Below are 57,671 nucleotides of genomic sequence, written 5' to 3'. Positions count from 1 at the left end.
GCCAGAGAAATATTTGATTACGTTTTATTTGATACACCACCATTATTAGCTGTGGCAGACCCGCAAATTCTCGCTAATCAGTGTGATGGATCGATTTTGGTTGTCTATAGTGAAAGGACTGAAATCGATCAAGCGAAAAAAGCGAAAGAATTGCTCGGAAATGCACAAAGCAAGCTTTTAGGTGTGGTGTTAAACCATAAAGAAGTGCAGAAAAACGATTATTACTATTATTATGGTTCAAAATAACAAATTTCAACAAAACACCAATCATTACCAATGTTTTCCACAAGACTATTATTAAAAAGGTTCTAATAATATAACAATTATTTGGAAAGAGCGTGGGGCCATGATTGATTTACATTGTCATATTTTGCCCGGTGTAGACGACGGAGCAAAGAGTGTCGAAGATAGCATTACTATGGCAAAGTATGCGGCAAAAGAAGGGATTCATACAATCATTGCCACCCCTCATTTAAATAGTCAATATGATAATCGCAAACGTTTGATTATTGAAAAAGTGAAAGAGTTAAACAAGGTCTTAAAAGACGAAAATATAAAGGTAAAAATTCTTGCAGGGCAAGAACCAAGGATCTACGGCGAATTAATAGATGACTTTGAAAAAAATGAAATTCAGACATTAAATGATAGTCAATATGTATTCATTGAATTTCCATCAAGCCATGTACCAAGATATACAGAAAAGCTTCTATTTGATTTACAAATGAAAGGACTTACACCGATCATTGTCCACCCTGAGAGAAACTCTGTACTAATAGAAAGACCCGAGGTTCTTTATAAGTTAGTTGAAAAGGGTGCATTAACACAGGTAACGGCTTCAAGCGTTTGCGGGTATTTTGGTAAAAACATCAAAAAATTTTCCATGCAATTAATAGAATCAAATTTAACTCACTTCATTGCATCAGATGCTCATAATATTGTAAACCGTTCTTTCAAAATGGAAGAAGCCTTTCATTTCATAGATTCTGAGTTTGGAACGGACTATGTTTATCTCTTTAAAGAAAATGCAGAACTTTTAATTGATGGGAAAAATATTATAAAGGAAATTCCGATTCAAATAAAAAAGAAAAAGAAATTTCTGTTATTTTAACCGACTATACCGATAGAATTTAAAGGCAATTTGTTTAACAATCTCGTTAATTGTATATTCGCTGAAGCTTAGACGTTTTCGCTACTCGCATTCATCCCGGTTGCCTCCATCCATTTGCATAGTTTGGACTTTTTTGTAAATTATATAAGTATTATTTAAATTGAAAAAAAGTATCCGAGGGATGGATTAGAGTGAGGCAGATGAGTAGTAAGGAGTATCAAAATTTCAGAGATGCCGTCTACAATACTCTTGTGAAGTATATTGATATGGAAGATGGATTCATAGTGAAATTAATGACAATTAGAGGCGAACTTATTAAAAGAGACCTTACAAAGAGGCAAGTTAATATTATAAATTTTATAACTGCTCTATCTCATGGATTATCGAAAGAATCAGCGGTAGTGCCAAATATGCAAGATTTTGAATTATGTGGTGTTGGTAAGACTAGAATTCGAAATGAGTTAGGAAAACTTGTAGATTTAAATGTCATTGATTGGGATGAAGGAAATAATTTATTTTCTTTGAAAGACCCTGCAAAATGGAATGCTCCCTATCATAGAGGATTTTCAGAGATGAGGTCCGGAGAATTGTTTATGTTAAATCTGAGACACAAGGGGTTAAATTCCGAAGAGATCGAAAGAGAAATCGGTAAAGCAATAAATAAATAATTTTTTATAAATGAGGTTACTATTTTGGTTACCTATTATAGTAACTTCGTGCTGTATTTGTTAATAAATGATAAAAATGTGTGTTTGTAAGTTCGATTTGTGCGAACGATTTATTAGACGCATGCTGACGTATTAAGCATATAACTTTGTCAGATTTCACCACCTAACTGGCGAGGTCTCTCTGTCCGTTATCCATGGAGGCACTCGATCATGCTATAGGAGGGTAATCCCTCCTAAGACGCATGTCGTCAAAGGGATGATGTGAGGAAGGGCTAGATGCCAAATTAAAAAACAATAGATATCTAATGAAAGAATAAGTGTGAAAGCACTCGCAATTCCATTAGATATTTATTTTTTGCTCATTATTACTTTAGTAGACTAACAAAATAGAGAAATAAAAGGGGGAAGTAACCATTGTCCTATCGACAGAGATTGACCACACTGGCATTATTGGATTCGGTGATCGTTTTAACAGCAATCTACATAAGCTATTTTACACTGGTCCCAGAAATACCGATCTTTAAACTGAAAATGTTGCCGATTACTTCGATTACTTTGTTATGCTGCCATCATATATTTGCTTCTATTTATAAGCTGTACAATAAGGCCTGGCAATATGCGAGTGTAGGGGAACTGATTGCAATTGTTAAAGCGGTAAGTTTCACAGTCGCGGTAACAGCAATCATGCAAGAACTTGTTTTTCATAATATCTATGTCAGAGCCTTAATGATTGCATGGATGCTTCATGTTCTTTTAATAGGCGGATCAAGGTTTTCGTGGAGAATGTTTCGTGATAACTACATTAGTAATCAACAGAGCGTAAAAAGAACCTTGATTATTGGTGCCGGTTCAGCCGGAACAATGGTAGCACGACAATTGCTGCATAACAATGAGAGTGATTTGAAGCCTGTAGCGTTTATTGATGATAATCCAGTTAAATATAAATTGGATATACTCGGAATACCAGTTGTGGGTAATTCAAAATGCATTGCGGAAGCGGTCGAAAAATACCAAATTGATAATATCGTCATTGCCATCCCTTCTTTAAAACAAAAAGAGTTAACACGTATTTTTGATGAGTGTGCAAAAACAAAAGCGAAAACGCAAATTATTCCGAAACTAGAAGATTTAATGACAGGGAAGATTTCTGTTAATCAATTTCGTGAAGTTCAGGTTGAGGACCTATTAGGAAGAGAACCGGTAGAGTTGGATATTGAGAGTATTTCGGAATATGTGTCAGGAAAAACAGTTTTAGTTACCGGCGCTGGCGGTTCAATCGGATCGGAAATCTGCCGGCAGATATGTAAGTTTTCCCCTAGTAAAATTGTATTGGTGGGACATGGTGAGAATAGTATCTATCAAATAGATATGGAGCTTCGAAATAAGTACCAAAATGAAATTGAGATTATTCCTGTGATTGGAGATATTCAAGATCGAACGAGAATATTTGAAATAATGGAAGATCATAAGCCATTCGTTGTTTACCATGCAGCGGCACATAAGCATGTTCCCTTAATGGAATACAATCCAAGAGAAGCAGTGAAAAATAATATTTTTGGTACGAAAAACGTAGCTGAAGCAGCCGAAACTTTCGGTGTAAAGAACTTTGTCATGATATCCTCAGATAAAGCAGTGAATCCCCCAAATGTTATGGGAGCGACTAAGCGCTTTGCTGAAATGATTATTCAAAGTCTAGCCCAAAATAGTAATACAAATTTCGTCGCAGTTCGGTTTGGAAATGTGCTTGGCAGCCGTGGTAGTGTTATTCCGTTATTTAAAAAACAAATTCAAGCTGGGGGACCAGTTACCGTTACTGATCCTGAAATGACACGTTACTTTATGACCATTCCAGAAGCTTCGAGACTTGTTATTCAAGCGGGATCTTTAGCAAGAGGCGGAGAGGTTTTTGTGCTTGATATGGGGGAGCCAGTTAAGATTGTTGATTTAGCTAAAAACTTAATTAAACTTTCTGGTTATCAAGAAGAAGAAATCGGGATCCATTTTACTGGACTTCGTCCAGGAGAGAAGATGTACGAAGAGCTTCTTAATGCAAATGAAGTGCATCCTGAAAGTATTTTTCCAAAAATTCAAATTGGGAAAGCTAATGTAATGAACTCCGAAGTACTTAGTCAAATAATCAATCAACTTTTGAATATGAGTGAAACGGAAATGCATGATATGTTAATTGCTGTTGCAAATAACAGGTTTGATTCAACTTCTATTTTATCTGTAGCAAACTAAATATCTATTAGGGTATTCAAAAGAATTATCAGCTTTATGTCTATGAAAAATAACGCGAAATTGAATTAAATTCAAAGGGTTGTCCCTTTTGTATTTGAGGATAAGAAGTACAATGTTGCGGGGAAAGTTTGATTAGTTAGGACTACAATTGAGTTTACTTTGCAAGAACTTTTATTAAAAGAAGAGATTATTAATTTTATGGGTCAAATATTAGAGGACCAAATGGTTTAATACTAAAATTACCTTTTCTAACTGAGGTGAATTCGAAGGTGTTTTACAAAACGTATATTAAAAGAATAATTGATATTACTATTGCTTTTTTAGGATTAGTTATGCTTTCACCAGTTTTTATAATTTTAATCATTTTCATTAAGCTTGAATCGAAAGGCCCGATACTTTTTAAACAACGGAGGATAGGAAAAAATAAATCGGAGTTTCTTATTCTTAAATTTAGAACAATGAAAATTGAAACACCAAAGGATACACCAACACATCTCTTAAAAAATCCCGAAAGCTATATTACAAGAGTTGGGAAGTTCCTTCGTAAAACAAGTCTTGATGAACTCCCGCAAATAATAAACATCCTTAAAGGGGAAATGAGTATTATTGGTCCGAGGCCAGCACTTTGGAATCAGTATGATTTAATTGATGAACGAGATAAGTATGAGGCTAATAGTATCTTACCAGGGCTCACTGGATGGGCACAGATAAACGGGAGAGATGAACTACCAATAGATATTAAGGCTAGTCTAGATGGAGTATACGTTCGGAAAGTTGGATTTTTAATGGATATTAAGTGCTTTTTAGGAACTATTATCAGTGTTTTGAGAAGTGAAGGTGTAGTCGAAGGTGCGACAGGAGTCCTGGAAAATGAAATTCAGGATTCGGATCAAAATGAAACTAAAAATGGAATAAACGTGAGGTAAAAAAATGCTTTTAGTAACTGGAATTACAGGTCACTCGGGGAATCACTTCCTACAAGAGCTAATAAATCATAATTATGATAAACCCATTCGTTGTATTGTGAGGAAAAACTCTGTTACTACCTTTCTAGATAAAAGTGGTTTAAAACTAGAGAAAGTTGTTGGAGATTTAGATGATCCTATTTTTATGGACAATTGCATGAAGGGAATAGAAACTGTACTTCATATTGCTGGTATTCAAAAAACTCTCTCTGTAATTAAATCTGCATTGAAGGAAAGTGTAAAACGGGTTATTGTTGTTCACACAACTGGAATCTTTTCAAATTTTAAGTCAGCTTCTCAGGATTACAAGAACATAGAGTTAGAAATGAAGGAAATGATAAAGGACCACAAAATCAATATCACTATTCTCAGACCCACCATGATTTATGGAAGTATGAAAGACCTAAACATGAGTAAATTTATAAAGATGGTGGATAAATTTAGAGTGTTTCCTGTAATAAACAAAGGAAATGGATTAATTCAACCTGTCAATGCAAGTGACCTAGGTAAGGCATATTATCAGTTGCTAACAATAAAAGGAACCAAGAGTGAATATATTTTATCTGGAGAGAAACCGATCCCAATGCTTGAGGCGTTTAAGCTGATAAGTCAGAACCTAGGAAAGAAAACATTCTTTGTGAGTTTCCCTTTAGAAATTGGGGTTTTAATGGCTAGAGCCTTAAAGCTCTGTACATTAGGGAAAGTTGATTATATAGAAAAGGTTCAAAGAATGGGTGAGGATAGAAGTTTTCCACATGAAGAAGCTAAAGGAGAATTTGGATTTAATCCAATTCCTTTTAGTCAGGGGATAAAAATTGAAATTGCTGAGTATAAAAGCAAAAAATTAAATAGGAGTAAAGGAATATGAAAAAGGTACTTGTTACAGGTGGTTCAGGTTTCATCGGTAGTACAATCGTCGATAAGATATACAAAGATTATGAGGTTGTAGTTTTAGATAATTTCTCTACTCAAATTCATGGAGAAAATTATGAAGAATCTTATTTGTATAAAAGTATAAAAAATAAATGTAAGGTAATTAAAGGAGATGTCCGTAGTTTTAAAGATGTAACTTTATCTTTAGAGGGTGTTGATTATATCATACATCTTGCAGCAGAAACTGGTACTGGTCAATCAATGTACGAAATAAATAAATATACTGATGTTAACATTATGGGAACATCTAATCTATTGGAGTCTATCCTTAAAAATAATTTCCCTGTTAAAAAAATAATCCTTTCTTCGTCACGCTCTGTATATGGGGAGGGAATGTACTATTGCAAAGAACATGGTATTGTTGTTCCTAATTCAAGGAATGTAAGTGATATGAAGAATGGTGACTTCGAGGTTAAATGTCCAGTGTGTGGTGATGAAGTTGAGCTTCGTCATACAACCGAGGAGTGTTCGTTAACCCCAATTTCTTACTATGCATATACAAAATTGGCCCAAGAAAAAATGCTTGAGGTGATGTGCCCTACACTTAACATACCATTTACAATCTTCAGATATCAAAATGTGTATGGAGCGGGTCAGTCACTGAATAATCCATATACGGGAATTCTATCAATATTTTCAAAGCTTTTATTACAGAACCAGGACATCAATATATTTGAGGATGGCGAAGAAAGTAGAGATTTTGTTCATGTGACTGATGTTGCAGATATTACATGTAACGCTATTAATAATGAAACTACTAATAATCAGTACATCAATGTTGGTACCGGTGAGAGTATTTCTGTAATGCAAGTAGCGGATACTTTAAAAAGATTATATTTATCTGAGTCAAATATTATGATTTCTGGGGATTTTAGAAAAGGTGATATTAGACATAATATTGCAGATATAAAAAGAGGAAAAGAATTGTGTAACTATTCCCCTGTCTATTCCTTTGAAAAGGGCATGAGAGAGTTTACATCTTGGGTTTTGAAACAAAATGATGAAAATACTTTGGAGATGAAAAATGATAAGTATAAGTATTCATTAGACGAAATGAAAGCAACTGGTATGTTGATTCAAGGAGAAAATTAAGGTGGATAAAGGTAATGGGAAATAAAAAAGTACTTTATATTGGTACACCCTTCTTTAATTATCATAAGCAAATAATCGCAGAGTTTGAGGAACAGGGGTTTTTAGTAGACTTTTATAATGACAGGCCTAGTGAAAATTCTTTCCTAAAGGGAATGTTAAAGATTAGAAGGAGTATGATGAATTCCCTGGTAATTAAGTATTTTGAAAAGATTATGTCAGAAACAGAAGAAATAGACTATGATTTGGTTTTTATAGTGAATTGCAAAGTTTTCACTCCTGATATGATTAAGAAATTAAGAAATCGCCAGAAATCTGCTAAGTTTGTCTTGTATATGTGGGATTCGTTTACGCTATATCCTAACAGCGAGGAGTTAATTCCAATTTTTGACCGGGTTTATTCGTTTGATACTGATGATTGTGAAAAAATTGATTCTTTGACCTTCCTTCCGTTATTTTATGGAAAGACTTATGAGTACCTGGGACAAGGAAATGATTGTGAAAGGGAATTCGATATTGTCAGTGTATGTACTGCGCATCCGAATAGGTATAAGACTATTCAGGCGTTGTTTCCTTTACTTGAATCAAAAGGGGTACGCATCTTTTCTTATATGTTTTTAAATAGATTACAATACTTATATAATAAAGCTCGTGTACCGGAATTTAAAAATGCAAAGGGCGGAGAATTTAAATTTTTTCCTTTATCGGACAAAGAGCATCTATCTGTTTTAAAGAAATCAAAAACTGTATTTGATATTCCTCATGACAAACAAAGTGGTTTAACAATGAGAACAATTGAGACTCTTGGAGCAAAAAGAAAGCTGATAACAACAAATATGAATATCAAAAAGTATGACTTCTATAATGAGAATAATATTTTTGTATTGGAAAAGCATAATTTGGCGGATATTGAAGAGTTTTTATTAAAAGGGTACGAGCCAATCAAAGACGAAATCTATAAAAAATACAGCTTACAGAGCTGGATAAGTACAATAGTAAACCAAGAAGAAAATAAGTATATAAAAATTTAAGAATCAAAATTTATTTACAGAAGAAGCTGCATTGAAATGATTATGAATTTTAATTTTTAGAGGGATAACAAAATGATATCTGTAGTAATTCCTATGTATAATAGTAAAGATACAATTATAAAAGCATTAGATTCAATAAAGAATCAAACTGCCTTTGGTTTAATAAAAGAAATAATAGTCGTAAACGATGGATCAACGGACCATTCTTTAGAGGTCGTAAAAAATTATTCAAAAGTCAATGGATTTATGCCAGTAAAAATTATTGATAAAAAAAATGGCGGCGTATCAGCTGCAAGGAATGCTGGGATTAGAATTGCTAAAGGTGAATATATAAGTCTACTAGATTCCGATGATGAATGGTTACCTAAAAAAATTGAAATTCAAATGAAAATAATGAATTCAAATAAGGAAATAGACTTTTTGGGATGTACTAGGAACAATGAGACTATTAAAATTTTGTTTAAAAAAATAGATAGTTTATATAAAGCATCCTTATGGGATTTGCTCATAACAATGTTCCCTCAAACATCCACTGCCATGTTTAAAAGAAAGATAGTAGATGAGGTTGGATATTATGACGAAGATCAAAAATATGCTGAAGATGGTAACTATTGGTTAAGGATTTGTTCTAAATATAATTTTTATATAATTTCTGAATCATTAGTTATTACCGGGAGTGGAAAACCATCATTTGGTTATAGTGGCCTCTCAGCTAACTTAAAAGGAATGCATAAAGGTAATTTAAAAAATCTAAATGAATTAAAAAATTTAAATCACCTCAGTCATTTTAGTTATAACCTTTTAAAATTTTATTATTGGATAAAATATATTCGAAGAATTTTGATTGTAAAAATGAGGTAAATTATATGAAGTTAGTAAAAGTATTTTGGGGGTTAAGAAGTTTAATATATAAGCTAACATTTAAAAAATTTGGGAATCTATCCTATATAGGCACCCCATTAATTTTGGATGGTGTTTCTAGAGTTGAAATTGGGGATAGGGTTAGAATTTACCCTGGGATAAGGTTAGAAACTATAGGGGTAGATAGTAAAATTATTATTGAAGATAATAATTCGATAGGACAAAATTTTCATATTACCTCCAAAGGTATTCTTGTTATAAAAAAAAATACTACTATTTCTGGAAATGTATTTGTAACAAATATTGATCATGACTACCAAGAAGTAGGTAAACATATATTGGATCAAAAATATATAGTAAAAGAAACTATAATCGGAGAAAACTGTTTCATTGGTTATGGAGCAGCAATACAAGCGGGAACTAAACTGGGGAAACATTGTGTAGTTGGGACAAACTCTGTTGTAAGAGGGGAATTTCCGGATTATTGTGTTATAGTAGGAGCGCCGGCGAAAATAATTAAAAGATACAATCATCATACTGGAGTATGGGAGAGGTTATGAAAAAAATCTTAATTTACATCGATAGTATGGCACCAGCAGGTGGAATAGAGCGAGTAATTTCTAATCTATCAAATAAGTGGATTGAGAAATATATTGTTGTTTTAGTGGTAAAAGATTCTGGAAGAGTATTTTACGACCTAAATAATAGCATAAGAATAAATCCTTTAAATTTACATTTTAAATTAAATATGAATAGTAGGATTTCAAGAGCTTTTAGTTATTTAAAAAGCATTTTTTTTTCACAAGTAAAATTAAGAAAAATTATTAAATATGAAAATCCAGATTATATTTACACTTCTAATCCACTTAATTCTTTTGAAATATTTCTCTTGGGAAGAAGATTTCAGGAAAAGTTGATAGTAAGTGAACATGGTTCAAAGTATGCATACAATAAAGTTTATAATTTTATAAAAAAATTAATTTATCCAAAAGTTTATAAATTGTCTATCCCTACAAAATTGGATACACAATTATATATTCAAGATGGTTATCCTGCTATATATATTCCACATTTGTCCACATTTGAAGCGAGGAGACCCAATCAATTAAATAGTAAAATTGTTTTAAATATCGGGCGATTAACCAGCGATAAACAGCAAATGAAATTATTGGAAATATGGTTTAAATTAAAGCAGAAAAATAAAATTGGATCTTGGAAGCTTTGGATAGTAGGAAGTGGCGAGGAAAAAGTAAACCTTGAGAAATTTATTATGGAAAACGGTCTTGTGGATTGTGTAGAAATACTATCTCCTGTAAAAAATGTAGAAGAAATATTTAAGCAAGCCTCTATGTTTGCATTTACATCAAGATTTGAGGGATTTGGAATGGTTCTTCTGGAAGCAATGTCTTTTGGGATTCCGTGCATTTCATTTGATTGCCCTAGTGGACCTAGGGATATCATAAATAACGGTGTAAATGGAGCCCTAATACCTCACAATGATGTACATTCTTATGAAAAAGAGCTTTCTATTCTTATAAATAATAATAAAAACTATTTAGATATACTAGGGAAAAATGCATTTAATACAGCTTTAAATTGGGATAATCAAAAGATATTAGAAAAATGGGATCAATTATTTGAAGGAGAAATAATATGAAAGTAATTGCATTTTACTTACCACAATTTCATAGCATTCCAGAAAATGATGCTTGGTGGGGCGAGGGATTTACTGAATGGGTGAATGTAAAAAAGGCCAAACCTCTATTTGATGGTCATGATCAGCCAAGAATACCTCTTAATAAAAACTATTATAATTTACGAAATGAAGATGTGATGAAATGGCAAGTTTCATTGGCAAAGAAGTACGGAGTTTATGGCTTTTGTTTTTATCACTATTGGTTCGATGGTAAATTATTGTTAGAGAAGCCAGTCGAACAATTCCGTGATAATCCAGAACTTAATCACCCTTATTGTATTTGTTGGGCAAATGAAAACTGGACAAATGCTTGGGTTGCTGATAAAGATGTGAAAACTTTAATGGCTCAAAGATATGGTGGTAAACCTGAGTGGAAAGAACATTTTAATTACTTACTACCATATTTCCTTGATGATAATTATATCAAAGATGATGGCAAACCACTTTTTGTGATTTATCGGCCTGAATTAATAGATTGTTTAAATGATATGCTAGATTATTGGCAGGAGTTAGCTATCAAAAGTGGATTAAATGGTATCGATTTTGCCTATCAACAGCTGCCCTTTTACCTCAAGGAAGATAAAGATGATAGCAGATTTAAATATAATATTGAATATCAACCTGGATATGCTTTGCATGATATGAAGGTTAGCTCTTATGACAAGACAGGTCTAACAATGTATAAGCTTCGTACCTCAGTACGGAACACTCTTAGTATTTTAGATAAAAAATTTAACTTCAATTTAACTGAAAGAGTAGTTGGTAATAAATTACGTTTTACAGATTACGATGAAGCCTGGAAAGCAATTTTACACAGAGGTCCGACAAATGAAAAATCATTACCTGGTGCTTTTGTGGACTGGGATAACACCCCTAGAAGAAAAGAGAGAGGGATGGTTTACACCGGTGCTTCTCCCGACAAATTCCAAAAATACCTAACAATGCAAATTAAAAATGCAAGAGATATATATAAGAAAGACAAGCTATTTTTATTTGCTTGGAATGAATGGGCTGAAGGTGGATATATGGAACCGGATGAAAAGTACGGATATGGGTATTTAGAAGCTTTATATAAGGCGCTTATCGAAAACAATGAACTAGAGTAGACTTAGTTCTCGAAAGTGTAAACAAAAGTTTTTCTAAGGAAAAGGTAGAAAAAGTATATTTATTTATATGGATTTTGATAGAGACAGAACAAAATTATTTACTTATGAATAATATTTTGCTTTCCTTTTACAAGAAAAAAAGGAGAATTTTAATGTCAAATTTTAATCATGATAACAAGTTAACGGCATTATTTGTGTTTCATAATTCCGACTTCTACAGTGGAGCTACTCGCTCTTTAATAGATATTCTTGACTCTTATATAAAGAACAATTCGATAAACATTGTTGCGTTATTTCCTAGACAAGGAACAGCGGTAGAGTATTTAACCAAGCAAGGTATTCCGATAATATTTAGTTATTATACGGAATTAGTTGCGCCTATTAATCAAAGTTGGATAAGGAAATTTATTGCATTTCCTATTAGATTGGCACGTTTGTTATCTTCAATTTTCCATATTTATAATTTAAAGGAAACATTAGCTCAATACAAGATAGGCCTAGTATACACAAACACAAGTGTTATCTTTGCTGGGGGATTAATTAGCAAGTTCTTTAAAATCCCACACATTTGGCATTTTCGCGAATTTAGGAGAGAGGATCAACAAATAGATTTCTTTTTTGGAAGAAGGTATTTCTTTAAGTTTGCAAATAAATATGCTAACAAAATAGTAGTTATATCAAAAAGTATGTATCAAAAACATGAAGAAAATATTAATCCAGACAAATTAAGAATTATTTATAATGATATATCACCGAATTTTATTAATCCAAAGCCCCAATTTAATCTAAACAAACGAAATTTACAATTACTGATTACCGGAACTTTGAGTGAAGGTAAAGGTCAATTGGAGGCGTTAAAAGCTGTAAAGATTTTAATAGAAAGAGGTTACGAATTAATACTGAATATTGCAGGTAGTACAAATTGTAAATATTTCGATGTTTTATCTGAATATGTAAATACAAATAAATTACAAAAACATGTTGTTTTTCATGGGCTTGTAAAAGATATGAACGCGCTTAGAAAAGATATGGACATTGGTATTGTTGCTTCAAGGAGTGAGGCATTTGGGCGTGTAACTATTGAAGGTATGCTAAGTTGCATGGTAATGATTGGCCGTAACAGTGCAGGCACAAGTGAATTGATAAAAGATATGGAAACAGGTTTACTATATAGGCCTGACGATTTACACGATTTAGTGGATAAAATAGAATATCTTCATAATAATAGATCTGAAATAGAGCGCATTGGAAAAAGAAGTTTTAAGTACGCAGTTGATAAGTTTACTATAGGGAATTGTAGTAAAGAAATATTAGACCTTTTAAATGAGAATTTATAAAACAAGGAGAATTGTAATTTAAAGATTTAAAAGTGGAAAGAGTGAAGGTGTTCTCTCCCCAACCCAGATAAATAGTAAGCTTTTAAACGAACAGGGTTTATAATATGCAAATTGTGCATCTTTGGATACAAAAAGGAGAGATTGTTTTGCAATATTATATTGTTATATTTTGTATATTAATTGCCTGGTTAGCTAAATTAAAGGAGAAAAACATATACAATCCTCTTACTGGTTTCTTTTTATTTTGGTCTATTATTATCGGATTAGCTTCATTATGCCTATTTGATTTATATGAAACGAGTCAGCATACCTATATTGTTATATCTGTGGGATTGTTTAGCTACTTAATTGGTTACTTAATGATTAAAACAGTTTTTTTTCCTATTAAAAAAATTACTATTAATTCTTATAATACTTTAGAAAAATATAGATTGCGATATAACTTTTTGTATATTGTATATTTTATAACCTTAATATACATGCTTTATCGATCTTTTGACGTATTATTATTGCTTTTAAAGGGCAATTCCTTAAGTAACCTAAGAGGTTCATTTGGCACGACGGTTCTAGGATCATCATGGGAAATTATGTATGAAAATTATGTTAACGAACCATTGCTGTTAATAATGATACCATTGGGAATTATTGACTTTTTCGTTGGAAGAAAAGATAAGAGGTTATTATATTTATCAATTTTATTAGCGACCCTTTCATCGGTAACAAGTGGTGGTAGATTTATATTTTATTATATCTTTGTACATTTTATATTCGCATCACTTATATTCAAAAAGCGTACTAAGATTAGCAAGAAAATTAAACGGACAATTTTTATCACAATAATCGTTGGTATCTCTGCTATTTATGTTGTTACAGTTATGAGAGGAGCGTCTGCCTCTATTACTAAACAAATTTATATTTATTTATCTGGATGTATACCCCATTTGGATTATAGGCTTAAGTTAATAGATGCAAGTCAAGTTTATACAAATGGTTGGACTTTTATGAGTGGTTATTTAAAACCCTTTTTTCAATTAATAAAAAACATTGGATTATTGGATTATCCAAAAGGATATGCAGATTCATTGGTTTTATCTAACGTGGATAACTTCGTTAATATAGGGAAGGGAACTATCTACAATGCGTTTGTAACCCCATTCTTTTATTTTTATTTAGACGGTGGTTTGATTGGGGTTGCTATTTGCTCTTTAATATATGGTGGTATTTGTGCTTATTCATATTGCCTTGTGAAATATAGACCAAATTTAAAAAACATTTCCATTTATTTGATTTTAATTCAGGGTATATTCACAACAATGGTGCGATGGCAATTTACTAATTCTGCGTTTGCTCTTTCATTTATCTTTTTATTATTTGCTTTTAAAAGGCAAAAATATAAAAAAAATTAATAAAGATTTTATCAGGATAAATTCGTGTTAAACTTACACAGTTTGGGATTGGAATAGCCCGATTTATTGCAGGATTTTTAAAAATTCTTAGCAGTATTATAAAGTTTAGTAAATTACGCTAATTTGAAAAATTGTTATTTGCACGGATTTCCTAATAATTAGTGTATAATAATAAATCCTTTTCAGCTTAAGTGTACAACAAGGAGAAAGAATCTTAGTGGAGAAGAATACTTTTGATAATTATAAAAAAAGGCAAAAGTCATTAGCACTAAACGCTTTTTATAATTTTCTCTATATTGGGCTAAATTTGCTTTTTCCATTGATAACTGCGCCTTATGTATCACGAATACTTGGTGCTTCAAATTTGGGAAAGGTAAATCTGGCTACAACAGTTGTTAATTGGTTTGTTTTATTCGCTGCATTCGGAACGACAACCTATGGAGTTCGAGAGGTAGCAAAAACTCGAGATAATAAAGAAAGACTTAGTAAAGTATTTTCGGAACTTGTAATTATCAATGGTACCCTTTCTTTAGTTGCTACTGCAATTTATTTTAGTACTATATTTAATGTTACGACCTTTATTCCTGAGCTATCATTATATCTTATTATGTCCTTAAGTATAATATTAAATTTGTTTGACATTGATTGGTTTTATCAAGGAATTGAAGAATATAGATATATTACAATTAGAAGTTTAATTTTCAAATCCATATCGTTAATTTGTATATTTATTTTTGTAAAGCATACTGAGAATTACGTTATATATGGATTAATTAGTGTAATGGCTACAAGCTTAAGTGGAATCCTAAATTATATTTATAGCAGGAAGATAGTAAAATTTACTTTTAAGGGTATCAATCCATTTAGTCATTTTAAGGGACTGAGCATTTTCTTTTTCTACACTTTTATTGTCAATATTTATACAAATTTAGATCAAGTACTCCTAGGTTTATTTATTAATACTAAAGCCGTTGCATATATGAATAGGAGTAAAATACTTTTAAGTATGGGTATTGCTATATCAACAGCGATATCTAATGTGACCTTACCAAGGGCTTCTTATTATCAACAAAATGATGAAAAGAAATTCAAAGAACTTTTAACAGAAGTACCGAACTTTATTTTATTTATTACTATACCTATTACTGTATCCTTTATTTGTTTAGCAACCAACATAATGTATATTTTAGGTGGTTCAGATTTTCTTAAAGCTGGACCTTTGTTACAGTTAATGGCAATAACAGTAATATGCTCCCCTCTATCTGGGTATCTTCAAAATCAAGTGATTGTAGCAGTCGGAAAAGAAAAAATTGGGTTATATATAGCACTTGTTTCTAGCATTATAAGTTTGTTTTTGAACATAGTATTAATTCCTACTATAGGGATTATAGGCTCTGGAATTGTCCAAGTCATTGCTGAAATTAGTGCGGTTGGTATTAGGCTATATATAGTGAAATATAAATTAAAATATAAAGAGGTAAAATTTATAAGTAAATCTTCTGTTACTTACCTAATTGCAGCGCTAATTATGGGAGGAATGATAGTCTTAATAAGAACTGCTATTAACAATTTGTTTCTTTCATTTGCTGTTGGGGTAATAGTAGGTTGTATTGTTTATATAGCTATCCTACTGATTGCAAGAGAGAAAGTAATAGTATTACTATATCAGAAAATCAGAACTCGCTTTATTGGATAGACCGAATTTTCAATCTCAATAGGTGAAAGTTTTAGGTATTTGTTTTGTAAGAATATAAAAAGCAATGATTCTTTTTATTTGAATTAAATAGTTAAATCGTGGAAAATCAATCTTTTTATAATGAATTTTAGGATATATTTTTATTATAAATTCCCTACTGATTATTGGAAATATTTTAAAACTAAGGAGATATGTAAAGTGAAGGGCATAATATTAGCAGGTGGAAGTGGAACCAGACTTTATCCATTAACAATGGTTACAAGTAAACAGTTACTACCTATTTTTGATAAACCAATGATCTATTATCCACTCTCAACACTAATGCTCGCAGGTATTCGTGATATATTAATCATTTCAACTTCAGAAGATACTCCACGCTTTGAAGCACTTTTAGGTGACGGGACTCAGTTCGGCTTAAATCTTCAATATAAAGTACAGCCAAGCCCTGATGGTTTAGCCCAGGCTTTTTTAATTGGGGAAGAGTTTATTGGACACGATTCAGTTGCTATGATTTTAGGGGACAACATTTATTATGGTAGTGGCATGAGAAAGTTACTTCAACGTGCTGCTAAAAAGGAATCCGGTGCAACAGTATTTGGATACCATGTTCAAGATCCTGAACGTTTTGGTGTCGTAGAGTTTAATGAGAATGGGAAAGTTTTAAGTGTGGAAGAAAAACCAAAGGAACCAAAATCAAATTATGCCATTACTGGTTTGTATTTTTATGACAATCGGATTATCGAAATTGCGAAAAATGTCAAACCGTCTGCTCGTGGCGAGTTAGAAATAACCTCGGTAAATGAAGCATATTTACAAATGGGAGAACTCGAAGTTGAACTTCTTGGACGTGGATTTACATGGCTTGATACTGGAACTCATCAAAGTTTAGTACAAGCAACTAATTTTGTAAAAACAATAGAGGAGCACCAAGGTATAAAAATTGCTGCACTTGAGGAAATTGCATATATAAATGGATGGATTGGAATTGAAAAGCTCCTTGATTCAGGAGAAAAGTTCTCTAAAACAGGTTATGGGCAATATTTATTGAAAGTAGCAAATGGTGCGATTAAGTATTAATTTTGGGGTGACTGAAATGGAAGTTATTGAAACTACTTTACCTGGGGTAAAAATTATTGAACCAAAAATATTTGGTGATCATCGTGGTTGGTTTACGGAGACGTACAATAAATCAATATTTAAGGATGTTGGAATAGATATTGATTTTGTTCAAGATAATCAATCATTTTCTGCAAATAAAGGTACTTTAAGGGGATTACATTACCAGTTGAATCCAAAAGCTCAAACGAAATTGGTCCGTTGCACCAAAGGGATTATATTTGATGTAGCAGTAGATATTCGAAAAGGCAGCCCAACCTTTGGGAAATGGTTTGGGATAGAGCTAAGTGCAGAAAACAAAAAACAGTTATTAATTCCAAAAGGGTTTGCCCATGGATTCATGACATTAACGGATGATATTGAAGTTCAATATAAAGTGGATGAGCTTTATGCTCCAGAATGTGATCGCAGTATTATTTGGAATGATCGTTCTATAGGAATCGAGTGGCCAATCGAAATAACACCGGTATTATCAGTAAAAGATGAAAAAGCCCCCCTTTTGTGTGAGGCTGATAATAATTTTACCTATGGAGAGTAATAGATGAAAATACTAGTTACAGGTTATACTGGTCAGCTTGGTTATGATGTGGTTAAAGAAGGAATAAAACGTGGTTATGAAATGCTGGGTATTGGATCAAAAGATTTAAATATTACTAATGAATTTGCTGTTTATCAATATGTAAAGGATGCAAATCCTGATGCCATTATTCATTGTGGTGCTTATACAGCAGTAGATAAAGCTGAAGATGATCAGGAAAACTGCTGGGATGTAAATGTAAATGGAACAAGGTATTTGGCAAACGCAGCAAAAGAAATAAGTGCTAAGTTCATTTTTATTAGCACCGATTATGTGTTTGATGGAAAGGGCGAAGCCCCATTTGTCGAAATAGATAGCCCCAATCCAGAGGGATATTATGGGAAAACGAAATATGAAGCGGAAAAAGTAGTGCAATCTTTATTATCAAATTGGTTTATTGTAAGAATATCCTGGGTTTTTGGTATAAATGGGCATAATTTTGTTAAAACAATGCTTCGTTTATCAGAAACCCGTAATGAGTTAAATGTTGTGGGTGATCAAGTTGGTTCTCCAACAAATACCTTTGATTTAGCTCGGTTGCTAATTGATATGATCTTAACAAATAAATATGGTATTTATCATGCTACAAATGAAGGGTTTTGCAGTTGGGCAGAGTTTGCTAAGGAAATTTTTCTTCTGGCTGAAAAAAAGGTACAAGTGAATTGCATTACGACAGAGGAATATCCTACAAGAGCGGTTCGTCCGAAAAATTCCCGTTTGTCAAAACAAAAATTAACCGATAGCGGATTCGTACCATTATCGCATTGGAAGGACTCATTAAAACGATACGTAGATCAATTACTAATTGAGGTGAAATAATGGAACGGAAAAAAATTCTTGTAACAGGTGGAGCAGGATTTATTGGCGGAAACTTTGTTCAATATATGGTGAACAAATATCCGCAATATGATATTTATAACCTTGATTTATTAACCTATGCTGGAGACTTAACCAAACACCGTGATTTTGAAAATAAAGAAAATTACTTTTTTGTAAAGGCAGATATTGCAGACCGAGAGACTATTTTGCCGCTGTTTGAAAACCAAAAGTTTGATTATGCTGTTCACTTTGCAGCTGAGAGTCACGTAGATCGTTCTATTACAGACCCAGAAGTTTTTGTTCGTACCAATGTAATAGGTACTCAAGTATTACTAGATGCTGCTAAACAAATTGGGGTAACAAAATTTATTCATGTTTCCACAGATGAAGTATATGGTGAACTTGATTTTGATCCGACTACATTCTTTACGGAAGAAACTCCATTACAGCCAAATAGCCCATATAGTGCAAGTAAAGCATCATCTGACTTATTGGTAAGAGCTTATCATGAAACATTTGGACTTCCAGTTAACATTACTCGTTGTTCCAATAACTATGGACCGTTTCATTTTCCAGAGAAGTTGATTCCATTAACTATCTCTCGTGTTTTAAATGATGAAAAGGTACCAGTGTATGGTGATGGTAAAAATATCCGTGATTGGTTGCATGTACTTGATCATTGTGCAGCTATTGACCTAGTTTTACATGAGGGTATTAATGGTGAAGTTTATAATGTTGGCGGCCATAATGAGCGGTCAAATTTAGAAGTTGTGAAAACAATCATTAGTACTTTAGGTAAATCAGAAGGCTTAATTGAATTTGTAACTGACAGACTTGGACATGATAAACGCTATGCGATTGATCCAACAAAATTAGAGCAGTTAGGTTGGAGGCCAACCTTTACTTTTGAAACTGGAATTGCACAAACCATTAAATGGTACTTGGATAACAAGTGGTGGTGGAAAGAAATTATTAGTGGGGAATATCAGAATTACATTAAGAAGCAGTATTCATTAAGGTAATTAATATTTAATTAAATTATACCGTACCCTTTACAAAGGATACGGTACAATTTAATTTTGATTCCTTTTTCAATACTATTTGAAGAAAAAGCAAAAACTTTACGATAATCATTTTCTATATAAATCATCGTAAAAGATAAATTCAGTGGAGATGTATTGAAAATGAAAATTACAATAGCAGGAACAGGGTATGTGGGATTATCAAATGCAATTCTTTTAGCCCAAAACAATGAAGTAATAGCACTTGACATTATTCAAGATAAAGTAGATATGATTAATAATAAAAGATCACCTATTCTTGATAGTCAGATTGAAGAGTTTTTAGCAACAAAAGAACTAAATTTGATTGCCACAACCGATAATTATATGGCATTTAAAAATGCAGAATATGTTATCATTTCAACACCAACAAACTATGACCCAGAAAAAAACTATTTTAATACGAGAACGGTAGAAGCTGTTATTGCCAATGTACTATCAATTAATCCAGAAGCCATTATGGTGATTAAGTCAACAGTTCCTGTAGGTTATACGGAGAAAGTAAAAGAGAAGTTTGAAACCGAAAATATTATTTTTTCACCAGAGTTTTTAAGAGAAGGAAAAGCACTTTATGATAACTTGTATCCTTCAAGAATTGTTGTTGGAGAACAATCAGATAGAGCTAGGGTATATGCTGATTTACTAGTGGAAGGAGCTTTAAAGGAGGATATTCCTGTCCTGTTTACAAATTCAACAGAAGCGGAGGCAATTAAACTTTTTGCTAATACCTACTTAGCAATGAGAGTTGCATTTTTCAATGAACTGGATTCATATGCAGAATTAAGAGGATTAGATTCGAAGCAAATTATCGATGGGGTAGGGCTCGACCCCCGAATTGGGAATCGTTATAATAATCCTTCCTTTGGTTATGGTGGCTACTGCCTTCCTAAAGATACGAAGCAGTTATTAGCCAATTACGCAGATGTTCCTAATAATATTATGACAGCTATTGTGGATGCCAATCGAACGAGAAAAGATCATATTGCCGAAATGATTATAAAAAGACATCCTCAAATTGTAGGTATCTATAGACTCACCATGAAAATGGATTCAGATAACTTTAGACAGTCAGCTATACAAGGTGTCATGAAGCGCATTAAAGCAAAAGGAATTGAGGTCGTGGTATACGAGCCGGCTCTCCATGAAGAGAAATTCTATAATTCTAGAGTTGTAAATAATTTTGAAGAATTTAAAATTATTAGCGATGTCATCGTGGCAAATAGATTATCAGACGATTTAATGGAAGTTAGAGATAAGGTGTATACAAGGGATTTGTTCAGTAGAGATTAGTTAAATGCAATCTTGAAATATATTCTTGTAAAATTATAATGTTTAAAAAACAATGTTTTTCATAAAATTTTGATTAGAGGTTCCTGTTTCAAGATACTGCCTTTTTTCTCATACCAATAGCGTAAAGTCACTTTTTTCTTGAAAATCTACGCTTTCTGTAAATAAGTTCCTCATTCTCCATTACTGTTATGGATAATTTATTGTATTACTCCTCGTATAATTTCGAGAAAGGAAAAGGCCGTGTCTCCTATTAGTGTAACTGTCCTAAAGCTATACTAATAGGGGCCGTGTCTTAAATAGCACCTATGTTTTTATATCTGATTACAAAATTTTTAAACTACCCAAGTTGGTTTGATTTAGGGACGCAAGGATATACTGCAATTTGGGTATTTAACGGATAAACAATTATAAAGGTCTGGATTTGGAATATTGAATAGGCGTTAATTTAAATAAAGGATTTTTCATAGAGGATTTTAAGGCAGAGTAGTTTGTAAAATAATGCCGGTTTTATTATTTATATTGATGCTAAATTATTTTAACCTTTGCTTTTTAACCACTGTTTTTCATATATAAAGATTGTTTGGATAAAAAGAGAGAAATTATTTTTAGTAAAATAACCCATCAAGAGTTGGAATCCACATTTATTAAAATCATTTGATATTTTACTAGGGTGAGTAGATTTACAGTGATAATTAGAATTACAATTTTTATTACTTGTTTAAAAATTGAAATAGGGATCTTTTTGAAGAACAAAAGCAGGAATTGATTTAGCACTTGGTGAAGAAAATGGGTAAAATTGCATGTTGATAATCCTATGTTTCAATTTCATGGCCCAGAAGCGGAACACTGAGAAGAAATCAATAAAACTTTAAGGTGCAAAATATAATATTGATTTGGAGGCCGATTATGAAACCCAAAAAATTTAATTCTAATAAGAAGCTGAATGATGATGAACGAAGGTACTTCTTATCTGGACTATTTTTTTGGATTCTATCTTTCTTAACTACAATTAAATTTGAAAAGGCTAATACATCGATTTCCCTTTCAAATAATCGAGAAGGAATAAATAAACAGTTAGCTAATAAGACGACACATTATTTAACAATGGATGATTTTGTAACAGGTGCAGCCCCCATCTTTTGGGATAATGTACTACAAGCGATTTTGGAAAAAGTTGCGAATGAAAAGGTAGCTTATACAATTATGTTAAAACCACAAACTTATAAATTTCAAAACACTATCAATATTACGAACTGTTATGGAATACGGTTTGTCGGAAGCAACCCATTAAATACAATTTTCCGTTTTGTTAATAATGCTGTGGATAAACCGTTTATTCTATTGGATAATATGTCAAGTGGTACTGTGTTTGAAAATATACATTTTTATGATGATACAAACCATACCTCAAAAGGCGTAAAACTAACATTTTCAACCGCATTTCCAGGAGTTAATTATCCGAATGCATACAATAATTTTAAATATTGTATCTTTAATAAATTTAAAACTGCGGTTAATTTTACATCAGGTCAACCTTTAGTAGGAGCAACACATGCCTGTTTAGATAGTACTAATTTTGAACATTGTAAATTTTGGAATAATAAGTTAACCTTTTTAAATCAAAATAAACAAGCAGTTAATATTAATTTGTTAGCTTCTGATGTAGAGAACACGGATATTGGGGAACAATATACCCTGATTCGAGATGAAGCAGGTTCACATTTTAATATTTTTGGTGGTAGTTGGATTGGGCAAGGAAAGGTTATTGATTTTTACAGAAATAAAAAAGGAACAAATTTGTTTAATTCTTGTCGTTATTCGTTTAGTAAGACTAGGTTTGAGTTAAGAAGTAATCATATTGGAACGCTAGTAGAATGCTTGGTTGATAGAAAAACCAGTTATTCTGTAAATTTTGCTGCAAAGGTGGATTTTGTTGACTGTATTTTTTATAAACAAGCTTCATCTATTACTTTAAATAAAACAATGCGAATTGCCTTTAGTATCAATAATTGTGATGTGTACACTGGAGATATTACGGTATACGATTACCCAACGGCTGGTCTTGAAGGAGAAGCTAGATTTGGTTCTTCTACCATGATAAATATTCAAAACAGCAAAGGTTTCCTTTTTTTGGAATCTCAGACATCTCCTTTTGGAAAGTGGAGTAAAAGAAATAGTTCTATTACCAAAATAGAAAATAATTCTGGGAATGACACCAATGTACTAAATACGGTTGATTCAGACGGATTCTATTCTTTAAATAGTTCCATGTTCAAATATAATCACATGGGCTTTGGCCTAAACATGGTATCAGCCGGAAAAATTATCTTCAATGATAATGCAACATTGGGAGGTACTACATTAATAAATGTAAAATTCAAACTTCCATACAATGCTAGACCGATAAAAGCCTTTTGTTATAAACACCCAATTCGATTAGCAGAAAACTTTGTTTTTCAAGTGTATATTGTAAAAGACAAAAGTTATTGGACCAATCCTAGTAGTTTTAATGTTTCAACCGATGGAATTTTAGTAGCAACAATGGATACAACAGGAAAAGCAGGTTATTTTGAAAGTGTGGTACAAATTACTACTAACGACATGGGAGATTATTTAAAAGTCGGTGAAACTCAAAATGCGACTTGGACATGGCAAGAAGGGCGTATTTATTTTGCAACATCAGGATATACACATAACTTCGCAGGATTTCTGGGAATGGAATATATTTGATTTGTAATTTATGAGAAAACAGTGCTCCTTTTTAGAGGATTAATTGTACGCTGGGGCTTGGAGGGAATTAAATACCGAAATAATAGCCTTTTCAGTAAAATCACTCCAACCGAACAAAGAGATTCATCTGTAGCCATTGTGAAATTGGAATACTGGCGATATTTCTTTTTGCCACAATTACTGCCTATGTTATTTTTGGAAGTTTATCAGGAGTCATAGATGAGGGATGTCGTTACTTGGAGATAGATTTTGGGATCCTACAGCCCCTATATTTCTCTTTTAGGCTATCGTCTTATGAAGAGGCGGTATCGACCAATTAAATCATATTTGTTTGAACAAAATATGCTAAAAAAAACCATGGGGACGGTTCTAACATGGGTCATTCGGAAGTTTTGCTCAAGTAGAGGAGAACTAAATATAATTAGAAGTTTAATAAACAGAGGGAATCATAACTTTGAAATACATCGCAAAATTCTTGAATGCCCTAGCAAGAAGGAAGTCGAAAAGTTTTTTATGCTATAAATGTTATTGATATATTATATAGTCCATAAATTGACGGTATTAGGTGTCCGTAGTTTGACGGAATTACTGTCCAACCGTATTTTTGAAAAAAGGGAGAATCAAGATAATTCTCCCTCAATAACCCGTTTAACCATGTGATCATCTATTATTCGAAATCCGTTCTGTGACCCATAAAGCAAACAATGAGTACATAACTTATTTATAAGCCTTGCGGCTTTCCTATCGGTTATAGATTGCCCAGCATTTTCAGTGTAGAGTTTGGTTAAACACCGCCATTAATTCACGCAGCTCCTTAATGGCTAAATCTATACTCGTCTGCTCATCTTCATGGAAATTCGACCCTAATAAATCCTCCTGATGAAGATGCGAATTCCTTGCAAAACTGTGATAACCTTCGGGAACTTTAAATACTTCAACCGTTATTGTGAGTCCTTTGTGTTCAGTTATTTGAACAATCTCAAGTGTCTCAACAATTTCTTTTGATTTTGTTTTCATCGGATACACCTTTTCTATTTTAATATTTAACTTATAGCGGCAGCGTGGCTAATTGCCAGATTAGTAATAATAGGTCTTTTTAAAGAAAATTCAAGATGACTCTTAAAAATTCCTCTGTTAATCGAGATTGTCCACATTTTCTTAACATTTAGAGGATCGCATCTTTCGACCGTTTTCTTACAGGATTGATCTGAAAAATCCCGCTGCAAATAGCTTTTGGCAAAATTTAATCAAACGTTTGATCAATAAGACTTTTTGTCAAATGAGAGGAAAAATTGTAAGAATGAAAATTTTTTGTTGGTTTTGATAGATTAATAGAAGAACAAGGACGATGTAATCGACAAAAAATGTTCTTGCTCATACGTAAAAATTCGTTTCTCCCAAGGGCTCAGGCTGTTTTTAATCAATCGTTTTATTAAAAGGGAATAGTGGAGTTTATGGTCGAAAAAGAAGGTCAGTGCTCTTATCCACTTAGATAAAGACACTGACCTTTGACTTTATCGCTGTTCTATTTTATTTCGGGATTTCCGTTTTTTCTGCTTTGGTTTCTGCTTCGGTTCGATCACAAAGGATATGGGGTGTGTCCCTGCCTCGATGGTAAGATGTTTCAATTGCTCTGCCGTCTGCAGCTTGGTATTAAAGGCAGAGAGTCTGCAAGGAAACATAATGGCATTCCCATTTCGAAACTCAACAAGTGTATTCCCATTTATGCTGCTTGTTCTGGCAATGTGAGCGGGGTTGAACCAGATGGCTTCTTCATGATGGGCAGATTTGGTTGGGAACACACAAATTTTTAAAATAGGATTGATCATGACCGGACACATTTGCGCCACACCTGTGATCCATTTAGCGGTTGCCATGGCACCTTTTAAGTCAAAGCCGATATTTTTAATCGTGTCCTCTAATATTTCTAATGGTGCTTTGTCCACAATAAAGGTTCTGTCTATTTCATTCACCTTCGTACATAACTTGGCGGTTCGATCGTAAAAGCCTATCATATACCTCATATGCTGATTGATAATATAACTTTTTTCTATGAACAACTGATTCATCTCCTAGCGAACTATTTCATTTGAATTATTTTTGAAAAAGGATATACTATCAATTAGTTAGTAATCCTAACTGCTGACCAAGAGCTGTCTTCCCAGGACAACCAATGCTCTTGGTTATTTTATTTTTTCTATCACACCTTCCTCACCACCTCATCATTTTGAACAACAGGGGAATTTTAATCGTGATGATTTAATACCCATTTTCTCTATCGGCCATTTCTCCGAGTTTATGAAACAATTCAGAGGGTCTTACATTCAGGTTTTTCGCAAGAGTAACAGTCCGTTCATAATTTGGTTTTGTTTTATCTAGTTCAAGGTTACTCAAATATTTACGACTGAATTTGCAATTATGAGCAAGCTCCTCTTGTGCAAGCATACTAGCCTTTCTCAATCTAAATAGTAACTCTCCGAAGGTAATGGTCTTATTGGGTTCCATAGTTTTTCCCCTTTTTAAAACCATTACATAATTAGATTGGAAATCACTCCACGTACTGAGGGTTACAGATTTTTGTATAGATAAAAATTGTTTCCTTAGGGAAAATTAAGTGTTGGCAATTAACCATTATCTTCCTGGATTTCACTCACTTAGTTAGTGTAAACTTATGAAAATTTAGAAAAAAACCATGAAAAGAGATAGAAAAGGGATTCCTTTGATAGAATTGTAAATTTTGTCCATTAATCGACAATTTACTTGAAGAGGGGACAGGGCTCCTCGATAATTGTCGATTTTTGCCATACTAGCAGGAGGAAAAAAATATCTCAGCTTTTGCTTATAAGGGCAAATAGTTATTAATCCATTTGATCCATTTCCGTAAACAACTCAAAATAAAAGAGGTCATCCAATTTTTTATCCAAGATTCCATAGAAGTAGGCGATGGGTTTTTGGATTTTTTTGTTGGATTTAAGCTTGCTGATCAGCTGCTTAAAGGATGCGATGGCTGTGGTCAGGACTTGTTCTTTTTTATTCTCAAAATTATTACGCCATGCTGCAATTTCGGCCATTCTCCAAAATTCTTCAATCGTCTTTGCTTCACTATAAAAATATTTCACTAACTGCACAAAAGGCTGTGGAACCCGATCATTTGTAAATGTGTGATCTAATTCTAACGGTTCTTCTTTACGTATATTTATTTCTTTTTTATTAGTTTTATAAAGATTAATAGTTTTATTAGGGCGGTTCAATTCTTCCTGTTTAGGTGGTTCATTCTTAGGAACACGATTAAATATGTATAGGTTGCTGGACTGTGAGCCGTTTTTTCTTTCGGTTTCATAAACAGTAATGATCCCAAAATCAATCGCTTTTTGGATCATTCGTTTAAACGTGGAGCGGGAAATGCCATGGTCTTGATATTCCTCGTGAATCGCTTTTAAGATTGTTCCAATTTTGGCATTGCAGACTCCAGGGATTTTTGCAGAAAAACTGACCAATCGCTTTAACCCGACTAGTTCCCCTTTTGTAAATTCATGTTTGTAATCTAGCAGCCACATTTCCATATGACGATTAAATTCTGTAAGACTTTCAAATTGGGAATAATCCCCAAAACGTTCAATTTGGCCTGATTTTAAATTCATTTAATTGCACCTCCCTTTCACTTTCTATATAGAGAGGGGGGAAGGTAAAGGGCATGGTGTGTGGTTGGTATCTATGACAGGTTTGTGTCTGTCGGTATATTTTAGGTATTCGTTAATGGAAGGGGATAAATTTGCTCGCAATTTGCCCCAGTTTTACCTTTGACTTTGCAAACAAAGGAAGAAAAATGATGAAATTTGTAGTTTTAAAGATATATAATAGGAGTGTGGGAATTATTTGGAAATGATGGAGTGGTGTTCATGAGTGGAAGGAGATCAAAAAAGCAACAAAAGCAGCTAGAAGAGGGGTTATATGGATTATTTCTTTTAATAGCTGCAACATCATATATTTATACTAGGAGTCTTATGCAGACAGCTATTTATGTAGGACTGGCAATGTTTTTAGTAACATCCGTGTTCATTTATCAAAACAAAAAGCGTAAGAAGAGATTGAGAGAATCTGGTATTGATGAGATTGATGCAATGGAAGGTATTCAATTTGAGTATTACTTGAAGGAGTTATATCTCTCAAAAGGATATACAGCAGAGGTAACAAATGCTAGTGGAGATTATGGCGGCGATTTGCTGCTTTCTAAGGATGGTAAAAAGTTTATTGTTCAAGCAAAACGTCACTCGAAGAATGTTGGCATAAAAGCTGTCCAAGAAGTGATTGGCGCAAAAGCTTATTATTCAGGAGACGAAGCATGGGTCGTGTCCAACAGCTATTTTACAAAGGCAGCTAGAGAACTTGCTAATAAAAGTAAGGTTACGTTAATAGATCGTGATCAGTTAATCGATTTAATATTACGAATGAATCCTGCTATCAAAAATCAAATTTTACTAGAAAAGTCGATAAATAATTCTGGGAGTCCAGTATTAAAATGCAACAGATGTGGCAGCCCAATGATGTTAAGAACCGGTAAAAGGGGCCATTTTTATGGATGTAGTAACTATCCAAAATGCCGTTATACGGAAAATGCTATGTGATTTATTACTGGAAAGCCATGGGGAGTTTTCAGTTCATGAGTAAATTTCCGAAAGTATTGTTTAAGGGAACGCTACAGGGACGGTTTAAGGTACAGAGAGGAATGTTATTTTCAGAAGTAAGCAGTTGCACGGACTGTCAGGATAAGTAAAAGTATAAGCGGGACCAAAGATAGGTATCAAAATAAGGATCTTGGGATTAGAGTTCTCCAGGTTCGTAAATTTGGATAAGGTAAAATGGAACATGTAATTCAAACATAAAAGGGGAGCTCCAAAGTCACTTTTGTGGCTCCTTTTTGGTAAGACCCTGGGATTGGTAATATAGTCTAAGTGTGTCTATAAAACTGTATTTTAAGATCTTGCAAATAGTTAAGTCAATATTTTTATCCAGCCGAAAAAAGCAAGCCATAAGAAAATACTAAAAGCAGTTCCCCAAAATAAACCAGTAAAAAAGTTTCCTTCATTCTCCATGAAAATCTACTCCTAATTCAGATGTAAATTACCAATTCTTTTTTTAATAATGTTCGATTTAATATATTTTTGTGAATGTTTTTAAAGAAAATAGGTAAATAAAATTGAATATCAACATGCCTGAATTAAGTTAGTAACCAATAGATACGAGAGGAATATTTTATAATTAAATGAATGCAGGACCCGGGAACTATATTTCTTATTAAAATAACAAATAAATGATAGAAAGAAAGGAGAATGCTGTCGGAGGGGAAAAAATGTTTTCGACATGAGGTTGTTATGGTTTTACCTTTGACAAATTGGTGAATAACTCATTGGAATTTTCCCGTAATATCAGGGATGAGTTGAATAATGCCAGTTCTTCGACAGTTTATTTCAACAATTTGATGAAAAATCCTTTTGTTTAAAGGGCGTTAGCAAATTTAATCAAGCGTTTGATTAAAATCGAAATGTAGGCATTCTTGTCCGAAAATTATTTTTCAATTATAAACCCTATGCCTCTTGTATAGTGTAAAATTATTTTATGAATTATAAATTTTTAGAAATACATAGTATTTGATTGGAGGCATTATGCGAAAAAAAGGCATTTGGAAGGTCATTGGTTTTAGCTTTTTAGGAATTGTCATTGTTATCGCGGCAGCTATTGGAATTGAAGCCTATCAGCTTCAGCCAAAGAATCACTTTAAGAATATTCCTGTTATTGCAACGGGGACGACAGGAACTTCTGGGACGCATAACACTACAGGGAAGACAAAGCAGACGAGCAATGCAAATTCTTCTGGATTTAATATTTTATTGATGGGATCAGACGAGCGGCCAGGTGAAACGATTGGACATTCCGACACAATGGTGCTGATGCATGTTGATTTGAGCAACAATCAAGTAGACGCAGTGAGTATTCCGCGTGACACACGTGTTCATTTAAATGGTTATGGCTATACAAAATTAACAAGTGTCCAATACATTCTGCAAGCAACCAAAGGCCCTAAGCAAGGGATTGAAGAGTCCGTAAAAGCGATTAGTGAATTCACCGGAGTGCCGATCAATTATTATGTTGAGACCAATTTTGAGGGACTCAAATCGATGGTTGATACAATGGGTGGTATCGAAATTTACGTACCTACAAATGAGAAGATTAACAATCAAATGCTAAATGCAGGCACCCACTTCTTGGATGGAAATATGGTTTTAGGCCTTGCTCGTGAGCGCCATTCCCTTGCGAATGGGGATTATGGACGGCAGGAGCTGCAATTGCAGGCTTTAAAAGGAATTGCAAAGCAAGCAATGAAGCCCGAAAACATGACAAAATTGCCGTCACTTGTCAACTCCCTTTCAAAATATATGATTGGCACCAATATGTCGACACAGGATATGTTAAGCCTAGGTCTTGCGATGAAAAATATCGATCCAAACAAACAATTACATTACCATCAGCTCTATGGAAAAGGTAAAAGTATGTACGATGATATCCTGAAGGCATACAACGACCAAATTGTAATTGATCCGAAAGAAATGAAAAATATCATAGCTAAATATTTTCAGAGCTAGGGTTAGTTTGTCACTAATTTAATGGATAAAGAACGCAGGTTACTAACGGTTAAACTATCAATTATAGAGGAAATAGAAAAGTCATTTGAGATATTTTCAAATGACTTTTCTTATGCTGCTTTATCATGGCCAAAATGGTATGACGACGAAACAAAAAAAACCATAGGGACAGTTCTTGTGGCATTTACAGGTCTTTTGCTAGATCCAATATAGTAACGTAAGAACTGTCCCTCCTGGAACCGTCTTACTGAACTAGAAGAAAAATCAGTATTTTATTTTACAATACTGATTTTTTATCGAATTCCATAAACCAATTTTTGGCCTTTGGTTTATTTAAAATGTAGTAGATTGCAAAAGCACCTAGAGAATCAATGATGACATCATATAATCTTCCGTCTCTTTCAAAAAAGAGCTGTAGGATCTCTGTAGTGAGAGCAAATAAAATCGATGCTGCTAGGGAACATTTATGGTTTCTGATCCAATTAAAAATTAGAAAATCAAAAATGGCAAATCCAGTGAAATGTCCTAATTTTATGATAATAAAGTATTGGTGTATCTCAGTTATATCACTGAGGTTAAAGAATGAGAGGAAGTTGGGAGTAGGATTCCAGGTGAAACCAATCGATTTTAGGCTTAACAAAGCCCCTAAATTGTCTGTCCATATTTGTATTCCTAAATAGATGCTCCATATGATAATAAGAAGTTTTTTATGTTTCAAGATATTTTTAATATAATGGTTGACTACTTGGGGAAGCATATTGGTACCAACTTTCAATTTTTATTCCGAAATTATATACCCATGTAAGGTATTTTTCAAATTAAAATCACATTAATAGAGACGGTTCTTGTAGATTTACAGGTCTTTTGCGAGATCCATTACAGGAACCGTAATGGCCGTCTCCTAGTTGAGGGGAAAAACCACTATACTTAGAGAGTTTGTTCAGCTATCAGGCTCTCGTAACGCCAGACAGCGATCCAAGGGAACGGTTCTGGTGGCTAACATAAGCCATGAGAACCGTCTCTGTGGTGTTGAGATAGTTCTTTTTAATTAATAAAATTACTTATTACAACAATAATTATGTTTCTAAAGTCGCGAATTGTTTGATAATTACTATTGATAGATTATTGGCTATATGGTAGAATTTAGGAAATAAGTATAGGGAGTGATATTTTATGAAATCATACTTCCAAAGACTTTACAAAATAGTAGTTTCTATCTTTCATTATTTTTTTCCAGAGGATATTACTAAGCCAAAGAGAACAGCTTTAGAACTTCTAATAAGTGCTTCCATTTGTGATACTATGGATTTTGTTGTAAAACAATCAAATATCTATAATAGTAGTTGTAAGGAAATAACTGAACAGCCTGTTATCCAGAAGAAGGAACAGATACTTCCCAATGCTCCAATAATACCAGACATAAAAAAGCAGTTTCGAATTTGGTCAGCAAATATGAGAGAATATGACTCTATTAGGAACCGTTTATTAGATTCAGTATGATATAAGTCCAGTGCTTTCGCTAATCACTTATATAGATTGTTCTTTATAAATCTCAATCGCTTCTAATTCGCCTTTTGTTTCCAGTTCCTCAGGATCCATATGTCTTATGATTGTATAGGCTTCATCCTGTGATTCTGCCTCAACTTCTATGTAATAATCCCGGTAAACTGTAACAGCTGAATTGCATTTCATCTTCAAAGAAACCACCTCATCATATTTTTAGTTGAACAAGATGTTATGTAGGTGATTTCTCATAAACTCTTTATGTAATTAGTGGCATCCCACAAAAATAAAGAAGCATTTGCAATTCAGCAAACGCTTCATGAGGAAAAAAGTTTTGGTTGTACTGATAAGGTATGTCCCAAAACAAAAAGTGACTGGGACAAGTGCCAAATTCACGTTACGAAATCTGCGTTAGGCATCGATTTTTTAAAAAGATAGCTTCAGCATTAACCTAAGCAAATCGTAAAAAGGTGACTAAGTTTTAAATTAGTCACCTTTTTCTTTTTCAATTCGTTTTATGATTCCGTTTAAATCCCTATAAATCCGCTTTCCAGTAAACCGAAGGACTTTCCATCCATTCTTTTTAAGTAGGTATTTTTACGCCTGTCGTGGGATTTCTGCTCCGGGGTAGAGTGGGTAATCTGCTCCGTCGCATTCAATGGCTATGTGATGTGCCGGAAGAGCTATATCAATGCTATATTTTCTGCAGGGAACCTGTGTCCTTATGTATTCACCTCTTGCCTTTAATGCATCGTATAGCCGAAACTCAATTGATGACTCGCATTTGTTCCTTTCCGGATCGGCAACGAATGCTTCTTTTGGCTTTTTCCTATGAAGCAGGTGTAGAATGATGGCCAGGATGAAAGGGTCGAAAAATACAAAGTATTCAATTACCAACGCCATTAGGGAGTTAACTCACATTCGTTTAGAGCAGCGGTTAATTTGGAATTATAGCTTTCCAGTTCATTCTGAAGCTTTGCTATATATTCTGTTAACGCCATTCTAACGATTATTGGATAGTATCGATTATTGAGCTCGTATATGGATTCTTCAATATCCATCTTTTTAACAGCAATGATTTTATTTAATTCATTTAATCTAGGATTCATTTTTATCCCCCTACATGTCAAAGAAATCATCATAATTTACGCGGCTATCAAGTTTTTTAAGGAAGTTAATGATTTTCCTCGCTGTACCCATCGTTGGTTGATGCTCATCACTGGAACATAACCGGCTAATTGTAGCCCTGCTCACTCCTGAATTCTCCAATTCCTTCTGACTAATCCCGTGCTGATCAATATAACGACCCAACCTCGATCTGTCCTTACCAATCCCAAACCACTTCATGTTCTTTGCACTCTCCCAAACTATCTTTTAATAGCTACAGGATGGACAACTTTTTCATAGTTTATTCAAAAGTTTCATCTCTGAAATTTTTTTACATAGATGATGCAACATGGACAAAAAAGTGCCACTATACTATGTATTACAAACGTGACGCCCGCCCAACTTTCAACCTGAAAAGGTGTTACCAATGAAATAGAAGGATGCTGATTCTATGGAAGATGGGAAAAACTCATTCAGATTTTGAAAGAATTTTTTGTTGGTTTTGATAGATTGGTAGGAGAATCAACACGAAGTATTCGACAAAAAATTTTCTAGGAAATAAGAAAAAGTTCGTTTTTCCCAAGGGATTTGGCAGTTTTTAATCAATCGTTTGATTAAAAGGGGATGATGGAGTTTTTGGTCGAAAACACACAACCATACAGTTGCTTACATTTGACGAGAAACCGCAAATTTACATATACTTGTCAGATAATTGCAGGGTTATTATATAGGAGGTAGAACATGGATTACATTTCACCGAAAGAAGCGGTGTTAAAGGTGATAAGGTGGCCTAAAGAATCAATAGCGGCGGGTCGTCGTCATACCGTTGGGCTTAAATCTGACGGAAAGGTGACGGCTGTGGGTGATCATAAATATGGACAATGTGATGTAAGTGGCTGGCGCGGCATCCAACTGCCCGGCAATTAGTTCTTAAAAACAACACAAGCCGGAGAATCACTGAACGAGTTAAAAAGCTTTGTTTTAGAAATAAGGATATGCCATTAAAGGGCGAGTTTAGCATAATAGAAAATGGAAAGATTAAGTCGATGTAAGTCTTCACAAATGGGTGTAAAATATTTAGTGTTGTAGAGATTGAGAACCAGTGGAGGATTTATGAAGAAAAAAAGAAAATGGAAAATGATTGGTTATAGTTTTTTAGGACTCATCATTATTGCTGTTGCAGCTGTGGGATTTGAATACAATCAGCTTCAGCCGCAGAATCACTTTAAAACTATTCCCGTAGTGAACTCGGGAGCGATAGGAAAGACAAAACAGCAAAGCAATCCGAAAGATCCTAATTTTAATATTTTGATCATGGGTTCGGACGAGAGACCAGGTCAAACCGTTGGGCATTCCGACACCATGCTACTTGCGCATGTGGATTTAGGAAAAAATCAAATCAATGCGATCAGCATTCCGCGTGATTCTCGTGTTCATTTAGACGGCTATGGTTACACAAAACTTACCAGTGTCCAATATATTTTGCAGTCCACCAAAGGCTCTAAGCAAGGGATTGAAGGAGCGGTCAAGGCGATTAGTGATTTTACCGGTGTGCCGATTAACTATTATGTGGAAACCAATTTTGAGGGACTGCAATCGATGATTGATACAATGGGCGGGATCCAAATGAATGTACCGACCAATGTAAAGATAGGATCTCAGGTGATCTCGGCCGGTTCTCATTTCTTGGACGGTCAAACGGTATTATCTCTTGCCCGTGAACGTCATTCTCTGGCCAATGGAGATTACGGACGGCAGCAACTTCAATTGGAAGCGTTAAAAGGAATTGCCAAAGAAGCTTTAAAGCCAGCTCAAATTACTAAGCTGCCATCACTTGTCAATTCCGTTTCCCAATATATGATTGGCACCAATATGTCGACATCCGATATGGTCAGTCTTGGTCTTGCGATGAAAGACTTTAATCCAAGCAATCAACTACACTACCAACAACTTAGTGGGGTTGGCAGGAGTATGTACGATGATATTTTAAAGGCAAATAATGATCAGATCGTGATTGATCAACAGAAAATGAAAAGTATTATCGCGAAGTATTTTCAGAGTTAAGTAATGTATTTAGGACGTAGAACATGGTGTTTTTTTACGCTATGTTTTACGTCTTTTTTTTAATCCAGTAATGATGAAAGTCAAGAATTTACCGAGGATACCAAGGGGTTAAGCATTTCTTACGGGTGTTTTTCAATTCCCATTTTATTCAATAAATAGATTTATCTACTATCTTTTAGTTCAAATAAAATATATTAGTTAATATTATGATATGGTAATATTTACTCATATAAGGGTATTAATGGTTTTTATAATAATCTACTAATTTTTTTTCAATTTTAATATTTAGGAAAGGGTGGACGTAAGTAATTTTAGTAAAAATCGTATAGTTAATAAAAAAATATTGGAGATATAATATGAGGAGAAAATTAAAAGTTATTAGTTTAGTACTATTAAGCAGCATTTTGTTTAATATATTGCCTTTAGGATGGATGCAGAACTTTTTTCCTATACAACAAGCAAAAGCAGATACTAACCTTACTAGAGAGGATTTTAAAAAGTTTGAAGGTTCCATTTCAGCTGGTGGGAACTACGATGGCAGTCAAACAGTTATGTTACAAAATGATGGAACAGTTACTTGTGTTGGTTATAACAATGATGGAGAATGCAATGTAGATAATTGGAGAAACATTGTTGCAGTTTCAACAAGTTTTACTCATACAGTAGGTTTAAAAAGTGATGGCACTGTCGTAGCTGTGGGTGACAATGGTGCTGGACAACTTAATGTAAGTGATTGGAAAGATATCGTTGCAGTTTCTGCTGGAGCTGCGTTTACAGTTGGTTTAAAAAAGGATGGAACGGTGGTAGCAACCGGTAATAATTACTATGGACAAATAAATGTAAGTGACTGGAAGGATATAACTTCAATCTCAGCAGGTTTCTATCAAACCGTGGGCTTAAAAAAAGATGGAACGGTGGTAGCGACTGGAAATAGTGGACATGGGGAAAATAATGTAAGTGGCTGGCAGGATATAGTAGCCATCTCAGCAGGTTATTTGGAAACAGTAGGACTAAAGAGTGATGGAACTGTTGTGGCGGTAGGAAACAATGATAGTGGCCAATTGAATGTAGGTGATTGGAATAATATCGTTTCAGTGTCCGCGGGTTACTATGAAACTGTCGGCTTAAAAAGCGATGGAACCGTAGTCGCTATTGGAAGTAATCAATATGGACAGACAAATGTAAGTGATTGGAATGACATTGTTGCAGTCGCAGCTGGACGTGATCAGACCATTGGTTTAAAAAGTGATGGTACATATGTTGCAGTGGGGTACAATCTGCGTGGTCAAACGAACGTAAGTAGTTGGGATAATTATAATGCTGTATCTTCTGGCACCGATCAAGTAGCAGGGCTTAGAAGTGATGGAACAGTAAAAGTGGTAGGCGCAAATGGGGAAATAAATGTTAGTGATTGGAATGATATTAATAAAATTGTAACAGGTAATTCTGAAACCTTTGGAATAAAAAAGGATGGAACGGTAGTAGTTGTAGGAAATAATTATTACGGAGAAACAAATGTGAGTTCGTGGAGCAATATTATTTCTATTGCTTCCAATTGGTCTCATACAGTTGGTCTTAGAAGCGATGGGACTGTAGTTGGAGCTGGCTACAACCAATATGGGCAATTAAATGTATACAATTGGAGTGATATTGTTGCCATTGCAACTGGTAATAGTCATACAGTTGGGTTAAAACGGGATGGAACAGTAGTAGCTGTAGGAACTAATTATAACGGAGAAGCAAATGTAAGTTCATGGAAGGATATCGTTGCCATTGCAGCAGGAAATTCTTTTACACTGGGACTAAAAAAAGATGGAACTGTTGTTTCTACAGGTGTGGAAGGTAATGGAAGTACTAAAATCAGTGATTGGAAGGATATTGTCCAAATATCCGCAGGTAATTATAATGCATCAGGGCTTAAAAAAGACGGTACAGTTGTAGCTCTTGGCTATGGATTTAAAGAACCTGATGTTAGCAGTTGGAAGAATATAACATCTATCTCTAGTGGTCCAATAAGTGTAATCGGTAAAAAGAGTGATGGAACCTTCTTTGATTCTTCTCACATGTTCTATTCAACTAAACCACAATTAAGCGTCAATAAAAATATTGTTAAACCTGGTGAAGATTTAGAGGTTTTATTATCTAAAAATAAAACGAACAAATTTTATCAAGTGAATAATTTAGGTATTTCTCTAAATGGTGGAATTACAGCAACTGGTGAAATGGACCCTGTAAATGATATGGATTACGAATATACCTATAAAGTTCAACCTACTGAAAGTGGTTCAGTAGATATATCTTTTCCAGGAATAACTGATCAATTTGGGAATAACTTGCAGGAAAGTGATTTCTTTAGAGTGATTCCACTGCAATCTATTAAATCCTCTAAGACTACTACTAGTTCAGGTGACAGAGTGACGTTAACAGCTACCTTTTATAAAAGTGTAAATCCTGGATTTAAAATCGCTTTAGATGGAGCAGTTGATTTATCTCCAACGACCATGACAGAGGTGTCAGGCAGCAATCGAACAAAATATATTTTAACCTATACGGTTCCTTACGGCTATAAGGATGGTGCTATCAATGCATCACTGCAAAATGTGGAAACAGCTGATGGACAGAAGTTTAGTAATTATACGGAAGAAAATGTTTTTACAAAGCAAAATAGATTAGCACCAGTTAGTTCATTAACAGCTTCCACCAACAAAGCCAAAATTGGTGATGTTGTAACGGTTACCGTAAATTTTTCAGAAAGTATTAAAAATGGGGTCCAACTTTCGTTTGATGGGGCTGGAGAAATGGATCCTGTTGTCATGAATGAGACACCGGGAAGTAATGGAACTCAGTATACTTATAACTATACTGTTCCTGAAGGATTTACAGGAAGCCTAAATGCACATCTTAAGGAAGTATATGATTTAAATAACAAGCTTTCTCAAGAGTATATTAGCAACAATTTATTTGATGTTGACGGCAATAGGGCAAATATTAGTAGCTTAACAGCTTCCACTGCTTCAGCTAAATTGGGAGATAAGGTCTTATTGACGGTAGTATTTGATGAACCGGTAAAACCTGATTTTACCTTATCATTAACGAATGGCGTTAACTTAGAAAATGTTTCAATGAATGAAGTTGTAGGGTCAAACTCTACTCAATTTACGTATGAATATGTTGTGAAGGAAGGCGATTTTGGTTCCGTTCAGGCAACAATAGATCAAGTAGAAGACTTAGCAGGTAATACTTCTCCGAAATTTAATAAGGAGGATGTATTTCAAGCTGATGGAATTAATCCTGCAATTGTTTCCATTGAATCCGAAGAGAAGGAATACACAGTTGGAGACTACGCGCATATTATCGCTACATTTACTGAACCTATAAAACCAGGTGTCAAACTCAAATTATCCGGTGGGATTGATAATGAGGAGTATGTCATGACCGAGGTTCCAGGCAGTAACGGAACCCAATATGAGATCTACTATGAAATTAAAGAAGGTCAGCATGGCGTTGTATATGGCCTTTTATCAAATATAGTCGATCTTGCGGGTAATGAAGTTACTTATGATCAAAAGAGAATTTTTTATGCTAGTGATCCTTCCAATGCCAATTTAGATAATATAACGGTCACAGATGGAAATAACACTTACCCGCTTACACCTGAATTCTCTTCAGATATCGATACTTATTCTATTAATTTACCAAGTAATGTAACTAGTATATTTTTAAGTGGAGAGACTCAAGATAGTAAAGCTACTTTAGCGGGTGGCGGTTTAAAGAACCTTGTTCAAGGTGATAATTCTTTTGTTTTAACTGTAACAGCAGGTAATTTAAATACAAAGTATTATAAAGTAAATATTCATGTTGCTGACAATACACCTCCTGTAATTACAGGTGCCGTTGATCAAACCATTAATATGGATACAACTTTTGATGCAATGGATGGGGTGAAAGCTGTTGATAATGTTGACGGTGATTTAACCTCCATTTTAAAGGTGGATGGTTCCGTCGATACCAATACTCCAGGAGTGTATGTGCTTACCTATTCCGTTATTGACAAGGCTGGAAATTTAACTACAGTAAATCGATCTATTACCGTTGTGGACAATATCCCGCCAGCAATGCCCATTGTTAACCCCGTCGGTGATAACCAAAATTCTATCACAGGGACTTCTGAAGAAAATGCCAATGTCTTTGCTGAGATAAATGGGACTACTATTGGAAGTGGACAAGTCCAACCAGGAGGATCTTTTTCGATTTCGATAGATAAACAACCCGCCGGGACTAAAATCAATGTATATGCAGTCGATGCTAGTGGTAATAAAGGGGAAGCTGCCACTATAGAAGTTCAAGACTTTACCGCTCCTCAGAAACCAGAAGTGAATGCAGTAACGGATAAAGGTACAATCATTACAGGTCAGGCTGAGCCTAGTGCGATTATTGAGGTAAAAAGAAATGATACTGTAATCGGTTCAGGAACTACAGGAGAGGATGGTAGCTTTACTGTTTCTATTCCAGTTCAAACCGCAGGAACTAAGCTAGAAATAACAGCAGCAGATAAGGCTGGAAATGTAAGTGAGCCCACACTTATAGTGGTGAAGGATGTAACAGCTCCGGAGAAGCCAGTAGTGAATGAAGTAACCGATAAAGATACTTCCGTAACAGGTCAGGCAGAGGCAGGCTCCAAAGTGGAAGTTTCGGCGAATGGAATGGTCATTGGTTCTGGTACTACAGAATTTGACAGTAAGTTTACAATTAATATCCCAGTTCAAAAAGCCGGTGTTCAATTAGTCATAACAGCGACTGATGATGCAGGGAATATAAGCGATTCTCAAACGATGGTGGTAAAAGATGTAACCGCACCAGACAAGCCAAAAGTGAATGAAGTAACCGATAAGGATACTTCTGTAACAGGTCAGGCGGAGCCGGGCTCAAATGTAGGAGTGAAAGTGAATGGAGCAGTCATAGGCTCGGGTACCTCAGGAATAGACGGCAAGTTTTCCATTACCATCCCTATGCAAAAAGCAGGCACCCAATTAGTCATAACAGCGACTGATGATGCAGGGAATATAAGCGATTCTCAAACAATTGTGATAAAAGATGAAACCGCACCAGACAAGCCAACAGTGAATGAAGTAACCGATAAGGATACTTCTGTAACAGGTCAGGCGGAGGAAGGTTCCAGAGTGGAAGTTTCCGTAAATGGATTAGTCATTGGATCTGAAACCACAGGAATAGACGGAAAGTTTTCCATATCCATTCCTGTGCAAAAAGCGGGTACCCAATTAGTTATAACAGCGACTGATGATGCAGGGAATATAAGCGATTCTCAAACCATAGTGATAAAGGATGTAACAGCACCTGACAAGCCAATAGTGAATGAAGTAACCGAAAAAGATAATTCCGTAACAGGTCAGGCGGAGTCAGGTTCAAATGTAGAAGTGAAAGTGAATGGCAAAGTCATTGGCTCAGGTACCACAGGAACAGACGGATTGTTTTCCATAACTATTCCTGTGCAAAAAGCGGGCACCCAATTAGTCATAATAGCGACTGATGATGCAGGGAATGTAAGTGATTCTCAAACAATAGTGGTAAAAGATGTAACTGCACCAGACAAGCCAATAGTGAATGAAGTAACCGATAAGGATACTTCCGTAACAGGTCAGTCGGAGCCGGGCTCAAATGTAGAAGTGAAAGTGAATGGAGCAGTTATTGGCTCGGGTACCACAGAAACAGACGGAAAGTTTTCCATTACCATTCCTGTGCAAAAAGCGGGCACCCAATTAGTTATAACAGCGACTGATGATGCAGGGAATGTAAGTGATTCTCAAACAATAGTGGTAAAAGATGTAACTGCACCAGACAAGCCAATAGTGAATGAAGTAACCGATAAGGATACTTCCGTAACAGGTCAGGCGGAGGAAGGCTCCAGAGTGGAAATTTCTGTGGATGGATTAGTCATTGGATCTGGAACCACAGGAACAGATGGCAAGTTTTCCATAACCATTCCTGTTCAAAAAGCGGGCACCCAATTAGTCATAACAGCGACTGATGATGCAGGGAATATAAGCGATTCTCAAACAATAGTGATAAAGGATGTAACCGCACCTGACAAGCCAATAGTGAATGAAGTGACCGATAAGGATACTTCTGTAACAGGTCAGGCGGAGCCGGGTTCAAATGTGGAAGTGGAAGTGAAAGTGAATGGCGAGGTCATTGGCTCGGGTACCACAGACCCAGACGGAAAGTTTTCCATTACCATTCCTGTTCAAAAAGCGGGCATCCAATTAGTTATAACAGCGACTGATGATGCAGGGAATGTAAGTGATTCTCAAACGATTGTGATAAAAGATGTAACCGCACCAGACAAGCCAGTAGTGAATGAAGTAACCGATAAGGATACTTCTGTAACAGGTCAGGCGGAGCCGGGTTCAAATGTGGAAGTGAAAGTGAATGGCGAGGTCATTGGCTCGGGTACCACAGACTCAGACGGAAAGTTTTCCATTACCATTCCTGTGCAAAAAGCGGGCATCCAATTAGTTATAACAGCGACTGATGACGCAGGGAATATAAGCGATTCTCAAACGATTTTGGTTAAAGATGTAACGGCGCCTGACAGACCAACAGTGAATGAAGTAAGCGATAAGGATACTTCTGTAACAGGTCAGGCAGAGGTTGGATCCATAGTAGAAGTAAAAGTAAATGGAACAGTTATTGGTTCAGGAACCACAGGAACAGACGGCAAGTTTTCAATAATTATCCCAGTTCAAAAAGCCGGTGTTCAATTAGTCATAATTGCCACTGATAGCGCCGGTAATGAAAGTGCTCCACTTACGATCGTAGTAAAAGATAAAACTTCACCAGACAAACCATTGGTAAATCAAATATCCGACAAAGATACTTATGTAAAAGGTCAGACGGAGGCAGGCTCAAAAGTGGAAGTGAAAGTAAATGGGATGGTTATCGGTTCAGGAATCGCAGAAACAGACGGAAAGTTCTCTGTAAAAATCTCTGTCCAAAAAGCAGGCACCAAATTATCCATAACTTCTACCGATAAAGCTGGAAATATCAGCTTAGCAGCCGTGGTAACCGTCATTGATAAGACAGCGCCATTAGCACCAATCGTTAACTCAGTGACAGATCAATCAAAAGTGATAATCGGAAAAACTGAAGCAAATGCAAATGTAACAATATTAATTGGAACAAAGAAGTATCAAACAAAAGCTGATGTAAAAGGTATCTTTAACCTATCTATTCCGCTGCAGAAGGCGGGAACAAAAATTTCCATAACGGCTACTGATATTGCTGGAAATGTGAGTATAGCCAGAACTGTTATCGTCATTGATAAAACTCCTCCTTCTGCGCCAAAAGTAAATACAGTAAAAAGCATCACAACAATTGTTACAGGTAAAGCTGAAGCTTATGCTACCATAACAATTAAAGTAGGGATTAAAGTTATTGGTACAGCCACCGCCGATAAAAATGGTAACTTTAAAGTTAAAATAAAGGCACAAAAGAAGAAGACTATTTTAAGTATTACAGCAACTGATAAGGCAAAAAATATAAGTAAAGCAACGGTCATTAAAGTACTGTAATTATTCATTAAAAAGCACTCGTAAAATCCTATTTGAATAGGAGCTTTTACGAGTGCTTTTTAATTTACTTTTTACCATTGAGGAACTGGAGATTAAATCTGGTGCCTGTCACCACCCGAAATTTGTCGCAGATTGATAGGCTTATTGATAGAAATAAAGTGATAGAATGAAATTGCAGCTGAATATTGTTAGGGTGGTTGGTTGTCAATCTTCTTTCTGTATTTAAGAAAGGGGGTGATGATCATGGAAACATTTCTTGAAATTCTACGGGAAGTTCTGAAAGGAATTGTGCGTGAATTCTGTGCTTATTTCTTTCGGAAAAACGTTCTAGAAAACGAGAAAACCACCCTGCGCCGTAGGAAGCAAAAGGGGGTGGTTCACGCAAAAATTAACGTAGACAACAACCACCCCTGACGGTAGCAGTTGCATGGAGAAGTGTTAGCAGCACTTCTCTTTTTTATTATATCTCCATTATACATAAAAATATTCCTGTTGAGAAGGAGAAGAATTCCAGTGCCTGTCACCGCCCGGATTTTGTCGAAGGTTGATAGATTTTTATATTAATAGAAAGTGTTAGAATGGATTTGCAACTGAATATTGTTAGGGTGGTAGGTTGTCAGTCTTCTTTCCGCTATTGGAAAGGAGGAGATAATCATGATTTTATTGCCAACTAAATATCAAAGTTGATCTTATCCAGAATATTTTCAACTGAATTTAAAAAAATTAAGGGATTTATATTGTAAATAAATCTTATAAATCATACAAATTGTTTTTAAAAATGAGCCAAGAATATGCAAGTTATGAGTAAAAACTTGCATATTCTTGATGTAATAGGAACTGCTCAAGAGTTATTCTTGGTACACAATTGCCTCAAATCCGGCATTCTTTGCTTTAATGGCTAGAGCTTCTGCGTTATCTTTTGATACGAAAGCACCTATTTGGACTTTGTACAGAGCATCTTTAAATAAAACAACGGGTTCGAAACCTTTCGATTTAGCTCTTGCTGCAAGGTTGTCTGCATTAGATTTGGTACTAAAAGCACCTATTTGAACCCTATACAGATGTTTTTTTGTTAAACGAAATGCCCTAGCTAATCCATTTGCGTGTCCTATGGCAACCGTCGTTAAGAAACTAGTATTTTTTAACTTGGCAGCATCATCGGCATTATCGATAAACCCATTTTCCGTCAACAATGCTGACATATGTGATTCCCGTAATACATGGAAGTTAGCAGATTTTTTACCACGATCAGTAAAGTCTACTACTTTTAGAACTTCTTCATGAATGATATTTTGGTATGTGGTTGTTGGAGCGCCAACGTTAGGATAAATATAGCTTTCGAATCCAGTACCCCCACCTGAGTTGATATGAATGGAAAGATAATAGTCTGCTCCCCATTTGTTTGCCGCATCGGTTCTTTCAGTCAAACTAACGGTCTGGTCTCCCGTCCGGCTTAACATGACTGTTACATTTTCATAGTCATTTAATAGAATATCCCTTAAAGTCTTGGCGATTTGTAATGTAAGATTCTTTTCCTGCAGATTATTCCCAATAGCTCCACTGTCTGAACCACCATGTCCAGGGTCAATAAAAAATTTCACCATCTTAAATTCATCACCTCCATTACTAACATATTAAATAGGTGTTGAAATGCTTGTACAAATGGCAATAAATTATGCGGAAATTTTTATTCCGGTGCCTGTCACCGCCCGGATTTTGTTGAAGATTGATAGATTTTTATGTTAATAGAAAGTGTTAGAATGGCGTTGCAACTGAATGTTGTTAGGGTGGTAGGTTGTCAGTCTTCTTTCCGTTGTTGGAAAGGAGGTGAAAATCATGGAAACATTATTGAGATTCTAAGAGAAGTTCTGAAGGGAATGCTGCGTGAAGTGGCGGCATATTTCTTTCGGAAAAACGTGCTAGAAAACAAGAAAACCACCCTAAGCCGTCGCAAGCAAAAGGGTGGTTCTCACAAATAATCTACTTTGACAACCACCACCTTGACGGTAGAAGTTGCATGGAGAAGTGTTCGCGCACTTCTCTTTATTATATTCCTATTATACATGAAATAAACCTTCCAAAAAAACCATAATTTCAATTACAAGTCACTAAATTCGGTTAATACCGGTGCCTGTCATTTCCTGAAATTTGATCGAAGATTGATAGATTTTTAATTGATGCAAATGTGGTTCAATCTTTTATCTAGATTAACAGAAAAAATGGTGAACTGTACCCAAAGTATTGGTATGTAGACGAAGAACTCATGCCGAATATATTCATTAGCTTTGGGTCAGACCTTTTTCTGTGGAAAAGTCATTAAAGATAGGCGCGAGTTTTTTATCTGTAAATTTACAGTTGACATATTTAACTGTAATGATTATATTTACAGTATAGTCGATTCATAATAATTGAAGAAAGCACTGCGAATATTAAGTGCTAAACTGTAATATTTTTTATTATATTTGTTTTACTGAAGGACAATATGATGGGTCTTCTAAGTTAGGCTTTCATATCATTTATCCAAAATTTTTTAAGGGAGTGTATAAAAGTATGGTAAATCTGTATACGACACCAAGTTGTGGTTCTTGCCGTAAAGCAAAAGCTTGGCTTGAGGAACATCATATTGACTATATTGAAAGAAATATAATCTCAAATCCCCTGACAATCGATGAGATTAAATCTATTCTTCGCCTGACGGAAGATGGAACTAACGAAATTATTTCAACTCAATCAAAAATCTTTAAGGAATTGAATGTAAATATTGAATCTCTAACGCTTAATGAATTCTATAACTTAATAATGAGGTACCCTCAAATGTTACGCCGTCCGATTATCCAGGACGAAAAAAGATTACAGGTAGGATATAACGAGGATGAAATTCGTAGTTTTTTGCCTCGGAAGGTTCGTCAATTTTTGAGCATCCAATTGCAAAAAGTGGCCAATTAACCATTTGAGATTTTTGAAAGGAGGAAAAACGAGGTGATTGAAGTATTCGTTACAGTTAATTATAAAGATAGAAATTATCAAACCAATGTCATTTTGGAAAAAGAACTTACTTGGGAAAAAATAAAACGGTTAGCAGAAGAACAAGTCAAAAAACAATGGAATATTTAAATCTATGACTCCATTTTGAAACCATGAAGAAATTTGAATAGAGCATATATTTGACAACCCAATCTGTAAGGTTTAGTATTACAGTACGTGATAAAATATTCAAAAACATGCTAAAAATACATGTAATAGTAAATAGGCGATTAGCAGTTTTTATTTTTTTAGGAGGCCGGCCATGAATAGTGATTTTACACTTGCCATACACAGTTTAATTTTTCTTGCACTGCAGCCGGACCGGATGTCAACGAGTGATGCTATTTCAGAGAGTGCCTGTGTTCACCCTGTTCGGATTCGTAAAGTCCTAAGTTTGTTAAAAAAACATGGATTTATAAAATCAAAAGAGGGAACTGGAGGCGGATTTAAATTTGCTCTGGATCTAAATGAAGTTAATCTATGGGATATTTATAAGGTAACCTCTGAAGGTGCAATTCAGCCTAAATGCCCTGAATCGAATGAACATTGTATTGTAGGTGCGAATATGCAAAGAGTCCTATTTTCAATTTTCTTAGGTGCTGAAGAACATTTAGGTGAATATTTAAAGAAATATACAATTAAAGAAGTGGTCGATTTTATCAATGAAGAACAATAAGAGGTTTGAGAAGGATAATATGACCGCGGACTTCTTTATAATTAATTTGTAATAAAAAAAACTACAGTTTTAACTGGTAATGAAATAATGATGATTACAACGTAAAAAGAGAAGATTTCTTAATTATTGGAATAATATTCCTATCCTTGAGTACTAAAATGATTGATGGAGGTGAAGGGTATGTTATCAAACAATCAGTCCATTTTAAAAACTGGTGATTGGATTAAGGGAAAGTCACAGGAGGGGGAATTAATAATTGGTTATATTGAATCGCTAAATATTGAAGGAGTAGTTAAAGTAAATGTAATAACAAGTGACAATCATGAAACCATTGGCAAAACCATTTCTATTTCAAGTAATCGGGTTAAGAGTCTGCCTGTTTCAAATGTGATAAACAAGGAACAAATTCTATTTCTAATAGACTTGGCATTATCAACAGGGGATGAGGACTGGTTTAATGAGCTTTCCTCCAAGCTGAGTTCAATTAAGCAGCTTGTTAATGAAGTAAATTAATGATAGAGATTTTTTTAAAAAAACTGTAACTTTTTTTACTACATTTAGGGAGGCTGAGATAACGATAGCCGATCATTATGGATAAAGGGATTGGTTCCATGGAGGGTTCGGGGAGAATAAAAAAGTGTTGTAAAAAAATGATATTGGGAGGATATACAAATGGCTATTTCACATGTAACAGATCAAACGTTTACTACTGAAATTAAAGAGGGATTAGTGTTAGTAGATTTTTGGGCACCATGGTGCGGCCCTTGTAAAATGATTGCACCTATTTTGGAGGAAATCGATAGTGAAATTGGTGATAAAGTTAGAATTAGCAAACTTAACGTAGATGAAAACCTAGAAACAGCACAGGCATTTGGCGTCATGAGCATTCCAACTTTGATTCTTTTCAAAGACGGAGTGGCTATAGATAAGGTTATTGGCTTCCAACCTAAAGAAGCTTTGGCAGAATTAATTTCAAAGCACGCGTAAAACAAAAGGAATTTGTTCTAGACTAAACTATTAATGATTGGGCTGCTGCGGCAGCCCTTTTCCTTGTTCCACTAAAGGTAACAGGTTACTTCATTTGAAGGCAAGAATACGGAGCTCAAACGATTTCACGGTCTCTCCCGCGTTAAGGGTATGGTTTATTAAGTACGTCAATACAATCCAGGCTGGCTGCCATCGCAGTAAACTTGAAGCGGATCGCAACTATTGCATCCGCTTCTTTTACTAAATAGAGAAGGAATATATTCCCTCTATACCTTTTAAAAGTAGATTGAAAATGAGGTGTAGGTTCGACACAACCCCTACTTTTTCACTGGCCTCGGACGGTTCTCCCGGTTTTTGGAACCAGTGGAACCTTCCCTATGGACTTCCCGACTTTGGACTTCTTGGAATAGGAAGTATTCCTACTTCATAAATTGGAATAAAGGGGGGAAGTAAGATGGACGTTTTTTTGATCATTGTTAACATCGTTGTCCTGGTACTGTTGATGATGGGGCTGTTTTGGATGCAAAGGAAGCAGGTTTCGTTTTCAAAACGGGTTTTCTCTGCTTTAGGAATTGGAATTATTTTTGGCTTTATTCTTCATTTGGCTTATGGAACCACATCAAACGTTACCACAGGATCCGTCGATTGGTTTAACATTGTTGGAAATGGCTATGTCAAACTGCTCCAAATGGTGGTCATGCCGCTTGTTTTTGTTTCCATTGTCGGGTCTTTCACCAAGTTGAAGCTGACCAAGAATATTGGCAAGGTTAGTGCTCTTGTCATTGGGATTCTTCTTGGCACCGCCGCTGTTGCAGCCGCAATTGGGATTGCCTCTGCACTCGGCTTTGGCCTTGCCGGCATTCATTTGGCTCAAGGAACGGCAGAGGTTGCGCGAAATCAAGAGCTGCAGCAGGCGGTTGTCAGTGTTAAAGGTGTGTCCCTTCCGCAGCAAATCCTTCAGTTAATCCCAAGCAATCCATTTCAAGATTTAACAGGAGCCCGTCCAACCTCGACGATTGCCGTCGTAATTTTTGCGGCCTTTGTTGGTATGGCTTACCTTGGGGTAGCAAAGAGGAAACCTGAAACAGGTGAATTTTTTGCCCAAATCATTGATACCGTTTACTCGGTAACGATGAGAATTGTTACACTCATTCTTCGCCTTACTCCATATGGGGTCTTGGCCATCATAACAAGAGTAATGGCGACATATGATTATGGAGCCATCGTGAAATTAGGAAAATTTGTCATTGCGTCCTATGTTGCGCTGATCGTGATGTTCCTTGTGCATTTATTACTTTTGGTGTTTGCCAAACTGAACCCTGCCAGATATGTGAAAAAGGCGTTACCGACATTGACCTTTGCCTTTACGTCCCGAACAAGTGCCGGAACATTACCTTTAACCATTAAGACACAGACAAAGGATTTGGGGGTTTCTGAAGGAATCGCAAACTTTGCAGGTTCGTTTGGATTGACCATTGGGCAAAACGGGTGTGCCGGCATTTATCCGGCGATGCTCGCGGTCATGGTCGCTCCATCTGCAGGTATTCATCCTGCTAGTCCAGGCTTTATTATTACGCTGATTTTAGTAGTGGCCATTAGCTCGTTAGGGGTTGCTGGTGTCGGCGGCGGTGCCACTTTCGCTGCTCTCATCGTTCTATCGGTACTGAACCTGCCCATTGCCATTGTGGGCCTGCTCATCTCCGTCGAACCATTAATCGATATGGGCCGAACAGCCCTCAACGTCAGTGATGCCATGATAGCCGGCATACTAACCAGCAAAGCTACTGGGGAATTCCAGAGTGAAGTTTACAAGCAAGAGGATATTGTAGAAGCATAATGGTGCCTGTCACTAGTGAGGCCCTGCTGTACTCGACAAATTTCTTGTCGGAAAGCGGTCCAACTAGCGGATAGTATGCTCCAATTGGCGGCAAGCCTTCCCCAACTAGCGGATAGTATGCTCCAATTGGCGGCAAGCCTCCTCCAACTGGCGGATAAGCAGCCGCAACTAGCGGATAAAGCACTCCAATTGTCGGGTCGGCGGCCTTAGCTTTATATCGCAGATAGGAGAAACGGAAAGACTTAGATAGAGAAGACTACTTGGCATCCCAAGCCTTTTATTTGTGAAGGCAATGACTATAACACCAAGAAAACCGATTACCCCTTAAGTGGCGATCGGTTTTCTTTTAATTTTGCCTTAGTTTTTTGAACCTGATGCTAGTTCATTATTGAACTACATTAATACTACCCATCATAAAGCCATCATGAGACATGGAATAGCTATCGCAGCCTATCGTACACATCCACATATATTTTCCAGCTTTTGCTGGAGTAAATTGTACGGTAGAAATGCTCGGCGTTCCTTTTGATTTACTGCCAACCACATTAAGATTCAAATTTAAATCTTTGTTTGTAACGGTATGATTACTATCGTCAAAATTATATACGGTTAAAACGACTGGTTGTCCTGCTTTAACGGTAATATCACCAGGTGTCGCGGCATCGTAAAGTTTTCCGTCGGTGCCTAATTTATACCCTGCATTCATAACCATTGATACATATTGGACTTTGTTTGTTGATGGTAAAACTGTGACAGTTCCCTGCATATAGCCTTTATGCGTCATTGCCCATGGATCACATTTTCCAGCACACATCCAATTAAATGTACCCGTTTTTGTTGGTGTGAACGTGTAAGTTGTTTCCGCTGGCACACCCTTTTTGGTTGACCCTTTGATAGCCACATTTAAACCTAAATCAGCTGAAGTATAGGTGTGTGGTGCATCATCGTAGTTAAGGAAATGCAATGTCACAGCTTGTCCTTCTGTAATCTTTATATTTCCATTCACAAACGCGTCGTGTACTTTCTTATCTGGACCAACTTTAGAATCTGTTTGAATAACAAGGTATTGATTAGCAGCGGTTTGGACTTGTTTATTTGTTTGTGCCGTAGTTGCTGTCTTTACTGTCTTCACAGGTTTTTGAACTGCTTTTGCCACATTACTAGTTCCGCATCCAGCAAGGGAAAAGGATAAAGCAGAAACCAGTGCGATAATCGTCATGCTTTGTCCGATTTTCTTTTTAATCATGTTTTACCTCCAAAAATTAAATTCAATATTTGTATTGCATTTTTACATGAATTAATATAATAGCTGTTTATTAGAATTTTATTAGAATCCATAATAAAGCCAACCGTAGATCCGGTTAGACTACTATTAGAGGAAAAGCCGAAGCCAGTTCTTCTGTATATGTTAAAAAGGGCTCCAATGTTATTGGAAAGGGAAAAACGTCAACTAATGGACGGTTTTCTATTAAAATCCTAAAGAAAGTAGTAGCACCTTTTTCGTTTAAATAGCATACTGCCATAAACAGACTGTGAATTCATTTGCAATATATTTTAAGTGGGAGCCGGATCAAAGAAAGCGGAAATTTCCATTTGAATTAAATAAATTTATAATGGAATTAAACGTTTAAGAAGGAGCTTGCTACATGCGTTATTTATTTCTTTTAATCATTGCGGTCCCTGCAGCAGATATAGCCTTATTAATTTTTTTAGGAAAAATAATCGGGGTCTGGCCAACTTTACTGTTTATTCTTTTAACTGGTGTAATTGGAGCCTATTTGGCGAAGAGAGAGGGCTTGCAAACAATCCGAATGGCGCAGGAGCAGCTGCGCCATGGCCAGCTTCCGGGTGAAGCGCTGTTAGATGGGATCTGTATATTGATCGGCGGAACACTTCTGATTACACCAGGTTTCATTACAGACATTACCGGCTTTTTAATGCTTTTTCCTCCAACGAGGAAGGCCTTTAAATTTTTCATGATAAAAGCTCTTCGGAAAAAGATTGAAAAGGGAAGGATTAAAATAATAAGATAAACCAATTTCCGGGTCAGACCACCACTCAGGGATTCTAGACTAAGGGGAGACTTTTAGGAAACGATTATTAGATTCAGCATGAAAACAAGTCCAGTACTGTCGCTAAATACAAACAACCCTGTTGAATGAACCGTTAACAGACTTCAACCTGTAAGAAAATAAGCAAGTGTCTAAGGTAGCGCTTGAAACCGTCAATTCCCAGTTGGGTAACATTACCCGCTTATATTGGCGTTCGAGCCACCTTGTATCGCTAAACCCACTCAAGTAAAGAATAAATCGAGGAGGTCTATTTTTATGTTAGCCACTGTTTCAAAGAGTTTTTTTCATGCTCTGTCAGAGAACAAATCCCTAAACAGGCGGCAAAAAAGTGGGGAATTAAATTTGGTGTGAAAGATCATCAAATTTCAAATGATTAATTCGAGTTTCAAATGCTATATGGATTTAGAACAGAACTGCAGGAACAACTGGTCAAAGAAGGCTATAATATGCGCGTTTATGTCCCTTTTGGAAATGACTGGTTCGGATACTTTATGCGCCGCTTAGCTGAAAGACCACAAAATGTTGGGTTTGCATTAAAAGGCTTCTCTAAATAATTCTTGTAATGGATATCATCTTGCGTTTTTAATTTTTGCTTCCATTCTCAGTTATTTGTCAGTGGAACATAGCCATCTTTCTTCCTAACAAATTGAAGGTACTTACAGAAAGCGCTTACTAAATTACAATGTTAAACTATTAGGAGGTTCAACATGCAAGAACATGGAAAGTTTAAAAAGAATTTATCTTTAGCAGATCTTGTTTTTATAGGGTTTGGGGCTGTATTTGGTTCGGGATGGCTTTTTGCAGCGAGTCGGGTAGCTTCTATGGCGGGGCCATCTGGCAGTTTTTCTTGGGTCATCGCCGGAATTGCTGTCCTTTTTCTTGGCCTTGTATACGCTGAACTTGGAGGTGCCCTCCCTCGGTCCGGCGGTATCGTTCGTTACCCGGTTTATTCGCATGGTCCTTTAATAGGGTATTTAATGGGATTTGCTTCCTTAGTTGCGTATTCCAGCCTCACTGCGATTGAAGTAGAAGCGGCGCGTCAATATGCTTCCTCTTGGTGGCCTGGATTATCCCAACCAGGAGCATCAGGCTCACCATCCTTACTAGGTTGGTCTGTGCAATTTGTATTGCTTTTGGCATTCTTCCTGCTTAATTTCAAGAGCGTCAAAACGTTTGCTAAATCAAACATAGTTATCACCATTATTAAGTTTGTCGTTCCAACTTTGACTATTGTAGTTTTACTCCTGAATATGAAATCTGCCAATTTTCATATTCAGGGTTTCTCACCGTTCGGTTTCTCGGGGATAACAAGTGCCATTTCAACTGGTGGCGTCATTTTTGCTTATCTAGGACTTCACCCGATTGTAACAGTTGCAAGTGAAGCTAAAAATCCACAACGTTCGGTACCCATAGCCCTCATTATATCCGTCGTATTATCAGCAATCGTCTACGTACTTCTTCAGGTAGCGTTTATTGGAAGTATTCCAACGAATATGTTAGCTGGTGGATGGGCGAAAGTAAGCACCCAGTTCTCTCTTCCATTTAAAGATATTGCTGTGGCACTAGGATTAGGCTGGCTTACCATAATGATTGTTACAGATGCTATCATATCTCCCAGCGGAGCGGCAAATGTTTATATGAATACCACATCTCGCCTAATTTTTGGGTGGACACGGACTGGTACCTTTTTCAAGGTTTTTGGAAAAATTGACGAGAAATCCGGTATTCCTCGTCCAGCGCTTTGGCTTGCGTTTATACTGTCCATCTTCTGGACATTACCGTTCCCTTCATGGGATGCTATGATTGCAGTTGTTTCGGATGCACTTGTCTTAACCTATGCTTTAGCCCCAATATCAGCCTATGCATTACGGTTAAATGCACCGGATTTACCAAGGCCGTTTTATTTAAAAGGAATGAGCGTATTGGGCCCCATTTCCTTTATTATTGCTTCCTTCATGGTCTATTGGGGAGGATGGAGTGTTAACTCCTGGTTGCTAGGGTCACAATTGGTTATGTTTGTTATTTATCTATTTTTTAAGAAATCTGTGCCTACAAAAAAAGTAAGTTTTGCACAACAATTAAAATCCTCTTGGTGGATTGTTTTCTATTATTCATCCATTATTGTTATTTCGTATCTAGGTACTTTTGGGGGTATCAAAATTCTTAAAAGTCCATGGGACCAAATTGCAATTGCCATCGTGGCATTAATTTCGTATTACTGGGGAGGAAGATCAGGTCTGCCAAAAGCAGTGTTTGATGAGGATGAAGATGAAGATATGGTAGAAACTAAACAAGTAATGTAAATTTATAGAAAGATAAAACCTCATTTAGATATTTTACGGTGAACCGTACCATAAGTAAATGAGGTTTTTATCCAAATGCCTCTCCTTAAGGTTGGGGAGGCTAGAATATAATAAGTTTTATTAGAGTGATTGACGGATGGACTGTGAGCCACTTTTCTTTCGTGAGGGTCCGCTCTTATCGGTTGGGTGATCAGGTTAAGCACCTGATCTGATAAATAGACGGAGAAATTTCTCTTAATTAGTAAATCTAATAAAAAATAGCCTAAATAGACGGAGAGATTCCGCCTATTGACTCGAAAAACGTGAAAATAAGGCCATTTTGCTACGCTTAATCGGAAAACCTTCGCTTATATTCCCCGAAAAGAACTCTATTCTGCATCTAACCGGAAAATCTCCGCTTATTTTACTATCGCTGGTTACTCAAATTAAGGACAAGAATTCTTATTTACTGGTTTTTGAATATTAGAAAGGGATTTGATTTTAGTTCAAAAAAAAACCCCATTTCATTACGTTTATTGAGTGGTTTAATATCCACTAATTGTAACAATCGGATTTCTAAAAAATAGTGATGAATGTAATGGTTAATCCTGCAAGTCAAAATTAAATCTCCTTTTGCCACAGAATGTTCAAATTTATAAATTCCAGTGCCTGTCACCTTTCAATTTTTAATCTAGGACTTAGAGAGCATAGTTTTTAAAAATATTCTAACTTTTCTTATTGTTTCGAAAATTACGCTATGATATGATTCATTTAAAGAACATGATCATTATATGAATATGGTCATTTTATGAAAGGGGAATTAAATAATGTACAGTACTCGGGTTAAGATAGCAAGGATTTTTGAACATTCGAGCTCTATATGAATGGAAAAATATTGAGTTATATATACCTGGTTTTAGCTGCGGCTATGTGGGGGGGAATGTTTGTTGTAAGTAAGCAGGCATTAAATTTTTTATCACCCTTCGTGCTGCTTTGGTTTCGTCTGTTATTGGGCCTGATCTTTTTGATCCCCCCCTTTTTGTTAAAAAGAGAGCGGGTAAGTTCGAAAGATATGATCATTATGGTTGGCCTTGGGTTTAGTGGTTACTTTATATCATACGGAAGTGCGTTTTTAGGAACGAAATTATCAACTGCACATCTAGCTTCCTTAATTAGTGCTTCTGCTCCCATATTTACAATCATCTTGGCTTATTGGTTTTTGAAAGAGAAATTGACAGCCAAGAAAATATTGTCCATATCCTTGGCTACACTAGGTGTTCTATTAGTCATCGGCTTTGAAAAAGGAGGGGAAGGAACCTCTCTTCTTGGGAATATTCTATTAATCATATCTGCTGTGTCCTGGGGGATTTACATTGTATTTGTCAAAAAGGTAGCTACAAAATATTCTTCGCTTACGATTACTGTCTATACGACAGGTTTTGCATTCGCCATGATGACGCCAGTTATGCTTGTAACATGGAATCAGCAAGATTCAATTTTTCTGCAACAAGTTAATATTTGGTACAGCATTCTTTATTTGGGTCTGTTTGGCACCGCTATTGCCTTTTTACTCTGGAATCGCGGGATGGAGAGTGTGGAGGCGAGTGTCGGATCCATGTTTTATTTCTTTACACCCGTAACAGGAAGCCTTTTTGGATGGCTCATCTTGGGGGAAAAATTACTTTGGAATTTTTATTTAGGCGGGATTTTCATTTTTCTTGGAACCCTTTTAGCCATCACGCCGGGGCGGAAAGGCATAAGTAAACATGCTGAAGTTCATCCGGTAAACTTTTAATGATCATTAGAACTAACTGATACAGATTGGAGGTTTGATAATGGCAAGAAAAGAGCTACAGATGAGTCGAATGTGGCGCTATTTTGTAGATGCAACTGTAAAAATTATCGAAGAAGAAGGCATCGAAGCTGTTACCATCCGAAAGGTCGCGGATTTAGCTGGTTACACAAGTTCTACGATCTACAACTATTTTGATGAACTTTCCCACTTAATATTTTTTGCTTCAATGCGATTTTTAGAAAGCTACACACAAGAGTTATCGTACTATATGAAGCATGGGAAAAATTCATTGGAAAAATATATGAAAACGTGGGAATGCTTTTGTAAACACTCTTATAGTAAACCACAAATCTACCAAGCTCTTTTTATTTCTGATTTAGGAAGTCATCCAGAAGAGCTGTTAAGAAAGTATTACGATATGTATAATCAAGATTTAACAGATCTCACGGAAGATACCAAATCCTTAATCTTTGAACACAACATTTCCAAAAGAGGCCATTTTGTACTGAAAAAGGCTGCGGAAGAAGGCCTGATAAACCCTAACAATCTGGAAGAAATCAACGAGATGGGGATTCTCATTTGGAAAGGCATGTTGACGACAATCCTGAGTAACCGGCGTAGCTATACGCCAGAAGAAGCGACTCATTTAACGATGAAATATATTAACCAAATCACCTTACAATCCTTCAACTTTGATCCTTCAACCGTAGACTAACTATCAACATTCATTGTACTCCTGTGCTAAATCTTAATATAAAAAACTCAATCTACATTATTTTGAAAGTGGAAATAAAAAGAAAAGGAGGGTATCTATGCTGACTTTTTCAAATATTTCAAAAGTATATCCAGATGGGACCATCGCTGTGAAAAATTTTAACCTTGAAATCAATCGAGGAGAATTCGTAACCTTTATTGGCCCTTCTGGATGTGGGAAATCGACAACACTAAGGATGATTAATCGGCTCGAGGATCCTTCATCAGGGACGATTAAAATTGATGGGAAGGATTATAAGTCCTATCACCCGGTTGAGCTTCGGCGCAAGTTGGGCTATGTGATTCAGCAGGTTGGTCTGATTCCCCACCTTACCATTGCCGAAAATATTGCCTTCGTCTTGAAATTACAAGGAGCACCAAAAGCTGAACGTCAAGCACGCGCCAAAGAATTGTTGGAATTAATCAATATGGATCCTCAAATCTATATGAATCGTTATCCGCGCGAATTAAGCGGCGGGCAGCAGCAACGGATTGGTGTTCTTCGGGCCCTGGCCCACAATCCCGATACCATTTTGATGGATGAACCATTCGGGGCATTGGATCCGATCACAAGGGAACAGCTGCAGGATGAGCTGAAACGATTACAACGTAATTTTAATAAAACGATTATTTTTGTCACCCATGATATGGATGAAGCCATTCGGTTAGCAGATAAGATTGTCATCATGAAGAGTGGGGAGATTATTCAAACCGGCAGCCCAGAAGAAATTTTAAAATCACCTGCTGATGATTTCGTAGCGAACTTTATTGGCAAACAGCGTTTCATCCGACAAGCTACGGATACAATGGCAAAGGATCTGCTTATCAAGGATGAACACCCGATTTCAATGCCGAGAATTTATGTTCACGAGAATGCAACAATCATGCAAGTCGCACATTTGATGCTCTCCCATCAAGTAGACAGGATTGCGGTTGTTAACGAAGATCGGCAAGCTATCGGCTGGATCACCCGCGCCAGTGTGGTTGAGCTTTTAGATGACGTGGAGAAAGAGGTGAAGATGATCTCATGATTTTCGTTGATATGTTCAAGTTTATGGTGGAAAACCCTGCCGATATGTGGACGGCCATCAGGCAACAATTAATCCTGGTCTCCATTCCCATGGTGTTTGCGATTCTGATTGCAGTACCGTTAACGATTTTATCCACGAGAGTTCCGAAGCTCTATCCATTGATTCTCGGTTTTAGCAATGGCGTGCAAACCATACCCAGCTTAGCCTTGCTGGCGTTAATGATTACATTAGGAACGGGAATCGGACTTGTCCCTTCAGTCATTGCCTTATTTGTCTACTCCTTAATGCCTATCGTTCGAAATACATATGTGGGAATTATCGGAGTAGCACCAGAGGTGAAACAAGCGGCTGTCGGTATGGGTGCAACCAACTGGCAATTGCTCTGGATTGTAGAGATTCCGCTGGCATTAAAAGTGATTATTGCAGGAATCCGTTCTTCTTTGGTCGGAACGATTGGATTTGCCACATTAGGGGCATTGATTGGCGCTGGGGGGCTTGGCGACCTTATTTTGCGCGGACTAAGCATGTCAAGCAATGATATCTTGTTGGCCGGGACATTGCCAGCTGTATTAATGGCTTT

Annotated in this window: 52 protein-coding genes and 3 pseudogenes (2 of these 55 cut by a window edge); 44 read left to right on the top strand and 11 right to left on the bottom strand. The window is 35.6% G+C overall.

Annotated elements, in window-relative coordinates; all coding sequences use genetic code 11:
• The 21 genes from ACZ5XR_RS25845 to ACZ5XR_RS25745 all read left to right on the top strand — a co-directional run.
• A protein-coding gene (locus ACZ5XR_RS25845) for a CpsD/CapB family tyrosine-protein kinase (RefSeq protein ID WP_464499296.1) crosses the window boundary here: on the top strand, window positions 1–246 show its 3' portion. Its footprint begins 462 nt before the window's first position; only the last 246 of its 708 coding nucleotides appear in the window; the start codon falls outside the window, past its left edge; it ends in the stop codon at window positions 244–246.
• A gap of 100 nt (window positions 247–346) precedes the next feature.
• Entirely contained in the window at window positions 347–1,108 is a 762-nt protein-coding gene (locus tag ACZ5XR_RS25840) for a tyrosine-protein phosphatase (RefSeq protein WP_464499295.1), read from the top strand.
• 200 nt (window positions 1,109–1,308) lie between these two features.
• Window positions 1,309–1,776: a replication protein gene (locus tag ACZ5XR_RS25835; RefSeq protein WP_464502439.1), complete on the top strand. Its 468-nt coding sequence runs from the start codon at window positions 1,309–1,311 to the stop codon at window positions 1,774–1,776.
• 414 nt (window positions 1,777–2,190) lie between these two features.
• Window positions 2,191–4,017: a polysaccharide biosynthesis protein gene (locus ACZ5XR_RS25830; protein WP_464499294.1), complete on the top strand. Its 1,827-nt coding sequence runs from the start codon at window positions 2,191–2,193 to the stop codon at window positions 4,015–4,017.
• 269 nt (window positions 4,018–4,286) lie between these two features.
• Window positions 4,287–4,943, top strand: a complete 657-nt coding sequence (locus ACZ5XR_RS25825) for a sugar transferase (RefSeq protein ID WP_464499293.1) — start codon at window positions 4,287–4,289, stop codon at window positions 4,941–4,943.
• Window positions 4,944–4,947: 4 nt separating this feature from the next.
• Window positions 4,948–5,850: an NAD-dependent epimerase/dehydratase family protein gene (locus ACZ5XR_RS25820; protein ID WP_464499292.1), complete on the top strand. Its 903-nt coding sequence runs from the start codon at window positions 4,948–4,950 to the stop codon at window positions 5,848–5,850.
• Window positions 5,847–7,007: an NAD-dependent epimerase/dehydratase family protein gene (locus tag ACZ5XR_RS25815; RefSeq protein ID WP_464499291.1), complete on the top strand. Its 1,161-nt coding sequence runs from the start codon at window positions 5,847–5,849 to the stop codon at window positions 7,005–7,007. The genes ACZ5XR_RS25820 and ACZ5XR_RS25815 overlap by 4 nt, the downstream gene beginning before the upstream one ends.
• Window positions 7,008–7,021: 14 nt before the next feature.
• A complete protein-coding gene (locus ACZ5XR_RS25810; RefSeq protein ID WP_464499290.1) occupies window positions 7,022–8,035 on the top strand; it encodes a WaaS/CpsH family glycosyltransferase in 1,014 nt (337 codons plus the stop codon).
• A 72-nt stretch (window positions 8,036–8,107) separates the two neighbouring features.
• On the top strand, window positions 8,108–8,896 hold the full coding sequence (locus ACZ5XR_RS25805; RefSeq protein WP_464499289.1) for a glycosyltransferase family 2 protein: 789 nt from the start codon (window positions 8,108–8,110) through the stop codon (window positions 8,894–8,896).
• A 5-nt stretch (window positions 8,897–8,901) separates the two neighbouring features.
• Complete coding sequence (locus ACZ5XR_RS25800) at window positions 8,902–9,456, top strand: acyltransferase (RefSeq protein WP_464499288.1); 555 nt, start codon at window positions 8,902–8,904, stop codon at window positions 9,454–9,456.
• Entirely contained in the window at window positions 9,453–10,553 is a 1,101-nt protein-coding gene (locus ACZ5XR_RS25795; RefSeq protein WP_464499287.1) for a glycosyltransferase family 4 protein, read from the top strand. The genes ACZ5XR_RS25800 and ACZ5XR_RS25795 overlap by 4 nt, the downstream gene beginning before the upstream one ends.
• On the top strand, window positions 10,550–11,698 hold the full coding sequence (locus ACZ5XR_RS25790) for a glycosyltransferase WbsX family protein (protein ID WP_464499286.1): 1,149 nt from the start codon (window positions 10,550–10,552) through the stop codon (window positions 11,696–11,698). Before ACZ5XR_RS25795 ends, ACZ5XR_RS25790 begins: the two co-directional genes overlap by 4 nt.
• A gap of 152 nt (window positions 11,699–11,850) precedes the next feature.
• Entirely contained in the window at window positions 11,851–13,035 is a 1,185-nt protein-coding gene (locus tag ACZ5XR_RS25785; RefSeq protein WP_464499285.1) for a glycosyltransferase family 4 protein, read from the top strand.
• 146 nt (window positions 13,036–13,181) lie between these two features.
• Window positions 13,182–14,441, top strand: a complete 1,260-nt coding sequence (locus ACZ5XR_RS25780) for an O-antigen polymerase (RefSeq protein ID WP_464499284.1) — start codon at window positions 13,182–13,184, stop codon at window positions 14,439–14,441.
• A gap of 217 nt (window positions 14,442–14,658) precedes the next feature.
• Window positions 14,659–16,137, top strand: coding sequence for a flippase (locus ACZ5XR_RS25775; protein WP_464499283.1), 1,479 nt, complete (start codon window positions 14,659–14,661; stop codon window positions 16,135–16,137).
• A 198-nt stretch (window positions 16,138–16,335) separates the two neighbouring features.
• On the top strand, window positions 16,336–17,214 hold the full coding sequence (gene rfbA, locus ACZ5XR_RS25770) for a glucose-1-phosphate thymidylyltransferase RfbA (protein WP_464499282.1): 879 nt from the start codon (window positions 16,336–16,338) through the stop codon (window positions 17,212–17,214).
• Window positions 17,215–17,230: 16 nt separating this feature from the next.
• Window positions 17,231–17,791 carry a dTDP-4-dehydrorhamnose 3,5-epimerase gene (rfbC, locus tag ACZ5XR_RS25765; protein WP_464499281.1) on the top strand — a complete coding sequence of 187 codons (561 nt, stop codon included), beginning with the start codon at window positions 17,231–17,233 and terminating at the stop codon, window positions 17,789–17,791.
• 3 nt (window positions 17,792–17,794) lie between these two features.
• Window positions 17,795–18,649: a dTDP-4-dehydrorhamnose reductase gene (rfbD, locus tag ACZ5XR_RS25760; protein ID WP_464499280.1), complete on the top strand. Its 855-nt coding sequence runs from the start codon at window positions 17,795–17,797 to the stop codon at window positions 18,647–18,649.
• Window positions 18,649–19,671 carry a dTDP-glucose 4,6-dehydratase gene (rfbB, locus tag ACZ5XR_RS25755; protein WP_464499279.1) on the top strand — a complete coding sequence of 341 codons (1,023 nt, stop codon included), beginning with the start codon at window positions 18,649–18,651 and terminating at the stop codon, window positions 19,669–19,671. Before rfbD ends, rfbB begins: the two co-directional genes overlap by 1 nt.
• Before the next feature lie 162 nt (window positions 19,672–19,833).
• Window positions 19,834–21,000 (top strand): nucleotide sugar dehydrogenase, encoded by a 1,167-nt coding sequence (locus ACZ5XR_RS25750; RefSeq protein WP_464499278.1) that lies wholly within the window; start codon window positions 19,834–19,836, stop codon window positions 20,998–21,000.
• Window positions 21,001–21,906: 906 nt separating this feature from the next.
• Complete coding sequence (locus tag ACZ5XR_RS25745) at window positions 21,907–23,730, top strand: hypothetical protein (RefSeq protein WP_464499277.1); 1,824 nt, start codon at window positions 21,907–21,909, stop codon at window positions 23,728–23,730.
• Window positions 23,731–24,498: 768 nt separating this feature from the next.
• Here ACZ5XR_RS25745 and ACZ5XR_RS25740 read toward each other — a convergent pair.
• The 4 genes from ACZ5XR_RS25740 to ACZ5XR_RS25725 all read right to left on the bottom strand — a co-directional run bounded on the left by ACZ5XR_RS25740 (window position 24,499) and on the right by ACZ5XR_RS25725 (window position 27,371).
• Window positions 24,499–24,747, bottom strand: coding sequence for a hypothetical protein (locus ACZ5XR_RS25740; RefSeq protein ID WP_464499276.1), 249 nt, complete (start codon window positions 24,745–24,747; stop codon window positions 24,499–24,501).
• Between the two features lie 497 nt (window positions 24,748–25,244).
• Entirely contained in the window at window positions 25,245–25,790 is a 546-nt protein-coding gene (locus ACZ5XR_RS25735) for a competence protein ComK (protein ID WP_464499275.1), read from the bottom strand.
• Between the two features lie 199 nt (window positions 25,791–25,989).
• A complete protein-coding gene (locus tag ACZ5XR_RS25730) occupies window positions 25,990–26,235 on the bottom strand; it encodes a helix-turn-helix domain-containing protein (protein WP_464499274.1) in 246 nt (81 codons plus the stop codon).
• Between the two features lie 353 nt (window positions 26,236–26,588).
• Complete coding sequence (locus ACZ5XR_RS25725) at window positions 26,589–27,371, bottom strand: GNAT family N-acetyltransferase (RefSeq protein WP_464499273.1); 783 nt, start codon at window positions 27,369–27,371, stop codon at window positions 26,589–26,591.
• Window positions 27,372–27,629: 258 nt separating this feature from the next.
• Between ACZ5XR_RS25725 and ACZ5XR_RS25720 the strand changes: the two genes are divergently transcribed.
• Both ACZ5XR_RS25720 and ACZ5XR_RS25715 read left to right on the top strand, forming a co-directional pair.
• Window positions 27,630–28,355, top strand: a complete 726-nt coding sequence (locus tag ACZ5XR_RS25720) for a restriction endonuclease (protein ID WP_464499272.1) — start codon at window positions 27,630–27,632, stop codon at window positions 28,353–28,355.
• Between the two features lie 1,038 nt (window positions 28,356–29,393).
• The gene (locus ACZ5XR_RS25715; RefSeq protein ID WP_464499271.1) at window positions 29,394–30,371 is read left to right on the top strand and encodes an LCP family protein; all 978 of its coding nucleotides are present in this window, start codon (window positions 29,394–29,396) and stop codon (window positions 30,369–30,371) included.
• A gap of 277 nt (window positions 30,372–30,648) precedes the next feature.
• Here ACZ5XR_RS25715 and ACZ5XR_RS25710 read toward each other — a convergent pair whose 3' ends face one another.
• Window positions 30,649–31,128 (bottom strand): VanZ family protein, encoded by a 480-nt coding sequence (locus ACZ5XR_RS25710; RefSeq protein ID WP_464499270.1) that lies wholly within the window; start codon window positions 31,126–31,128, stop codon window positions 30,649–30,651.
• 416 nt (window positions 31,129–31,544) lie between these two features.
• On the opposite strand from ACZ5XR_RS25710, the gene ACZ5XR_RS25705 reads away from it, so the two are divergent.
• A complete protein-coding gene (locus ACZ5XR_RS25705) occupies window positions 31,545–31,871 on the top strand; it encodes a hypothetical protein (protein WP_464499269.1) in 327 nt (108 codons plus the stop codon).
• Window positions 31,872–31,898: 27 nt separating this feature from the next.
• Here the strand turns inward: ACZ5XR_RS25705 and ACZ5XR_RS25700 are convergent, their stop codons facing one another.
• The 4 genes from ACZ5XR_RS25700 to ACZ5XR_RS25685 form a co-directional block, all read right to left on the bottom strand.
• The gene (locus ACZ5XR_RS25700) at window positions 31,899–32,063 is read right to left on the bottom strand and encodes a hypothetical protein (RefSeq protein WP_464499268.1); all 165 of its coding nucleotides are present in this window, start codon (window positions 32,061–32,063) and stop codon (window positions 31,899–31,901) included.
• Window positions 32,064–32,471: 408 nt separating this feature from the next.
• Window positions 32,472–32,777, bottom strand: coding sequence for a hypothetical protein (locus ACZ5XR_RS25695; protein WP_464499267.1), 306 nt, complete (start codon window positions 32,775–32,777; stop codon window positions 32,472–32,474).
• The gene (locus ACZ5XR_RS25690; RefSeq protein ID WP_464499266.1) at window positions 32,777–32,983 is read right to left on the bottom strand and encodes a hypothetical protein; all 207 of its coding nucleotides are present in this window, start codon (window positions 32,981–32,983) and stop codon (window positions 32,777–32,779) included. The genes ACZ5XR_RS25695 and ACZ5XR_RS25690 overlap by 1 nt, the downstream gene beginning before the upstream one ends.
• A 10-nt stretch (window positions 32,984–32,993) precedes the next feature.
• Window positions 32,994–33,221, bottom strand: coding sequence for a helix-turn-helix transcriptional regulator (locus tag ACZ5XR_RS25685; protein WP_464499265.1), 228 nt, complete (start codon window positions 33,219–33,221; stop codon window positions 32,994–32,996).
• Between the two features lie 501 nt (window positions 33,222–33,722).
• Between ACZ5XR_RS25685 and ACZ5XR_RS25680 the strand changes: the two are divergent.
• From ACZ5XR_RS25680 to ACZ5XR_RS25660, 5 genes and pseudogenes are all read left to right on the top strand, one after another.
• Window positions 33,723–33,890: pseudogene (locus ACZ5XR_RS25680) on the top strand (RCC1-like domain-containing protein); the annotation flags it as partial.
• Between the two features lie 204 nt (window positions 33,891–34,094).
• The gene (locus ACZ5XR_RS25675) at window positions 34,095–35,045 is read left to right on the top strand and encodes an LCP family protein (protein WP_464499264.1); all 951 of its coding nucleotides are present in this window, start codon (window positions 34,095–34,097) and stop codon (window positions 35,043–35,045) included.
• Between the two features lie 431 nt (window positions 35,046–35,476).
• Window positions 35,477–36,352, top strand: a pseudogene (locus tag ACZ5XR_RS25670) (RCC1 domain-containing protein); the annotation flags it as partial.
• Between the two features lie 69 nt (window positions 36,353–36,421).
• Window positions 36,422–42,634 carry an Ig-like domain-containing protein gene (locus ACZ5XR_RS25665; protein WP_464502438.1) on the top strand — a complete coding sequence of 2,071 codons (6,213 nt, stop codon included), beginning with the start codon at window positions 36,422–36,424 and terminating at the stop codon, window positions 42,632–42,634.
• Window positions 42,635–42,877: 243 nt separating this feature from the next.
• Window positions 42,878–43,048 (top strand): hypothetical protein, encoded by a 171-nt coding sequence (locus ACZ5XR_RS25660; RefSeq protein ID WP_464499263.1) that lies wholly within the window; start codon window positions 42,878–42,880, stop codon window positions 43,046–43,048.
• Window positions 43,049–43,482: 434 nt separating this feature from the next.
• Here the strand turns inward: ACZ5XR_RS25660 and ACZ5XR_RS25655 are convergent, their stop codons facing one another.
• Window positions 43,483–44,238 carry an N-acetylmuramoyl-L-alanine amidase gene (locus ACZ5XR_RS25655; RefSeq protein ID WP_464499262.1) on the bottom strand — a complete coding sequence of 252 codons (756 nt, stop codon included), beginning with the start codon at window positions 44,236–44,238 and terminating at the stop codon, window positions 43,483–43,485.
• A 156-nt stretch (window positions 44,239–44,394) separates the two neighbouring features.
• On the opposite strand from ACZ5XR_RS25655, the gene ACZ5XR_RS25650 reads away from it, so the two are divergent.
• From ACZ5XR_RS25650 to ACZ5XR_RS25620, 7 genes are all read left to right on the top strand, one after another.
• Window positions 44,395–44,613, top strand: coding sequence for a hypothetical protein (locus ACZ5XR_RS25650; RefSeq protein WP_464499261.1), 219 nt, complete (start codon window positions 44,395–44,397; stop codon window positions 44,611–44,613).
• A 571-nt stretch (window positions 44,614–45,184) separates the two neighbouring features.
• Window positions 45,185–45,580: a transcriptional regulator SpxA gene (gene spxA / locus ACZ5XR_RS25645; RefSeq protein WP_464499260.1), complete on the top strand. Its 396-nt coding sequence runs from the start codon at window positions 45,185–45,187 to the stop codon at window positions 45,578–45,580.
• Between the two features lie 33 nt (window positions 45,581–45,613).
• On the top strand, window positions 45,614–45,748 hold the full coding sequence (locus ACZ5XR_RS25640; RefSeq protein ID WP_464499259.1) for a BA3454 family stress response protein: 135 nt from the start codon (window positions 45,614–45,616) through the stop codon (window positions 45,746–45,748).
• A 172-nt stretch (window positions 45,749–45,920) separates the two neighbouring features.
• Entirely contained in the window at window positions 45,921–46,334 is a 414-nt protein-coding gene (locus ACZ5XR_RS25635; protein WP_464499258.1) for an RrF2 family transcriptional regulator, read from the top strand.
• Window positions 46,335–46,514: 180 nt separating this feature from the next.
• Window positions 46,515–46,847: an IDEAL domain-containing protein gene (locus tag ACZ5XR_RS25630; RefSeq protein ID WP_464499257.1), complete on the top strand. Its 333-nt coding sequence runs from the start codon at window positions 46,515–46,517 to the stop codon at window positions 46,845–46,847.
• A 159-nt stretch (window positions 46,848–47,006) separates the two neighbouring features.
• A complete protein-coding gene (trxA, locus tag ACZ5XR_RS25625; RefSeq protein ID WP_464499256.1) occupies window positions 47,007–47,321 on the top strand; it encodes a thioredoxin in 315 nt (104 codons plus the stop codon).
• Window positions 47,322–47,775: 454 nt separating this feature from the next.
• Window positions 47,776–49,158, top strand: a complete 1,383-nt coding sequence (locus ACZ5XR_RS25620) for an L-cystine transporter (protein WP_464499255.1) — start codon at window positions 47,776–47,778, stop codon at window positions 49,156–49,158.
• Window positions 49,159–49,543: 385 nt separating this feature from the next.
• Here the strand turns inward: ACZ5XR_RS25620 and ACZ5XR_RS25615 are convergent, their stop codons facing one another.
• Window positions 49,544–50,404: a cupredoxin domain-containing protein gene (locus ACZ5XR_RS25615; protein ID WP_464499254.1), complete on the bottom strand. Its 861-nt coding sequence runs from the start codon at window positions 50,402–50,404 to the stop codon at window positions 49,544–49,546.
• A gap of 125 nt (window positions 50,405–50,529) precedes the next feature.
• Between ACZ5XR_RS25615 and ACZ5XR_RS25610 the strand changes: the two genes are divergently transcribed.
• From ACZ5XR_RS25610 to ACZ5XR_RS25575, 8 genes and pseudogenes are all read left to right on the top strand, one after another.
• A complete protein-coding gene (locus ACZ5XR_RS25610; RefSeq protein ID WP_464502437.1) occupies window positions 50,530–50,670 on the top strand; it encodes an Ig-like domain-containing protein in 141 nt (46 codons plus the stop codon).
• Window positions 50,671–50,804: 134 nt separating this feature from the next.
• A complete protein-coding gene (locus ACZ5XR_RS25605) occupies window positions 50,805–51,191 on the top strand; it encodes an FxsA family protein (protein ID WP_464499253.1) in 387 nt (128 codons plus the stop codon).
• Between the two features lie 416 nt (window positions 51,192–51,607).
• Window positions 51,608–51,784: pseudogene (locus ACZ5XR_RS25600) on the top strand (proline dehydrogenase family protein); the annotation flags it as partial.
• Between the two features lie 153 nt (window positions 51,785–51,937).
• Window positions 51,938–53,533 carry an APC family permease gene (locus ACZ5XR_RS25595; protein ID WP_464499252.1) on the top strand — a complete coding sequence of 532 codons (1,596 nt, stop codon included), beginning with the start codon at window positions 51,938–51,940 and terminating at the stop codon, window positions 53,531–53,533.
• Between the two features lie 859 nt (window positions 53,534–54,392).
• Window positions 54,393–55,307, top strand: a complete 915-nt coding sequence (locus ACZ5XR_RS25590) for a DMT family transporter (protein WP_464499251.1) — start codon at window positions 54,393–54,395, stop codon at window positions 55,305–55,307.
• A 40-nt stretch (window positions 55,308–55,347) separates the two neighbouring features.
• Window positions 55,348–56,022, top strand: a complete 675-nt coding sequence (locus ACZ5XR_RS25585) for a TetR/AcrR family transcriptional regulator (RefSeq protein WP_464499250.1) — start codon at window positions 55,348–55,350, stop codon at window positions 56,020–56,022.
• Between the two features lie 97 nt (window positions 56,023–56,119).
• Window positions 56,120–57,091 carry an ABC transporter ATP-binding protein gene (locus tag ACZ5XR_RS25580; protein WP_464499249.1) on the top strand — a complete coding sequence of 324 codons (972 nt, stop codon included), beginning with the start codon at window positions 56,120–56,122 and terminating at the stop codon, window positions 57,089–57,091.
• A protein-coding gene (locus ACZ5XR_RS25575; RefSeq protein WP_464499248.1) for an ABC transporter permease crosses the window boundary here: on the top strand, window positions 57,088–57,671 show its 5' portion. It continues 61 nt past the right edge of the window; the window shows 584 of its 645 coding nt (coding positions 1–584); its start codon is at window positions 57,088–57,090; the stop codon falls past the right edge of the window. The genes ACZ5XR_RS25580 and ACZ5XR_RS25575 overlap by 4 nt, the downstream gene beginning before the upstream one ends.

The organism is Neobacillus sp. Fa239, from assembly GCF_055395235.1.
The sequence above is the reverse complement of the archived record's forward strand: the minus strand, read 5'-3'. Positions and strand labels throughout refer to the sequence as shown.

Coding starts and splice junctions, on each gene's coding strand:
- ACZ5XR_RS25820 (WP_464499292.1), top strand. CDS start 4,948: ATGCTTTTAGTAACTGGAATTACAGGTCACTCGGGGAATCACTTCCTA.
- ACZ5XR_RS25805 (WP_464499289.1), top strand. CDS start 8,108: ATGATATCTGTAGTAATTCCTATGTATAATAGTAAAGATACAATTATA.
- ACZ5XR_RS25705 (WP_464499269.1), top strand. CDS start 31,545: ATGAAATCATACTTCCAAAGACTTTACAAAATAGTAGTTTCTATCTTT.
- ACZ5XR_RS25585 (WP_464499250.1), top strand. CDS start 55,348: ATGGCAAGAAAAGAGCTACAGATGAGTCGAATGTGGCGCTATTTTGTA.
- ACZ5XR_RS25700 (WP_464499268.1), bottom strand. CDS start 32,063: ATGAAATGCAATTCAGCTGTTACAGTTTACCGGGATTATTACATAGAA.
- ACZ5XR_RS25685 (WP_464499265.1), bottom strand. CDS start 33,221: ATGAAGTGGTTTGGGATTGGTAAGGACAGATCGAGGTTGGGTCGTTAT.
- ACZ5XR_RS25635 (WP_464499258.1), top strand. CDS start 45,921: ATGAATAGTGATTTTACACTTGCCATACACAGTTTAATTTTTCTTGCA.
- ACZ5XR_RS25590 (WP_464499251.1), top strand. CDS start 54,393: ATGAATGGAAAAATATTGAGTTATATATACCTGGTTTTAGCTGCGGCT.
- ACZ5XR_RS25725 (WP_464499273.1), bottom strand. CDS start 27,371: ATGAATTTAAAATCAGGCCAAATTGAACGTTTTGGGGATTATTCCCAA.
- ACZ5XR_RS25785 (WP_464499285.1), top strand. CDS start 11,851: ATGTCAAATTTTAATCATGATAACAAGTTAACGGCATTATTTGTGTTT.
- ACZ5XR_RS25745 (WP_464499277.1), top strand. CDS start 21,907: ATGAAACCCAAAAAATTTAATTCTAATAAGAAGCTGAATGATGATGAA.
- ACZ5XR_RS25715 (WP_464499271.1), top strand. CDS start 29,394: ATGCGAAAAAAAGGCATTTGGAAGGTCATTGGTTTTAGCTTTTTAGGA.
- ACZ5XR_RS25695 (WP_464499267.1), bottom strand. CDS start 32,777: ATGGCGTTGGTAATTGAATACTTTGTATTTTTCGACCCTTTCATCCTG.
- trxA (WP_464499256.1), top strand. CDS start 47,007: ATGGCTATTTCACATGTAACAGATCAAACGTTTACTACTGAAATTAAA.
- ACZ5XR_RS25690 (WP_464499266.1), bottom strand. CDS start 32,983: ATGAATCCTAGATTAAATGAATTAAATAAAATCATTGCTGTTAAAAAG.
- ACZ5XR_RS25580 (WP_464499249.1), top strand. CDS start 56,120: ATGCTGACTTTTTCAAATATTTCAAAAGTATATCCAGATGGGACCATC.
- ACZ5XR_RS25740 (WP_464499276.1), bottom strand. CDS start 24,747: ATGAAAACAAAATCAAAAGAAATTGTTGAGACACTTGAGATTGTTCAA.
- spxA (WP_464499260.1), top strand. CDS start 45,185: ATGGTAAATCTGTATACGACACCAAGTTGTGGTTCTTGCCGTAAAGCA.
- ACZ5XR_RS25720 (WP_464499272.1), top strand. CDS start 27,630: ATGAGTGGAAGGAGATCAAAAAAGCAACAAAAGCAGCTAGAAGAGGGG.
- ACZ5XR_RS25730 (WP_464499274.1), bottom strand. CDS start 26,235: ATGGAACCCAATAAGACCATTACCTTCGGAGAGTTACTATTTAGATTG.
- ACZ5XR_RS25795 (WP_464499287.1), top strand. CDS start 9,453: ATGAAAAAAATCTTAATTTACATCGATAGTATGGCACCAGCAGGTGGA.
- ACZ5XR_RS25800 (WP_464499288.1), top strand. CDS start 8,902: ATGAAGTTAGTAAAAGTATTTTGGGGGTTAAGAAGTTTAATATATAAG.
- ACZ5XR_RS25840 (WP_464499295.1), top strand. CDS start 347: ATGATTGATTTACATTGTCATATTTTGCCCGGTGTAGACGACGGAGCA.
- ACZ5XR_RS25650 (WP_464499261.1), top strand. CDS start 44,395: ATGGCGTTGCAACTGAATGTTGTTAGGGTGGTAGGTTGTCAGTCTTCT.
- ACZ5XR_RS25655 (WP_464499262.1), bottom strand. CDS start 44,238: ATGGTGAAATTTTTTATTGACCCTGGACATGGTGGTTCAGACAGTGGA.
- ACZ5XR_RS25815 (WP_464499291.1), top strand. CDS start 5,847: ATGAAAAAGGTACTTGTTACAGGTGGTTCAGGTTTCATCGGTAGTACA.
- ACZ5XR_RS25620 (WP_464499255.1), top strand. CDS start 47,776: ATGGACGTTTTTTTGATCATTGTTAACATCGTTGTCCTGGTACTGTTG.
- ACZ5XR_RS25605 (WP_464499253.1), top strand. CDS start 50,805: ATGCGTTATTTATTTCTTTTAATCATTGCGGTCCCTGCAGCAGATATA.
- ACZ5XR_RS25750 (WP_464499278.1), top strand. CDS start 19,834: ATGAAAATTACAATAGCAGGAACAGGGTATGTGGGATTATCAAATGCA.
- rfbD (WP_464499280.1), top strand. CDS start 17,795: ATGAAAATACTAGTTACAGGTTATACTGGTCAGCTTGGTTATGATGTG.
- ACZ5XR_RS25675 (WP_464499264.1), top strand. CDS start 34,095: ATGAAGAAAAAAAGAAAATGGAAAATGATTGGTTATAGTTTTTTAGGA.
- ACZ5XR_RS25615 (WP_464499254.1), bottom strand. CDS start 50,404: ATGATTAAAAAGAAAATCGGACAAAGCATGACGATTATCGCACTGGTT.
- ACZ5XR_RS25810 (WP_464499290.1), top strand. CDS start 7,022: ATGGGAAATAAAAAAGTACTTTATATTGGTACACCCTTCTTTAATTAT.
- ACZ5XR_RS25660 (WP_464499263.1), top strand. CDS start 42,878: ATGGAAACATTTCTTGAAATTCTACGGGAAGTTCTGAAAGGAATTGTG.
- ACZ5XR_RS25710 (WP_464499270.1), bottom strand. CDS start 31,128: ATGCTTCCCCAAGTAGTCAACCATTATATTAAAAATATCTTGAAACAT.
- rfbC (WP_464499281.1), top strand. CDS start 17,231: ATGGAAGTTATTGAAACTACTTTACCTGGGGTAAAAATTATTGAACCA.
- ACZ5XR_RS25790 (WP_464499286.1), top strand. CDS start 10,550: ATGAAAGTAATTGCATTTTACTTACCACAATTTCATAGCATTCCAGAA.
- ACZ5XR_RS25835 (WP_464502439.1), top strand. CDS start 1,309: ATGAGTAGTAAGGAGTATCAAAATTTCAGAGATGCCGTCTACAATACT.
- ACZ5XR_RS25595 (WP_464499252.1), top strand. CDS start 51,938: ATGCAAGAACATGGAAAGTTTAAAAAGAATTTATCTTTAGCAGATCTT.
- ACZ5XR_RS25630 (WP_464499257.1), top strand. CDS start 46,515: ATGTTATCAAACAATCAGTCCATTTTAAAAACTGGTGATTGGATTAAG.
- rfbB (WP_464499279.1), top strand. CDS start 18,649: ATGGAACGGAAAAAAATTCTTGTAACAGGTGGAGCAGGATTTATTGGC.